The organism is Massilia sp. LXY-6, assembly GCF_051233485.1.
Classification (GTDB): Bacteria; Pseudomonadota; Gammaproteobacteria; order Burkholderiales; family Burkholderiaceae_D; genus Telluria.
Genome location: NZ_JBKFGF010000047.1, coordinates 57672 through 114650 on the forward strand (window position 1 = coordinate 57672; position 56979 = coordinate 114650).

A 56979-nucleotide genomic window follows, 5' to 3' on the forward strand; every position below is an offset into this window, starting at 1 on the left:
TTCGGGCAGCAGCCTGCACAGCAGGTGCTCGATTCGTGCTGGGACGGATTCCGCCAGGCCGTGGGCATGGTGCTGCCGCGTTTCCGTCCGCCGCAGCTGTGTGCCGAACGGGAATGGATCGCCTGCGCACGATGGCAGGCGCCGACCCGGTTCCAACTGGCAGGCAATCTGATGGTGCCGGCGCTCTCGCTGCGCGCCCGCGCGCCGGCCGCGGGCCGCCTGCCGATCGGGCACGTATTGCTGGACACTGGATTGCCGCAGCCACTTGCGGCGAACAGCCTGCGGGAATTTTTCCGTTTCCACAAACTGCACGCCAGGGTCACCGTCGCGCGCTAGGCATCGCCCGCTGCCTTGTGCAGCTCGTCCATCCTGAGGTCGACGAAGCTGATGACGTTGGCAAGCCAGGCCTGCACCTGCTTGATGCGACCGGCCTCGGGCGGCCGCCTGACAATCGCCTCCGGCTTGCGGTCGATCGTGATGACAGCCATTTTCTGTCCGATCCCGCCATTGATGTTGTCGCCGAGGTTCCAGTTATCGAACTCCACACCGCAGTCCTTCCGGCTGCGCCACTGCATCAGCTGTTCCTGCGGCCAGGGCAAGGGCTCTTCCGAGGAGCGAAGCCGCGGCTCCTGAAAGAACAGTTTCAGCTCGATCGCTTCTGTTCTGCGGATATCGAGCCTGAAACAGAAGGCGGGCTTGGTGGTTCCCATCACGCTCGCCATCTTTGCGGTGATGAAATCGATGCTTGTTTTGTTGGCCGACTTCCTCTGCTTCTTCTGGTTCGCAGATCGAATCTGCACGCAATCCGCGCGCAACACCTGCGACGTGATGGTGTCGCAGACCGCGGCACGCATGTCAGATTCGACTTCCATCAGCAATTTCGCAGCTTCCGCGCCGCCTTTCATGGCCTTCAGTTGCAGCTGGAGCCGGACTTTCGGTGCCTTTTCCTGGCCATGGAAAGTATCGATCATTGCGTGGATCGGGCCCTTCGGCGCCTCTTCCATCAGGATCTGCTCGGCGAGCAGGCGCGGCGCGTACTCGCGCGACTTCGTGACTTTCTCGAGGGTTCGCCGGTAGTCGGACAGGAAGTGCAGGACGTTGTCTGCCGGCGTTTCAATGCCTTCCGCCAAACGCAGCGCTTCCCGCAGGGTGGCTCGCAAGGGCACCAGCACATGCTCGCTCCAGCTGATCGCGGTCCAGCTTTTCGCCTCGTCGGCACGTACGGGCTGGGCACCGTCCAGGGTCAGGTACAGTAGCGTCGTCGTGTGGGATGCAAGGCCGGCAGCCTGGTTTTCGACCGCTTCGCGATAATCCCGCAGCTGATTCCCATGTTCCTTCGCACCGAGTTTGGCTTCGATGGCGAGGAAGAAATCCGACCCGATCTGAAGATAGACATCGATACGGCTCTTGCTCACCTGTTCGGCCGTCTCCGGTGCTGAAGCCTCGCCGATCATCAGCACGCCTTCCTTGACGACCAGTTCGGAAAAGACGAGTGCTGCACCCGCGTTTGCCGGCAGCGTCCCGCGAACGGCGCCGGGAAGTCCTTGCAGGAAGCGCTCCAGGAATGCGGTGCCAAGCTTGTGGCTGCCTTTTGGGTCCAGCAGCCATGCGAGTGTCTTGGTATGGCGTAACTCGTACGTTTCCAATCCAAGCACGTCGAAAGGATTGAAAACGGACAGGTTTTCGCACAGGCGGGCGAAACCGCGATGGGAACTGATACTGTCGTTTGCCGCTGTGTTGGTCATTGCTGTGTCATCGGTGGTGGGTGAAAAAACCGTTTATTCATCCAGGCGGTTCAGCCATGCCATGAATTCCTGGATCGTCATCGGCGCGCTCAGCTTGCGTGCCGATTCGAGGATCAAGCCGACCAGCTCGTCGTTTTCCAGGATCTGCTGTCCGATCATGTCGGCATCGATGTCTTCGTTCATGCCTGCTCACGAGGAGGAATTATTACATTAATATTGCTCAAATGAAACAAAATTCCACTGCGCATGCCGAAGCATCGGCGTGCCGGGTCTACGGGCTCAGCTCTCGCCACGACAGGAAAATGGTGCTCATGTGCCAGGGCCAGCCGGCGCGCTCGCATGGCCATCGCGCTCGATGCGCTGCAGGAACGCGAGCATGCCGGCACGCTTTTCCCGCAGGTCCGCCTCCACCGAATAGAGGTCGTACGGCTCGGCCTCCTGCGCGGCGCGGTAGGCGCGCGCGCCCCCCGCACGCAGGTCGGCGCCGGCCGCCAGCACTGTCTCGACCATGGTGTCGTCCAGTGTCTCCACCGCCGCCGCCAGCACCGCCTCGCCGTCGGCGTGGATGTCGGCGCCATGCTCGAGCAGCCACGCGAAGGCGCCGAAGGCCAAGTTGCGCGCCGCCACCGCCAGCGCATGGTCGCGGCCGGCCTCGACCTGCGCGCCGTGCGCCAGCAGGAACTCGAGCATGTCACTGTTGTCGACCGAAGCCGCGGCCGGCAGCGCCACCGCGGCCAGCCGGTCCGCCGCCAGGCCGCCGTCAAGCAGCTGCAGCAGGATCCGCTGGAAATCGTGGTTGGCCAACTGCGGAGCCCATTCGCCGGGCGTGTCGATGCCGTGCACATGGGTGCCGCGCGCGGCGATGGCCAGCGCCTCGTGCCCGTCCGCAGCCGCGTCGGCTCCCTGGCGCAGGGCCAGCGCCACCCCTTCGCTCCAGGCGTGGCGGCAGACCATCTGCAGGAAGGCGTCCCAGAATGCCGCGCGCCAGGTCTCGAGGCGGGTGCCATCGTGCGACAGCGTTCCCCTGACGCCCGCCAGGCGGCCGGCGACGAAGGCGGTAAGCCACGGATCGGTGCTCTCCACCCGCAGCGCGGAGCCGTTGTCCCGCACCGCGGCCGCCACCGAGTCCGGCCAGGGCGCCTCGTCCAGCATGATTTCCTCGTCGAGCGCGCCGAGCGCCAGGCGCAGGTCGAAGTCGAAGGCCGCGCCGAGCGCCAGCAAGGCGGCCAGCCTGAGCCGGGCCGGCAGGCGGCAGGCGCCGATGAAGGCAAGCATGGCGTCGGAATAGCGCGGCGGTTCGTACGACGGTCCCATGCCATGCCGCTCCAGCAGCGGCGACCATTGCGCGCGGAGGTCGTCGAGGGTAGCGCAGCGCTCGAGCGGAAGATACCAGTGCGGGGTGATCATTGTTCTCCTGATGTGGGTGGATGGGCGCGCGTTGAGACAGGCGCAGAATACGCCGCCAGGCGACAGGCAGTGTCGCATGAGTCCGCCAGTCCGCCCCGTGGCTGCCCGGCTTCGGCGACGGCGTCGTGATCACGAGCCGGTCGCCGTGTGCGAGGAAGCCGCGGGCATCGCCATGCGGATGGCGGCGGCCTACCGGGATTAGCGCGGACTAGCTTTCCGAAGCTTGCTCGAAGGCGGCTGTCAGGCAGGCTTCGGCCCTGGCCGACAGCACCAGTTCGGCCGCCATCTGCGCACGGGTGAGGGCGACGAACAGCTTGCGCCGCGCCGCGTCGTCGAGTTCCGCGAAGTCGACCTCCGCCACCACCACGGCCGGCGCGCTCTGGCCCTTGTAGCGGTACACCGATTCCACCAGCAGCTCGCCGCTGCTCCAGCGCGGCTCGCCGTTGCGGTCGTATTCACCGGTGAAGCGGCGGCTGCGCCAGGGGCCGATCTGGGCACGGTTCAGCAGCGTCGAACGCTCGCGTCCGCGGCCGCAGACGATCGCGATGTCATTCAGCGCAAAGCCGCGCGCGAGCAGCGCGGCCACGGCGGCTTCGGCCGCGGCGAGTAGTTCCTCGTCGGACCCGTAGGTACGGATGCCCGGCAGCTCGCCCGTGTAGGGGTTCAGGCTGCGGATCGGCGGACGCACGAGGGAGAGCGCGTTGATCACGTCGCAGATCACCCGCGGGCTGCGGAAGTTGTCGCTGCAGCGGATCGTGACCGCGTCGCCCAGATCGAACTCCGCCTGCTGGTAAAGGCGCTGCGCTTCGTCCTCCAACAGGTACAGCCTGCCGCCTGGCTTGAGGCGATGACACTGGGTCTCCACCCAGCCGGCGTCGAAGTCCTGGGCCTCGTCGATGATCAGTCGAGGCTGGGCGCGAAGCCGGCGCTGGCTTCGAAATAGGCGTCCGTCATGCGCTGGTAGGACGCCGGCGAGAACTCCGGTTCCCCGTGGTGGCGCCGGTAGTGCTCGACGCACAGTTCGTGGTAGTTCACCACCTGCACCTTCGGCGACGCCAGCCGCCGCACATGGTCGGCCAGGATACGGTTGAAGCAGACATAGCTGACGCTCAGTCCCTCAGCCGCCGCGGCGCCGAGCAGTTGCAGCGCGAGTTGGGTCTTGCCCGAGCCGGCCGTGGCCTGGATGCGGAAAACGCCTGAGGGCGCATCGATGCGGGGCACCCAGGTTGCCAGTCCATCGGCAAGGCGCCGCACGGTGCCCTGCAGCTGGTCGCGCATCGCCTCCAGGTTCGGCGTGACCTGGAACTGGTTGAGCAACAGGCGCCGCAGTGCTTCCCGGTCGACCCTGCTGTGCACGGTCCCGAGCCAACCCTGGACCGTCGACACCATCCCGGCATAGCCCGCGGCGTCGATGATCCGCGCGCGCGGGATCGAGACCACCTGGCTGTCGCCGAGCGCGTAGTCGGGCAGCACCAGGCAGCTCAGCAGTTCCGTGTCCAATCCGGCTTCCTTCAACCGATTCTGCATGGCGACACGCTGCAAGCGGCCCTGGCGCGCGACGTCGCATTCGCCATCGCCGTAGAGCTTGAAGATGCCACCGTCGCGCAGCACCACAGGGCCGGCCTTGACTTCCATCAGCAGCAGGCAGCCGGCAGGCGACAGCACGGCGACGTCGATCTCGCCGTAGCAGTCGCGGCCCCCGCGGAGGGTGTGCAGGGCGATGTTGTGAAAGACCTCGAAGCCCGGCGGCAGGTAGTCGCGCAGGCGTTCCAGCACCTCGAGTTCGCGGTAACGGCCGGCGTCCATGCGCAGCGGAGGGAGAATGCTGGGAGAAATGGTGGCCATGGCGATAAAGGGTGAAAGGATGGATGAATTTGGCTATTATCAACAAAGTTTCCCTTATGGAACAAGCCTGGCAGGGCGGCACCCGCGGCACAAGCCGGGTTCGCCCGCAGATACGCGGTGCCATGCCGCTTAATTACAACAGATCATTACAACAGATCGAATTTGCCGGTTGGCCCAATCGGGCTGCTGTCGACAGAGAAAGGCAATATGCAACGGTACGGCGAAGACATCCTGCACTCGGCCTCGGATGTCGTGAATTTCCTGGAATGCGAGCATATCTGTTACCTCGATCGCGTCGATCTGGTAACACCCTTGCCACGTGCTGCCGACGACGACCAGGCCCGGCTGGTGCAGGAAAAGGGCTACGCGCATGAGGCCGCGTATGCCAGACGGCTCGCCGGCGCGAGCGCTTCCTTCATCGATATCGCCGAGGGCCGCCGCGGTCTCGACGAGAAGATAGCGGCGACCCGCGAAGCCATGCAGGGCGGGGTCGAGGTCATTTTCCAGGCAGCGTTCCGGGATGGGCCCTTCGTCGGTCACGCCGACTTTCTGCGCAGGGTCGAACGGCCGTCGGCGCTCGGGCCGTTCAGCTATGAAGTCGTGGATACCAAGCTGGCCCGGAGCGTCAAGGCCAAGTTCCTGGTCCAGCTGGCATTTTATTCTTCGCTGGTCGCCAAGGTGCAGGGGCTGGCGCCGCAGCTGATGCACGTCGTGCTCGGCCACAATAAAGAGCGCAGCTTCCGTTACGCCGACTACAGCCGCTATTTCCTGACCGTCCGCGACGACTACCTGTCCAGGGCAATGGGCGAGGCCAGCCCGCCCTATCCCCATGTGTGCGATAAGTGCAGCCAGTGCAAATGGCGGGACCGCTGCGAAGAACGGCGCCTGGCGGACGACCATCTCTCGCAGGTCGCCAACATGTCCCGCTTGCAGATCAAGAAGCTGGAGGATGACGGCATCCCGACGCTGGCATCCCTGGCCCAGGCCGCGCCCGATCGACGGATCGCGAAGCTTGCACCCGAGACCTTCGCAAGGCTCAGGCACCAGGCGGCGCTGCAGTTCAAGGCGCGCCAGACGGGCGAGCGCCACCTCGACCTGCTGCCCGCCGACCCCGGCGGGACACGCGGCTTTGCCCGGCTTCCCGCGCCGGACTCCGGCGACATGTTCTTCGACATGGAAGGCGATCCGCTGGAGGAGGGCGGACTCGAGTACCTATTCGGGCTGTACTTCTTCGACGCCGGACAAGCCGTGTTCAAACCGTTCTGGGCACATACGCGCGCGGAAGAGAAGATCGGCTTCGAGCAGTTCATGGACTTCGTGAGCGCCCGCCTGCGCCAGTATCCCGGCGCGTATGTCTACCACTACGCGGCTTATGAAGTGACGGCGCTGAAGAAGCTGATGTCCCTGCACGGTACCCGCGAAGCGGACGTCGACAAGCTGCTGCGCCGCGCGAAGCTCGTCGATCTGTATAAAGTCGTGCGCGAAGGGATGCGGGTGTCCGAGCCGCGCTACTCGATCAAGAATATCGAGCGTTTCTACATGAAGGCGCGCGAAGGCGATGTGCAGAACGCCGGCGCAAGCATCGTGTTTTACGAGCAGTGGAAAGCAAACCAGGATCCGAAACTCCTCAAGGACATCGAGGACTACAACTTCGACGATGTACGGTCCACTTACGAACTGCGGCAATGGCTGCTGACGCTGCGCCCCGCCGCGCTACAATGGTTCGGCGCGGCGCACGGCGACGGGGCGGCGCCAGGGCAATCGGCAGATGGCGCGGCTGGCGGCGAATTGAGCGATGCCGAACAGGCCCTGGTACCCTACCGCGAGAAGCTGGCCGACGTGCTGCCGCCGGACCGGGCCGCGTGGACCGCCGAAGACCGCCTCAAGGAACTGACTTTCCAGCTGCTGGACTTTCACCGGCGGGCGGAAAAGCCGGCCTGGTGGGCGATGTTCAACCGCATGGACATGAGTCAGGACGAGCTGCTCGACGATGCCGAGAGCATTGCGGGACTGGTTGCCGACCCGGATCATCCGCCCGCCGCCGTGAACCGGTCGACCCGCTATACCTACCTGTATCCCGAGCAGGAAACCAAACTCAAGACCGGCGATGGCTGCGTGCAGGCGCACAACGGCGTGGCCGTGAGCGACCTGGTCGTCGACCACGATGCCCGCCGTGTCAGCTTCAAGCTCGGCCCGAAAAAGGAAGCGCCTCCGGCCGTGCTGGACATCGGCCTGGGCGGGCCGATCTCGAGCGAGAAGCTGAGGGACGCGGTGTTCCGGTTCGCCGACAGCATCGTGAGCGCAAGCGGCGCCTACCCGGCGCTGTGCGCTTTCCTGAACCGGGAGCCTCCCCGTATCGAGGGGCATGCGGCCGGCAGCGCGATCGTCGACGACGCGCGTGAGGCGCTGCCCCAGATCATCGATGCGATTGCCCGGCTCGACCGTGGCGCCGTCTTCGTACAAGGCCCGCCGGGCGCCGGAAAAACCTATACGGGATCCCACGTCATTGTCGAGCTGATGCGCCGCGGCTGCTCGGTCGGCATCTCCTCGAACAGCCACAAGGCGATCAACAACCTGCTTGCAGGCGTGGAAAAAGTGGCGGCGGCGCAGCATCTGGACTTCTACGGCGTCAAGAAGTCCCCCATGGACAATGACGACGCCCGGTTCGACGGCAGGCAGATCGTGGACGTGGCGCGCAACGACGAGGTGGTGATGGCGCTGGGTTCAGGGGCGCGCCTTATCGCGGGAACCGCGTGGCTGTTCGCCGACCCGCATCTCGACCAGGCGCTCGACTACCTGTTCGTGGATGAAGCGGGACAGGTGGCCCTGGCCAACCTGGTGGCGATGGGCGTGAGCGCGAGGAACATCGTGCTGCTCGGCGACCAGATGCAACTGGGGCAGCCCATCCAGGGCGTGCATCCCGGCCGGTCCGGCGAATCCTCGCTCGAATACCTGCTCGACGGCGTAGCGACCATCGCGCCCGAGCGGGGGATTTTCCTGAAGACGAGCTATCGCATGCATCCCGACGTGTGCCGCTTCATCTCCGAAGCCATCTACGACGGGCGGCTCGAAGCGGAGCGCGACAACCACCGGCAGGCGCTCGTGCTGCGCCCGGATGCGCACCCGGCGCTCAGGCCGACCGGCATCGCGTACCTCCCTGCCCAGCACGATGGCTGTTCCCAGAAAAGCCGCGAAGAAGCCGAACTGGCCCGTGTGCTCTACGTCGACCTGCTCAGGCAAAGCTACACGGACAGGCACGGCCGGACCCGCGCCATGGCCGCGGAAAACATCCTCGTCATCGCGCCGTACAACATGCAGGTGAACCTGCTCAAGCAGGTGTTGCCCGATGGCGCCCGGGTCGGCACCGTCGACAAATTCCAGGGACAGGAAGCCGAAGTGGTCATCGTGTCGATGGCGACATCGAGCGGCGAATATCTGCCGCGCTTTATCGAATTCTTGTACAGCAAGAACCGCACGAATGTCGCGATCTCCCGCGCCAAATGCCTGGCGCTGTTGATTGCCAACCCGGCCCTGATGTCGATCCGGTGCTCGACCCCTGAAGAGATGGCGCTCGTGAATACGCTGTGCTGGATCAAGGATTTTTCGGACGGCCAAAGAGGCTAGTGCTGGCGGCGGATGGCTACGAACCCCATCCGCCTTGCAGGATCCGGAGCGAGCCGTTTGCCATGGATGTTGCCGGCACTGTTCCCGGACCGGGCGGAGACACCGAAGCCGCGTGAACGCGCTCAAGCTGCCTGGAAAACCTCCTTGAGAAGGAAGGATTCGAAGGTCGTATCGAGGACTTCCACGATGCCGCCATTCGGCGTTGCCCAGAGCACCAGTTTGTGTGCCTTGTTATCGTACAGGTAGTAGCGACCGTCCCCCGCATCGAGGACCGGGACCGCGTTCGGCGGGTAGCCGGGGTCGCGGCTCAGATCGGCGTAAGCATTCCCCACGTTCAGATAATAATTGTCGGGTACGCCCAATCCATATACCTCGGCGCTGCCCGACACGATGACCCCGAACGAGGACAGGAAGGCCTTGTATTCCGGTGACAAACCGAACCCCAGCCGGGCTTCGAGTGCCCGGATGCTGTCGATGTCAGCAGGTCGTGTCTTCGCTCCGCGGCGCTCGGCCAATGCCTTGAGTTGCTCCATCATTTATTTCCCTCCCCACGCTGGTTCTCGATCTGTTCTGCACGCGCTTTCCAATATTCCTCGCGTTGCTTGCAGAAGTCGGTCCGGTCGATTTCCGACTCCTTCAGTTTGTTGTGCAGAATATTGTCATTGCCATTGCTGCGGTGCTCGGCGCCGGTCAGCTCGGCCAATGGCGAATCCGCCTTTTGTCCAATATGGTGGAGTTCGATCGGACGGTCGTTGGCGTCCAGCGGCGCTCTGCCGTCCTTCATGCGGTCCAGGTTCGTCTCGCCGAACAGGTCTGGCTTGTCGTAATCGATATCGGTACGGATCAAGGCATCCCTGCCGTCGACGACTTCCGGCTTGAGCTCGGCCTGCTCATAGATGCGCGCTTCGGCTTCGCTGTCGATTGCGTCCAGCACCGGGTCCGGATACTCCTTGCCCTTGAGCCGCTCGCGCGATTCGTCGCCCAGGCGCGGCAGATTCTCGCGGGTCTCCTGCGTCAGCGCGACAGGTTTGTCGAGCTCGGCGATGTCCATCGTCTTGCCGGGCATGTCACGGGCCAGCAAGTCCAGCTTGCAGGAGATGTCCAGGCGGTTGATGGGAAAAAATTCAAGGTTCATGCGGGCTCCGTCGTTTCCAGGGTGCCGTGCCAGGCCGAGTAGATCGCCAGGTTGTTCTCGTGCTGCAGGCTGTAGTCCTTCATCAGGCACTGCTCGGCAGCCAGGCGAAGCTGGTCGTCCAGGCCGTCCACGCAGTCGCTCAGCAGCGTACCCAGCAACTGACGCAGTTCCGGGTAGCTGGCCGCTTCCAGCACGTGCTGGCGTACGCGCGCGCGGCAACCGAGCACGTCAACGACGAGCCGCGACATCGCCTTGAACGCATGCGGCTGGCAGATGGCCGGCAGCTTCCCTTGCATCGCTACCGCGATCGCTTCGAGCAAGGCGACCTTGCTCGAGGCGAGCAGCGGCTGTGTGCGCAGCGCCGTATCGAGCAGAGCCAGGTCGGGCAGCGTTGCCTGGGCAACGCGCTCGGCCAGCAGCAGGTGCAGCACATGCCGGTTGAGCATCCTGCGGTCGGCCTTGCTCAGCGCCTGCGGCCGATAGGTGTAGGCCTGCCCGGGGTCGTCGAACTTCTTCACCTGGCACAGCACGGGCTCGAGCCAGTCGTTCTGATAGACGACGGCCACCCCCTGTGGCAGCCGCGCAATTTCGTCGAGCTGTTCGTCGCGAAGGGCGACCGACTTGCCGATGAGGCGCCGGTCCATCTCTTCCGGCAGGCGCATGATGATCTTGGTATTCGTGTTGCGGATTGCCGCGATATCGACCGCGTGCGGCGATTGGTCGGCGATGAAGAAGCTTTCACCGAAGGTGCGCATCTCGGCAATGGCGTTGGTGAGCATTTCCACGGACTTGCCGACCAGGCTGCCGCCCTCGGCGCCCCCTTCGCCGTGGCTGCGCTTGAGGAGATGGTGCGCTTCTTCGAGCACCGTGACGTGGCGCAGCGGTAGGTTCATGCCGCCCTGGGCCATCCGGTATTCGCTCAGGCGCATCACCAGCACACCCATGATCAGGGACTTCGTTTCGGCCGACCCGACCCGGCTGAGGTCGACGATCACCGGGCTGTCGAACAGCAGCTCGCAGGCGATTTCGTCAGCGGTGAAGATCTGGCCGTTCAGGCCGTTGGTCAGGCTCCGTATCCGCGTCGACAGCGCGCCGATGAAGTTGCCTTTGACCTCCTCCGAATATGCCGAGACGGTGATGACCCGCTCGAGGGTGACCAGCAGATCGGCGAAGGATGGAAACAGCCCGTCGCCATGCCGGTTAACGGAGCGCTCGAGGTCCCAGCCGGCCTGCTCGTAGGCCAGCAGGATCGCTTCCTTCAGCACCGCCGGCATGGCGTGATACATGGGCCAGCAGACATTGAAGATCTCGATCAGCCGGTCGACGTGCTCGAGTACATGGATCGCCGGCGGGAAGTGGAAGGGGTTGATCCGCAGCAGGGGGCCATAGCCGGGGTGCGTGCCGAACACCTGCACGTCCGGACGATGGCCGAATACATGCTTGTACTCGCCCTTGGCCGGCTCGATCACCAGGAAAGGAATGCCTGCCGCACTGATCTGGCTGAGCATCCCGTAGATGGTATTGCTCTTGCCTGAACCGGTCGATCCGCTGACGAAGACGTGGCTGGACAGCTGATCGAGGTTGAGGTCGATGGTCTGGCGCAGGTTTTCCCAGAGGTGGCGGATCTGGCCGAGGACGAGGCTGCGGCCGCGGCCTGGCGCTTGCGTGCCGCCGTCCAGGCGCTGCACCTTGCGCCCGAAGGCCTGGGTCTCCATCACGGCGACCGTGGAGGTCGAGCGCCGCGGCAGGCTCAGTTGGATCGCGAGCTCCTTGCCCGAGACCAGCGTGGCTGGCGTCAGGTAGGCGATCGGAAGGCGCTTGCCCAAACCGTGCTGCAGCGGTGGGTGGCTGAGCGTTCCCAGCCAGTCGAGGACAGCCGACTTCCTTGCCGAGTTCCAGGTCGTCAGGGCGAAGTCTTCGTGGCTCGAATTGTTCCCGCGGATCAGGCCCAGGAAGATGCTGGCCAGTGCTTCCGACGACGCGGTGCTGTCGCCGATGAAATAGGCGGCGGAATTCCAGCCGCCATAGGTCTTCGCCTCATCGATGCGTTTCAGGTGGTGGTCGATCTTGTCCAGCAGCTGCTCGATACTCTTGTCGGTCGCTTCGATCGAAATTTGTCGGTTCGCTCCCGTGGTCCTGTTCGAGGACCGGGTATCGCTGGCGCCGGTGGTCGAGGTGGTCGAGCGCGTCCTAGCCTGTGACGTGCCTTCCGAAACCGTGTCGCTGGCGTTGCTGGTTTCTGCGTGCGACTCGCTGCTGCTGGTCGTGCGCTGCTTGTCGAAGGCCGTGCCTGCGATGGTGGAGCCCAGCTGGCTGCCTACCATGGTCCCGGCCGGCCCGAAAAATGAGCCGACGACGCCGCCGAGCACGCCGCCGACGATGGGCGCCACCTTGGCGCTCGTGGTCTTGCCGCCGATGGATTCGGAGCTTCCCTTGGTTACCGTGGTCGAGGTGCCGCTGGTGTGCGCCTGACTGCGGGTCTCGGTCAGCGCCAGGCTTTCCCCCAGCGACTCGCTCAAGCTCCGGCTGAGGCTCAGGCCGACGCTGTCGCTTTCCTGCTCGCCGAAGGACAGGTTCAGCTTGAGCAGGGGGGACAGTTGCGTCGCCACCTGCTCGTAGCCGATGCGGATCTGTTCCAGGCTCTGTGAGGACACCGGCTCGGCAAGGATCAGCGCCTGGTAGACGCGCCGTTCGGCGGCGTCGATGAAACGCTCCAGGCCTTGCATGAAATGTTCGCGGTTGTCGGTAGAGAGTGCCGGCACGCCGGTGACGGCCGTGACGCTGCACGACGGGTTCGCTTTCTCGTCCAGCATCCCGTCGAGCAGGGCATCGGCATCCCTGGCGCCCAGGGGCAGCAGGGAGCTTCCCGAGAAATGTCCCTTGAAGGTTTCCAGCAGCAGCTCGCCGGAACTCTGGCCGAGCGCCTTGCCGGGTTCGCCCCGTGTGCCGATGTAGAGCTCGGTCTCTATGCCGTCCGAGCGCAGGAACAGGAAGACGGAATAGCCGGCCGCGCCCAGCGCGGTGTAGGCAGCGGTCGTGCTCTCGAGTACGGACTGCTTGTTGCCCTGGACGATGCGCTCGATCCGGAACACCCGCAAGTCGCTCGCCCGGCGAAAGGGCAGGGCGCTGCCGGCCAGTGCCTTGACCGGATAATCCTGCAACTCGGCCAGGTAGCTGCGATTGATCAGCGCGCGTCCCGCATCGAGGGTAAGGAGCGCATTCTCGCGAATATCGCTGGCCGAGGCCAGGTTGGACTTCATTTGCGTCATGTTTACTTCCTGAACGCCAGCATGAGGATGACGACCACGGCCAGGGCTCCGCCGATCAGCAGCGCGGCTATCATGACGGGAGACATACCTGGCCGGGCGGGTGGCGGCGGCGAGCGGTGGGGCGGCTGGGCCGGCCGGGCCGCCGCCACCGCGGGTTGTGCGGCCGGGCGTGGCGCGGATGCCGGTGCGCGCGCCGGTGCGGCCGGCCGTGTCGGCGCGGCCGGCGCTGCGGGCTTGGCGGCGCCCTGCTGGCGCAGATGCTCGCGCACGTCGACCAGATGCAGGAAGCGCTCTTCCGAGAAATTCGTGTCGAGGTACACCGCCTGCGTGCCGTAATAGTCTTCCGTCCACTGCTGGCGGTCGCGTTCGACCGCCCGGGCGAACGCCTTTTCGGCATAGGGCTCGCACAGGCCCGGCACGCGCGACTTTGCCCATGCCAGCGCGGCGCGCATGGTGCGGGCATCGCGTCGGCTATCCTCGAGTTCCACGGTCAGTGCCATGCGTATGGTCGGCACATCGCCCTCATCGACGAATTTCCTGAGATTGGTCGACGGGCTGTAGCCGTTGTCGAGTGCCGGCGCCGGGTCGACCGCAGCCTTCCGCGCTCCCGGCACGAAGCCCTTGCGGCCCTGCTGGCGGAAGAGTTCGCGCACCTGCATCAGGTGTTCTAAGCGTTCCTGCGAGAAGTTTCTCTCGGCAAGTTTCTTTTGCCGGCTGAAGTATTGTTCGTTCCAGCTGGATGGCGTAGTACCGATCGCGTCCTGCTCGTCCTCGGCCCCATAGGCGACGACGATGCCTGGATAGGCGGCCTTGAGCTCTTTCAGCATGTCCTTCAGCAAGCCCGTATCGCTTTGCGGGTCGTTGAGGGCTTCCAGGAAGGACTTGCGCATCTTGAGCAGATTGGTGGTATCAGTAGTCATGCGATTGTTCACACCGCCAGGGTGTCGTCGAGTTTGCTCTTGAAGGCAGTGATCCATGCATGGGATGCCTTCGCTTCTTTCAGCGCTTGTTCGCGCGCTTTCTTGTCGTTCAGCTTTTCTTCGATGGAGTTCAGCAGCGCATCGAATTTTTCGTCGAATTCCTGCTCCATGAACGCGAGGAATTGTTCGATCAGCGTGTCCTTGCCGGTTTCGATGCGCTTGCGCGCGCTCTTCACCAGCTTCGAGAATTCGGTACGGATCTGCGTCTGGCGTTGACCCCACACTTCGGTCAGGTCGACGTAGGCTTCGTCCCCGTAGACGTTGACGGTTTCCTTGTCGCCCCAGGTCCAGGGTTTGTACCACTTGCTGGTCTTGACGACGTGCTGGCCGACCACGACCTGGCGGGTCTTGATCTCCTTTTTTTCGACGGCCAGGTTCAGCGAAATGTCGGCGACGGATTTGCGAATGCCCTCCAGGATCGGCAATTCCAGATCCTGGCAGCCGTCGAACAGATCCACGACGTATTGCTGGTATTCCGCCTTCAGGTCATTCCTGATGGTCTCCTGGCTTTCCTCGAATACCGTCTCATAGCTGTTCACGAGCGATTTGAAGTGGAAGCGTACGTTCTGTTCGGCTTCATTCATCGCGCGCTCGGCCATGTCGGGTTTTACCGATCCACTGAGCACGCCGGCGGTTTTCTTGAGAAAGTCGTCGTTCACCTTCTGTAGCGCGGTCAGGGATTGCTCGATAGACTCCGGCAATATCTTGCCTTCGCGCGCGATCTTGTCCTTGTAGGCCTCGACATCGAAGCCCTTCTGGCGGCGTGCCTGCAAGACCTTGAGCTCTTCGTTGATGCGCTTGAGTTCCTCCGCGCCCTGCTCGAGCTGCGCGGTCAGGCTGGATTCGTTCAGTCCCACCTCGATCGCGCTGTTCAAGGCGTCGTAGACGCGCTTCAGGCGGTGCGGCAGGTTGTACTTGTCGATGTATTCATCGATCATGGCCTCGACCGCGGGCAGTCCGCTGCTGAGCATCAGCGGGGAGTACGCCTTTTCCTCCAGCGTACGGCTGACCCGTGAGGTGATCGGCATGTACTGCAGCAGGTTCATGCTCGGCTCTTCGCTGAACAGGTCGGCCATGGCGTTGTAGTCGCCGCGCTCCTTGCGCGAATGCGCGTCGTGGGGCTTGCGGATCAGGCGGGTGAGATTTGCCGACACCGGATAAAGCTGGGGGTTCTGGATCCCGTTGTCTTCCAGGTACTTGCGTACGCGCGCCAGCACCGAGGGCAGGTCTTCGCCTTTTTCGGGATCGAACACGTCCATCTTGTTGATGACGAAGATAAAGCGGTCCTTGCTCTGCTTGCCGCCCTTGTCCATGGCTCTCGCCACCAGCCGGAGCAGGTTCCTGTCATCGTTGGTGCTGAGTTGGGTCGCATTGAGCACGTACAGGATCAGCGGGTTGCGCTTGGAATCCTGCACGAAGCTCATCGTCACCCGTTCGTGTTCTTCGTCCTGGCTGTTGTTGGGTCCGGGCGTGTCGGTCAGCACCAGCCGGACGTTGTCGCGCTGCTGTATCGCCTGGATATTCCCTTCGATTTCGATCTGCAGGGTGTCGTCGAGCTTGTTCCATTCTTCGACGGTCTTGAGGTCGATCCCTTCGACGAAAGCCACTTCCTGCCCGTCCTTGTCGATGCGCGTGCCGCGGAACGATGCGCTCGACTTGTCGTCGGCGATACGCGTGATGGTGGCGGTCGTCGCTTCGTTGGCTGCGGGGAGCAGATCGCGGCCGAGCATGGCATTGATCAGTGTCGATTTGCCCGATGACATGGTGGCGACGACGTACACGTCAAAATCGGCATTGAACGCTTCATCGATGGATGCCTGCAATTCCGCGTCCTGGCTGATGTAAGCATGGAACTTCGGATTCTTGAGCGCTTCTTTCATCAGCTTGCGCATCCGATCGAGGCGGGTCTCGGTAGGTTTCGTCGCTACCCACTCGACCGTCACCTGCATGCCGCGTGCGATGGCGACTTCGGCCGCCTCCTGCACGTCGAGGTAATCCGACTCCACCCCTTTGAAGCTGACGTGAAAATTGCTGTCGCCGTTGAACAGTGCGTCCAGTTCGTCGAACAGCCTTTCGATCCAGGCCTGCAGGCGGGATTGCCTGTAGCTGGTCAGTCTGCACCCCTCGGCCGGAGGGTGGCCGTTGATGGTGAACTGGGTTTCGACGATGAACGGATTGTGTGTGATTTCAATATGGTGCATGGGTCAAGCCGCCGTACTACGTTGATTTAAGAGGAATTCGACAGTCCGGATGCCGCTATGGACAAGTAGCTGTTCCAGTTCGGCCACGTCACCCGCCTGCACATCATCGGACGGAAGGGGGCCGGGCCTTGTTGATTTCTTGAGCTCCCTGAGCACACGCGCCTTGAGCGCTTCCGGCATGGCTGCGGCTTGCAGGGTGTTTTCTTGTTCGAATCCCAGCTCGTCGAGGGCCTGGCGCAGCTTTATACGCTCGACGCGAGTGAGTGGCTCGGCATGCATCGCCTTTCGTGCATACAGGGCGATATTCGCCATTGTCGGAACGATGATGGCATCCAGGAAGCCGAGCCCCTCGAGGTATCGCCTGGCCTTGCTCACGCTGCCGGCCAGATCCTCGCCACGCTCCGGGTCCAGCAGATCGACCTTGTTCAGGATGAATACGAGCGGTCGCTGCGGCTGCTGGGCGAGCAGTTCACGCAGCTGCTCAAGCAGCCTGCGATCGTCCCAGGTGCCCAGCTGGGCGGCGTTCAGCACATAGCACAGCAGCTTGAACGGCACCCGGTGAATCGCGTCCAGCATCAGTTCGCCGTGGCGCTCGTCCTGGCTATTGTTGGGGCCGGGCGTGTCGTGCAAGACCAGTCCGGGACCCAGCGGAAGATGCGTGCGGAACTTTCCGGATAGGTGGATGCGCCTGATCTGGGTATCCGCATTCCAGGCCCGCACCGCCTCGGTCGAGGCGTCGGGCTCGGTGATGATCTTGTCGCCGGCATCCGAGTAGCAGGTGCCCCGGAACGATTTGGCGGTCCGGCGGTGTTCGATACTGGTCAGGCATGCCGTCGTTGCCTCGTTTGCTGCCGGCAACAGGGAGCGGCCGACCAAGGCATTGATGAATGAGGACTTGCCGGCGCTCATGGTGGCCAACACCAGCACGTCGAACGTTTGGCGGGCACCCGCACCGCTACTTTTTTTACTTCTTGGACTGTTGTGTTTTTTGCGTATTGCCCGGATCGCCATCGAAGAATTCCTTGCCATTTTTTCTTACCTATATCGCCCCCCACGCCGAGATCCCAGCGTCATGGGACATGAGCGATCGTTCAGCAAAGCAATATCTGTTAGCTGTCGGTAATTGTCAGTATATATTTCAAAGCGGAAACTATACAGGCCCGGAGCGAGGCGTTGTTGTTAAACTGCACCGGATCGGTGGCAGCTACGCCGAGGGGTCTGAATGAGCCGGCGCGGCCGGCTCGAGGTGTTTCACCTGAATTGATGGCATTCTCAAGGTTGGCGCGACAAGTGGTGTCGTGCGCGACCAGTAAAGTCCCTTGGAGATTGCTTTTACTTGCTTGCCGGTGGGCGTATGGGGGAACAGGTGGAAAGGCTGGATCGCTCGCGGATGCCTGCTGGGCGGCTGCGGCTACGCTGTGCGTACGGCGGTGACTTCCGCCCCGCAGCTTGCTTCTAGGACGCTCAAGTTCGCGTCAACGGCTACCTGGGGAATAACCGGAAATCAGTAAATAGCTGAATTTAAAGGCTGATCTCAAGGGCCGCTAATCATCCGACCGGAATGATCAGCGGCCTTCTTCTTGCTCATGTCCGCCGTTAATGGCGCTGGACATCCTCGCTGGTATAGGAGGCAGCTTGGCGCGAGGCCGACCCCGCCCGCGACTCGTGCTGGACCGATGTCGGCCTTGCAGGCGCCTGAAAAGGGGTCTGGCGCAGGATCGACTGTGCCTGGGTTCCTGAACGCGACATCGACGATCGCCTCGCGCCGACAGCGAAGTCGCTGGGCCGGTTCAAGCCCGTGGCAACGACGGTCACACGCATGGCGTCGCCCAGCGTATCGTCGAAGACCGCGCCGAACTTGATGATGGCGTCGTCACTGGTCTGCGCACAGATGGCGTTCATCACCTGCTTGGTTTCACGCAATTTCAAGGTTTCTTCGGATGCGGTGATGTTGACCAGCACCCCGCGCGCGGCGCGAAGGTTCGAGCCATCGAGCAGCGGACACGAGATTGCCTCTTCGGCCGCCTTGACGGCACGGTCGTCGCCGGCGTGTTGGGCAGAGCCCATCATCGCCATGCCGGTCTGGCGCATCACCGTGCGGACGTCCTCGAAATCGACGTTGATCATTCCCGGCACGGCGATGATTTCCGCAATGCCGGTAACGGCCTTGCTCAATACCTCGTCAGCGGCGGCAAACGCCTGCTTTTGCGTGACATCGTCCCCCAGAACTTCTTCGAGGCGGCTATTCAGGACGATGACGAGCGAGTCGACGCATCTGGCCAGCGCCGCGACGCCTTCTTCGGCCACGCGCATGCGCCGCGGGCCTTCGAATTCGAAGGGCTTCGACACCACGCCGACGGTCAGGATGCCCAGCTCGCGCGCCACTTCGGCCACCACGGGCGCGGCGCCGGTGCCGGTGCCGCCACCCATGCCGGCGGTGAGGAACACCATGTCGGCGCCCTTGAGCGCGTCGGCGATGATGGTGCGTTCGCGTATGGCGCTTTCGCGTCCGACCATCGGGTCGCTGCCGGCGCCAAGGCCGCTCTCGCCAAGCTGGATCCGCTTTTCGGTCTGGGTGTTCGACAGGGCTTGCGCGTCGGTATTCGCGCAAATGAATTCGAAGGCGGGCAGTCCGGAGGACGCCATATGGCTGACGGCGTTGCCGCCGGCACCGCCTACGCCGATGATTTTGATTACCGTCTCCGGTTGGGGAACTTGTGATTCGGACAAGGAGGACTCCGTTTGAAGAAAAGACGATCGGCTGGCCGTGATTTGCCGCGACGAGCGCTGGCTATTGCCGAGCCTGATAGCCTACTTGCTGAGGCGCGCGCGCGAAAGTTCGTAAACGTTTCATTCGAAACCATTTGTAAGAGCGCGTGCAATTACGGTGAAAGAATGGCCTCGCGAAAGAGTTTCCCGCCGAGCTGTGTCCAGGCCAGTCCTTGATCATCTGCACGAATGATCAAGGGCGCTTTGTTGTCGCGATGCAGCCCCCAGCCCGCTCCCGCCGTGTCGTCCGCCCCGAATGTCGGGGATGTTCTAGAATGCGCCGATCTGTCTATGCGCGGCGCGTTTCCCTGTCCAGCTTGTGCGCAGAAGACGGCACCGAAGGAGGGCAAGCTTGAACGGGTCGGCATCCTGTTACGGCATGCCGTTTTCCAGCACATCAGCATAGGTTGGAAAGAACGATGAAACATTCAGCGTTCCGGGCATTGCAGGTGGGCACAGCAGGTGCCGGTGGGCTTCTCCAGGAGATGCAGGGGACGTTCCTGGAGCGCGGTATCGACCGTGCGCTCCAGGCGGTGCTGCGCGAGCAGCGGCCCGATGGCCACTGGGTGTACGAACTCGAAGCGGATGCCACCATTCCGGCGGAGTATGTGCTGATGGTGCACTTTCTGGGCGAACCGCCCGACCCGGCGCTGGAAGCCAGGATCGGGTGCTACCTGCGCCGCCTCCAGTGCGGGCACGGCGGATGGCCCCTGTTCCACGGTGGCGCCTACGATCCGAGCGCCAGCGTGAAAGCCTATTTCGCGCTGAAGATGATCGGCGACTCGCCCGATGCGCCGCATATGGTCCGGGCGCGCGAAGCGATCCGGGCGCACGGTGGGGCCGAACGCAGCAACGTGTTCACCCGCATCCTGCTGGCCTTGTACGAGGTCGTACCGTGGCAGGCGGTGCCGGTCATGCCGGTCGAGGTGGCGCTGCTGCCGCGCTGGTTCCCGTTCCACCTGTCGAAGGTTTCATACTGGACGCGTACCGTGCTGACGCCTCTGCTGGTGCTGTATGCGCTCAAGCCGCGCGCGCGAAACCCGCGCGGAGTCGGCATCGACGAGCTGTTCCTGGCGCCGCCGCGCCAGCTTGGTCCGGCAGCGTGCGCGCCGCACCAGAACCGGCTGTGGTTCTCGCTCTTCAGCAAGGCCGAGGCCGGCATGCGCAGGCTGCAGCCGCGCATGCCGGCGCGCCTGCGGCACCGGGCGATCGAGCGCGCCAGCAGCTTCGTGCGCGAGCGCCTGAACGGAGAGCATGGTCTCGGGGCCATCTTCCCGGCCATGGTCAACGCGGTACTGATGTTCGATGCGCTGGGCGTGTCGCGCGACGACCCGGATGCCGCCACCGCGCGTCTGGCAATCGACAAGCTGCTGGTCGACCGCGGCGACGAAGCCTATTGCCAGCCCTGCCTGTCGCCGGTCTGGGACACGGCGCTGATGACGCATGCGCTGCTCGAAACAGGGGCGCCGGAAGCGATCGAGGCGGCCATCCGCGGCCTGGAGTGGCTGCGCCCGCTGCAGATCCTCGACCTGCAAGGCGACTGGAAGGAGCGCCGTCCCGGTCTGCGTCCCGGCGGCTGGGCCTTCCAGTACGCGAATGCGCATTACCCGGACGTGGACGACACCGCGGTGGTGGCGATGGCGATGCACCGCGCCGACCAGTTGCTGCCCCAGCCCCGCTACCTCGATGCGGTCGAGCGCGCCCGCGAATGGGTGCTCGGCATGCAGTGCCGCGGCGGCCGCCACGGCCACGGCTGGGGCGCCTTCGATCCCGAGAATACCCACCTCTACCTGAACAACATCCCCTTCGCCGACCACGGTGCGCTGCTCGACCCGCCCACCGCCGACGTATCGGCGCGCTGCCTGTCGATGCTGGCCCAGCTCGATCCGCAAGCTTGCGGCGACCCCGGGTCGCCGGCGGGACGTGCGCTGGCCTGGCTGCTCGACGAGCAGGAAGACGGCGGCGCCTGGTACGGGCGATGGGGCATCAACTACGTCTACGGCGCCTGGAGCGTCATGTGCGCGCTCGGCGCCGCCGGACTCGGGATGGAGAGCGAGGCGGTCGCGCGCGCGGTCGCGTGGCTGGCGTCGATCCAGAACGAGGATGGCGGCTGGGGCGAGGACGGCGACAGCTACCGCCTCGACTACGACGGCCACCGGCGGTTCCAGTCGACGCCTTCGCAGACCGCATGGGCGGTGCTCGGGATGATGGCGGTGGGCGCGGTCGACGCGCCGGCGGTTGCGCGCGGGATCGCCTGGCTGCTCGAGCACCAGCGCCAGGACGGGCTGTGGGACGAGGCGCATCACACGGCCACCGGCTTCGAGCGCGTGTTCTACCTGCGTTATCACGGCTATGCGCGCTATTTCCCCTTGTGGGCGCTGGCCCGCTACCGCAACTTGCGTGCGGCGGGGGGCGGCAAGCCGGGGTTCGGCATGTGAGACCGGCGACCGCCAAGGACGCCCCGCTGATCGTGGTGTGCGGGCTGGGTTTCGAGGCGGCGATCGCGGCCGGGCCGGGCATGCTGACCGTATGCGGGCCGGGACCGCGGCGGGTGGCCGAGCGCCTCGACGCGCTGCTCGCCGGCCATCCGGAGGGAGCGCAAGGCTGGGCCGGCATCCTCAGCTTCGGCTGTGCCGGCGGGATCGACCCGTCCCTGCAGCCGGGCGCCTGCGTGCTGGCAAGCGGGGTGTGGACCGCGGCCGGACCGATCGCCGTCGACCAGGCATGGTCACGCGCCTTGCTGGCTCGCCTGCCGCAGGCTCGCGAAGGATTGCTGGCCGGGCTGGATGCGCCGCTCGCCACACGCAGCGCGAAGGCCAGGCTGTGGCGGGAAGCCGGCGTGCGGGCCTGCGACATGGAATCGCATGCGGCGGCGCTGGCCGCGCGGCGCCACGGCTTGCCGTTTGCGGCCTGCCGGGTGGTGCTCGACCCGGCCGGGCGCAGCCTGCCCGATTGTGCGCTCCTGGCGATGCGTGAAGATGGCGGCACCGACACGCTCGCCTTGCTGCGCGGCCTGGCCGCCACGCCACGCGAGATCGTACCCCTGGCCGCGCTGGCGCTGGACGCCTGGCGTGCCCGCCACACCCTGCGCCGCTTGCGCCGTCAACTGGGTGCGGCGCTGGCGCCGCCACGCTGAATCATTTCCCCTTCTCGGTGGCACGGCCGCTGCCCTGGTCCACGTCGTAGTCCGGCAAGGCCTGCGGCTTGCCTTCCTCGAGCTTCGATTGGCGCTGGCCCAGCCATGCATCGCGTACGAACAGGTATTTGTCCAGCGCCGCTTCCTCGAGCAGGTTGGTGGCGTTCAGGTAACGTGCCCGCTCGCTGACGAAGTTGACGCCCCAGAGCGTGTTGCGCACGGCAGGGCGCGCGTAATTGACCGGCGCGGCGTATTGGTCGACGCCGAAGCCGGCGGCGTCGCGGAAGGTGCTCGGTCCGAACAGCGGCAGCACCAGATAGGGGCCGCTCGGCATGCCATAGCGGGCCAGGGTCAGGCCGAAGTCCTGGTCGTGTTTCTGGATGCCGGCCGCCGTTGCGACGTCGAGGAAGCCCAGCAGCCCGAAAGTGCTGTTGACGGCCACGCGCAGCAGGTCGGACATGCCGTCCATGAAGCGCAGCTGGGCGAAATCGTTGAACATCACGGGCACATCGCCCAGATTCGAGAAGAAGTTCCCGACCCCGGTGCGGACCGGGCGCGGCACGACCCGGTTGTAGCCGCGCGCCACCGGCTGCGCGACGGTGCGGTCGATGGCGTCGTTGATACGCCAGGTGACGCGATTCAGCGGCTCGAACGGGTCGGCCGGATTCGCGCCTGGCCCGGTGGCGCAGCCTTGCAGCGCCGCGAGGCTGGCGACCGCGAGCATTCGGACGATGCGTGACGAGGCGGGAGGTTTCGGCTGTGCTTGCATACAGGGCCCGGTCGGGTGGTCGGTTCAGGAGGAAGAAGGTTCGAGCGCCGAGTCGGCCTGGTGCGGCCGCGCGCGCGGCTGGCCCAGCAGGATCGGCTGGAAGAACACGGCGCCGATCAGCGTACAGACCAGGGACAGCACGAGCAGCTCGCCCATGCTGGCGGTGCCCGGATGCCTGGACAGCCACAGACTGCCGAAGGCGGTGCCCGTGGTGGCCGCGCTCACGACGATGGCTTCGGTCAGGCCGTGCTGGAGCAGGGCGGCTTCGCCGCTGCGCCAGGCCATCACATAATATATCTTGAATGCCACGCCGACCCCGAGCAACAGGGGCAGTGCGATGATGTTGGCGAAGTTCAGAGAAATGCCGAGCAACACGCAGGCCTCGAGCGTCACCAGGCCCGACACCAGCAGCGGCACCATGGTCCGCAGCACATCGCCGAAGCGACGGAAGGCGATCCACAGCAGCAGCGTGATCGTCACCACGGCCAGGATCGCGGCCTGCACGAAGGCCTCGACGATCAGTTCGGCCGCGCCCATCACCGAGATCGGGCCGCCGCTCGCGTCCGGCGCAACCCGCTGCACGGCCAGCGCGAAGCGGCGCAGGTGTGCGCTTTCGGCGGCGGCGCCGCCATGGTCCGCGTCCTTGGCACGCCGCGGGCTGATGTCGACCAGCGCGCGGCCGTCCGCGGCGATCCAGTTGCGCTTGACTGCGTCGGGCAGGCTGGCGAGCGTCACCGGGCGGGCTTGCAGCGCCAGCTGCAAATCGGCCAGCGCGATCCGGAGCGGCCCGGCGACGGCCGCCTCGGCACGATCGCGCGTGTCGGGATCGGCCCGCGCCAATGCGCCCAATGCATGGCTCAGGCGGGTGGCTGGCGCGGCGCCGGGGCCGGGATGGTCGAGCGCCGCGTTGCGCAGCGAGATCGCGGCCGCACGCAACGCGGCCATGCGCGCGGCGTCGGGGGCGGGCGGCACGGGCTGCTGTGCCAGCACCGGCATCAGGACCTCGGCAGTCGCGCCGATGCGTTGCAGCTTGTCGGCCTGCTGGTCCGGCACCAGGCTGGCCAGGGTCACGGCGCGCGCTACTTCCGGCAAGCTGTCGATGCGTTCCGCTTCGGCACGGGCCTGGGCCAGCGAAGGCGCCAGCACCTGGACATTGTCGAGGCCGATATCGGTACTGCGCGACAGGGTTCGCAGCATGGCCATCGATTCGCTGCCCGGATCCTTCAGATGCAATGGATTGAAGTCGAATTCGAGATGGCGCAGCAGCGGCAGTCCGGCCGCCACCAGCGCCAGGGTACAGCCCAGCAAGGCCTTGCGGTGGGCCTGCAACGCCCGGTCGACCGGCGCCAGCCGGGGAAAGCCGGGTGCCGTCCCGCCAGCCGGCGGATCGAGCAGGCGGATCAGCGCCGGCAGCACGGTCAGGCAGGACGGCAGGGCGACGAACAGGATGCCGCAGCCGGCGATCTGTCCCAGCTCGGCCACGCCACGGTAGGCCGTCGGCAGGAAGGCCAGGAAACCGAAGGCGGTGGCGATCGCGGCCACGGTGAGCGGCAACGCGATCGCGCGGCCGGCATCGTTCAGCGCCTGCGCGGCGGTGGCCCGGCGCAGGTGCATCTCGCGAAAACGCACGCCGAACTGGATGCCGAAGTCGATGCCGATCCCGACGAACAGAATGGCGAACGCCACCGAGATTAGGTTGAGCGCGCCGACCATCATGATGCCCAGCGCAGCGGTCAGGGCCAGCCCGCCGGCCATCGTCAGGCAGACCGCAAGAATCAGTTTGCCGGAGCGCAGTGCGTACCAGAGCAGCGCCAGCACCAGCACCACTGCGAGGCCGCTGCTGAACAGCGAGCCTTCCTGGAGTGACGAGAATTCGTCGTCGGAGAGCGGAATCGGCCCGGTCAACGCGACGCTGGCCTGGTAGCGCTGCGCCAGGCGCAGCTTATGCGCGCTGGCGCGGATCGCGTCGGCCGCCGCCGCGCCGGGCATCAGCTCCTTGAAGTCGAGCACCGGCCTGATTTCGACCAGACTGAACGCATTGGCGGGCGGACTGGCCTCCACCAGGTCCTGCCAGGACAGCGCGGCTTGCCGTCCGGCCAGAACGCCCTCGACCGCGTCGGCGCTCCTGGCCAGCAGCGGCGCCATGCCGGGCAGGGCCAGCTGGCCGGTCTGCAGCGGCGTGCCGAGCGACACCGACAGCAGGTTGGCCAGGCCGCGCAGCGAAGGATCATGGGCGAGGGTGTTCAGCAAGGGACGGGCGTCGCGCAGCGCGTCGGTCATCCGGACCAGCTCGGGCGCAGGCAGGTAGAGCAGGCCGTTGCGCCGGAAAAATTCGTCACCTTCGCCCAGGGCGACGGAACGGAACCGGTCCGGCTGGCGGCCCAGGCTTGCCGCCAGCTCGCGCGCTGCCTGGGCCGCCAGTTCGGGCGCCGGCGCGCGCAACACGGCCAGCGTGGTGTCGCCGCGTTCCGGGAAGGCGGCCGCGACCGCCGCGTCGCGCTTTGCCCAGGGCGCGCCCGGGTCCATCAGGCGGCCGACGTCGGTGGTGATGGCAAAGTGGCCGGAGACGTACACGCAGGCGCCGGCCACCAGCAGTGCGAACGCTGCCACGACCGCCCAGGCATGGCGCACCGAGAAGTCGACGATCCTGGCGATCGGTGTGGTCAGCATGGCGTCATCGAAAAGAGGGTCCCGCTCATTAAACCCGAGAACGCATCGCCGCACCGCACGATTCGGCAGGCGGCGGGCGGCTTTGCGCTACACTAAACCGGCCCGCGCCACGCCGGGCTGCCAATCGGAGGATCCGACATGAAACCGTCGAGCATATTGCAGCTGGCGGCGCTGCCCCTGGCCATCCTGTGCCTCATGCCGTGCGCGCGTGCCGAGCAGGCGCAGCCAACCCGGCAGCTTGCGCCGTCCGAAGGCCAATCGCCGGACCAGTTGGTGAAATCCACGATCGAGCGCGTGATGGCGGCGATCCGCAGCGACCCCGGGGCGCGCGCCGGCGATCCGGAGCGGACCTACCAGCTGGTCCGCCAGCACTTCCTGCCGTCCACCGACTTCAGGCTGACGACACAGTACGCCGTCGGCCCGGCCTGGGCCTCGGCCACGCCGGCGCAGCGCGAGGCGCTGTTCACGCAGTTCCAGACCCTGCTGGCCCGCACCTATGCGCTGCAGCTGACCCAGATCCGGCAGCAGGACACCACGTTCAAGTATCCGACGCCGGCGCCGCTGGCGGCCGGCGCCAACGATGCGGTGGTCAGGACCAGCGTCGTAACCGGCGGCGACGTCATGCCGATCGGCTACCGCCTGCGCAAGACCGATGCCGGCTGGAAGATCTACGACATCGACATGATGGGAGCGTGGATGATCCAGGTGTATCGGCGCCAGTTCGCGGCGCAGCTGTCCGCGGGTGGCATCGATGGCCTGATCAAGTACCTGGCGGCGCACAACGCTGCGCCCTGAGATGGCCCCGGCGCCATTGCCGTGCTTCGAAGTAGTGCCATGACAGCAGGGCGGGAATGCCGAGCACGATTTCGCGCATGCGCTTGACCAGGGCCAGCGACAAGGCCACCTCGCCGCCGACGCCGGCGAGGTGGCCGAACAGGATGGTGGCGGCTTCCTGCACGCCGAGCCCGGCCGGTACCATGAAGCCGGCATGGCGTACCGCCTGGGTCAGGGCCTCGATCGCGATCGCGGTCGGCACGTCGACCGGATGGCCGAGCAGGCGCAGCGCGTACCAGGTCTCGAAGCTGCCGGCCAGGTAAGACAGCAGCTGCCAGCCCAGCGCGCGCAGCAGGCGGGCGTGCTGCCCGAGCAGGCCGGCGACGGCGGCGTCGAGCGCGGCGCCATCCGCGGCCAGGGCCGCCACGGCAGGCCCGCCGAACAGGCGCAGCGCCCAGCGCTCCAGCCGCTGGAACGCGGTCCCGTCGCGCAGCAGCCACCAGGCCAGCAGCGGCAGCGGGAGGGACAGCAGCAGGCTCGCGGCGATCACCCAGACCTGGTCCATGCCGGCGGCGATGTGCGCCATCAGCAGCACGCCCAGGCCGCAGAACAGGTACAGCACCGCGATCGTGAGCAGCACTTCGACGATCACGCTGGCCGTGACGCCGGCCGTGTCGGGCACGCGCACGCGCGCCAGCCGCACCCCGACCACTTCGCCGCCGACGCCGGCCGCCGGCAGCAGGCGGTTGACCGCTTCGCGCACCGAGGCGACCCACAGCAGGAAGGGCAAGCCGGGCGTTCGCGCCGGCGCGGCGCCGGGCAGGGGCTCGAGCAGGACGCGCCAGGCCCAGGTGTCGAGCCCAAGCGTGACCAGGCGCACCGGCACCAGCAGCAGCAGCGGCCAGCCGGCATGCGCGAAGGCGCGCAGCACCTCGTGCCAGCCCTGCCAGGCGACCAGTGCGCACAACAGCGCCAGGCCGGCGATCGCAGCGAGGATGAACAGCCGCCTCATGTGCCCAGCAGGTCGGCGAAGCCACCGAAGCGGAAGCCGCGCGCGCGCAGGCGCTCGCGCGCCTGTCCGACGCGCGGCGAGACCAGCGCGGCATACTCGTCCACGTGGCGGTAGCCCGCCATCGAGGCCGCGATCGTCGCGCCCGACTCCAGCGCCGGGTGCAGATAGAGTTCGCCGATGCCCGCCTCCGGCAAGGCTTGCAGCGCCGTCAGCAAGGCCGCCTCGTCGAAGCGGCCCGACAGGCGCAGGCCGACGATGTAATCGTTGTGCCGGACGCCGGCCGCCCGCAGCCGCGCGCGCAGCAGGAGCAGCCAGGGCCGCAGCCAGGCCGGCAGTCCCGCCTCGAGCGGCAAGCGCACCGCGGAGAGGCCGAATTCAGCGCCGATCTCGAGGATCAGCGACAGGACGGTCGGGTGCAAGTGGAAGTGCTTGTGCGCGTTGACGTGGTCGAGCGGCAGCCCGGTGGCGGCGAAGGCTTCGAACTGGGCGCGGATCTCGCGCGCCAGCTGGCGCCGCACGCGTGGCAGGAAGAAGAAACGGAAGCCGTCGCGCACCATGCGTGAGCCGAAGCGCCCGGAGGCGTCGACCAGGTCGGGGATCAGGCGCGGCGGCAGCACCGGCGCGCCGTCGGCCAGCACCAGGTGCAGCCCGACCCGCAGGGATGGACAGGCGCGCGCACGGGCGCTCGCGTCGCGCGCGGCCGGGGCGCCGACCATCAGGCTGGCCGCCGCCAGCACGCCGTCGCGATGGGCGCGCTCGACCGCCCGGTTGACGCTGGCATGCAGGCCGAAGTCGTCGGCGGTGATGATCAGGCCGGGGCCGGGCAGCGCTGCGGGTTTGCCGGCCACGCCGGCACTCACGTCTGCGATGCGCCGTGGGCGCGCAGGAAGCGGAAGAACTCGACCCCTTCGCGCAGGCGCCGCTTCGTCATCTCCCAGCTCTTCATCATTTCGCGCACGATCTCCCAGATCTTCGAGGGCCGGAAATAAAAGCTGCGGTAGAACCGTTCCACCCCATGGTACATCTCCTCGCTCGACAGGTGCGGATAGCTGAGCGCGGCCAGCTGCACGCCGCTCTCGTTGACCAGGTTGATGGTCTTGTTGGGCGGGATCCATTCGTTGTCGATCGCCTGCTCGTACAGCCGGGTGCCGGGATAGGGCGCCGCCAGCGAGACCTGGATCGTGTGCGGATTGATCTCCTTGGCGAACTCGATCGACTTGGCGATCGTTTCCTGCGTTTCGCCGGGCAGGCCGAGGATGAAGGTGCCGTGCACGGTGATGCCGAGCGCGCGGCAGTCGGCGGCGAAGCGGCGCGCGATGTCGGTGCGCAGGCCTTTCTTGATGTTCAGGAGGATCTGGTCGTCGCCGGACTCGTAACCGACCAGCAGCAGGCGCAGGCCGTTGTCCTTCATGATCTTCAGTGTCGAATAGGGCACGTTGGCCTTGGCGTTGCACGACCAGGTGACGCCGAGCTGGCCGAGGCCGCGCGCGATTTCCTCGGCGCGCGGGCGGAAATCGGTGAAGGTATCGTCGTCGAACATGATCTCCTTCACTTCCGGCATGTTCTCCTTGATCCAGCGGACTTCTTCGAGCACGCTCTCGGCCGAGCGGATCCGGTAGCGGTGGCCGCCGACCGTCTGCGGCCACAGGCAGAAGCTGCAGCGCGAGCGGCAGCCGCGTCCGGTGTACAGCGATACATACGGATAATTCAGGTAGCCGATGAAGTAATTGCGGATGTTCAGGTCGCGCTTGTAGACCGGGGCGACGAAGGGCAGCTCGTCCATGTTTTCGATCATCGCGCGCGGCGGATTATGCTGGATCGCGCCGGCATCGTCGCGCCAGCTGATGCCGTCGACCTCGGCGAGTGGCCGGCCTTCGGCGATGTCGCGGCAGGTGTAGTCGAATTCCTCGCGCGCGACAAAGTCGATCGCGCGGCTCGCCTGCAGCGAGGGGCCGGGGTCGACCATGACCTTGGCGCCCACCATGCCGACCAGGACGTCCGGCTTGCGTTCCTTGAGCAGCTCGGCGAAACGCGCGTCGCTCGGGAAGGAGGGGGTGCTGGTATGGATGATGACCAGCTCGTACGCCTGCGCGACCTCGAGCGCCTGCTCGACGCTGAGGCCGTCGGCCGGGGCGTCGAGCAGGCGGCTGCCGGGCACCAGGGCCGCCGGCTGGGCCAGCCAGGTCGGGTACCAGAACGAGCGGATCTCGCGCTTGGCCTGGTAGCGCGAACCGGCGCCGCCATCGAAGCCGTCGAAGGACGGCGCTTGCAGGAACAGGGTCTTCTTCATCATGGGCTCCGCCTGGGTTCAGGTTTTTCGAGGGAAGTCGGGGTGCTGCCTGCGCCGCGATCGCGACGGTCGACGCGCAGCCGGTGCCCGCGCCAGCGTGTGGTGGCACCGGCGAAACCGCTCAGCCATTCGAGCAACAGCAGGCAATCGCGCAGCGGCGCCAGCAGTAAGGCCGCCGCACGCGGCGCCGCGCGCCATTGCAGGGTCATGCGCGCGCCCAGGCCGGCCAGGGCGAGCGCCCAGTTCCACGGGTCCGGGGCCAGCCACAGGCCGAGCGCAAGCATCGGCAGCGTGAAGGTCACGAAGCAGAATGCATAGCCGGGCGGATTCAGCGAACGGATCGTCTGCATCCAGCGCCGTTCGCGCCGCCAGAGTGCGCGGAAGCTGTCTTCGGTGACGTCGGTCGACACCCGCACGTCGGACAGGACCGTCGCCAGTCCGCGCCGCCGGGTCAGCTCGCCGAGCCAGAAATCGTCCGCCAGGCGGTCCTTCAGCGCCTCGAGGCCGCCGATGGCCCGCAGCACCTCGGCGCGCAGCGCGATGGTGGCGCCGAAGCCGAAGTCGCTGCTGCCGCCGCGGCTCGCCACCGCGACCGAGGGCGCGAACCAGGTGTCGATGAACAGTGCGCCGATCCGGGTCCAGAAGCCGCCCGCCGCGTGCCCGTGGTAGAGGCAGGTGACGATGCCCACACCCGGGTCGGCCAGCGGCGTGGTGACACGTTCGAGGTAGTCGGGCTCGACGGCGATGTCGCTGTCGGCCAGCACCAGCCAGGGGTGGCGCGCCGCCGCCGCCATGTTGATCAGGTTGCTGACCTTCAGGTTGGCGCCGTGGACGCGCGGATCGACCACCAGCTGCAGGTCGAGTGCGGGGTAGCGCTGCCTGAGGCGCCCGACCACCGCGATCGCCGCGTCGTCCGGCGCGCGCACGCCGAACACGATCTGGTAGCGCGGGTGGGTTTGCGCGCACAGGGTGGCGAGATTGTCTTCGAGCCGCGGCTCGAACCCGCACAGCGGCTTCAGCACCGTCACAGGCAAGGGCGCCGGCAAGGCCGCTGGCGCCGCGACCGGGTTCCTGTCCGGGGGCTGCCAGGTGCGCGCACGGCACAGCAGGGCCGCCAGCGCATACAGCGTGGCGAGTAGGGTGAGCAGGGTCCCGGCAAGGGTATGCATGGGTGGCATGGGCTGTCGGTCCCTGAGCGCTCAGCCGGGCTTGGCGGCATTCGCCGGCGCCGCTTGTGCGGCCCGGCGTCCGCGGATTTCCTCGAGCTTGATGGCGACGTGCCGGGAGTGCACGTACTGCGCCGGCCGCTGGCCTTCCAGCGCGATGTCGGGTGCCATCGGCCCGGACGTGGCCACGCCTTTGAATGCGACCCTGGCGGCCGCCAGCGGGCGCGCGAGGGTATCGACCACCGCGCTCGCCTCGTAGCCGCTGTGGACCATGCAGTTGGCGCATTTCTCGTAGCGGCCGGTGCCGTAGGCATCCCAGTCGGTTTCTTCCATCAGCGCCTTGAAGGTCGGGGCATAGCCCTCGCCCAGCAGGTAGCAGGGACGCTGCCAGCCGAACACGGTGCGCGCCGGGTTGCCCCAGGGCGTGCAATGGTAGGTCTGGTTGCCGGCCAGGAAGTCGAGGAACAGGCTGGACTGGCTGAAGGCCCAGCGCTTGCCGCCGTCGCCGCGCGCCAGGATGTCGCGGAACAGCTGCTTGGTCGCGGTCCGGGTCAGGAAGTGCTGCTGCTCGGGTGCGCGCTCGTAGGCATAGCCGGGCGAGACGGTAATGCCGTCCACGCCGAGCGCCTTGACCGTATCGAAAAAGCCCGCGACCCGGTCGGGCGCGGCGTCGTTGAACAGCGTGCAGTTGATGTTGACGCGAAAGCCCGCTTGCTTGGCGCGCCGGATCGCCGCTACCGCGCGCTGGTACACGCCCGGCTGGCTCACGGCGCGGTCGTGCGTCTCCTCGTCGCCGTCGAGGTGCACCGACCAGATGAAGAAGGGGCTCGGCTTGTACTGGTCCAGCTTCTTTTCCATCAACAGCGCGTTGGTGCACAGGTAGACGAACTTGCGGCGCGCGATGATGCCTTCGACGATGGCGGGCAGGTCCTTGTGCAGCAGCGGTTCGCCGCCGGCGATCGAGACCACCGGCGCACCGCACTCGTCCACCGCGCCGAGGCAGTCCTCGACCGACAGGCGCTGGTCCAGGATTTCGTTCGGGTAATCGATCTTGCCGCAGCCCGAGCACGCGAGGTTGCAGCGGAACAGGGGCTCAAGCATCAGCGCGAGCGGATAGCGCTTCTCGCCGGCCAGGTGCTTGCGCAGCACGTAGGCGCCGACCAGGGTTTTTTGCAGCAGGGGGATGGCCATGGGGGTCTCCGGTGTGCGTTCAGGCGGTGCAGTCCGCCAGTTCGGCGGGAAGGCGGAACTCCACGCGTTCCACCAGGCCGTCCATCGTCGTGACGTCGACGGGGGCCAGGCGGCGCAGCGCGTCGATGACATGCTCGACCATCGCCTCGGGCGCGGAGGCGCCGGCCGTGATGCCGACCGTGGCGGCGCCGGCCACCCAGGCGGGGTCGAGGCCGTCGCCGTCGGCCAGCAGGTGGCTCGGGACGCCGCATTCGGCGCCGAGCTCGCGCAGGCGGTTCGAGTTCGAACTGTTGGCGGCGCCGACGATCAGCAGCACATCGACCTGGCTGGCCAGCTCGCGCACGGCGCGCTGGCGGTTCTGGGTCGCGTAGCAGATGTCGCGCACGTCCGGCCCGACGATGTCGGTGAAGCGGCGCTGCAGCACGTCGATGACGCCACGCGTGTCATCGACGCTGAGCGTGGTCTGGGTGACGTAGGCAAGCGGCGTGTCGGCCGGCAGGTCGAGCGCTTCGGCCTCGGGCTCGTTCTGCACCAGCAGCACGCGCCCGTCGATCTGTCCCATGGTGCCTTCGACCTCGGGATGGCCGGCGTGGCCGATCAGGATCACCACCCGCCCGCTGGCCGCGTACTGGCGGCCCTGGATGTGGACCTTGGCCACCAGCGGACAGGTGGCGTCGAGTACGTGCAGTCCGCGCGCGCGCGCGTCGGCCTCGACGGTGCGCGCCACGCCGTGCGCGCTGAAGATGCTGACGGCGCCGGCCGGCACCTGCTCCAGCTCGTCGACGAATACGGCGCCCTTGTCGCGCAGGCCGTCGACCACGGCCTTGTTATGGACGATCTCGTGGCGCACATAGACTGGCGCGCCATGCCGCTCGATCGAGCGTTCGACGATCTCGATGGCGCGGACGACGCCGGCGCAAAAACCGCGCGGCTGGGCAAGGATGACTCGCATAGACGCTCTCCGTGAAGGGTAGGGGGCGATGTTCCGGCCGGGCCACGCAAGCCCGGCGTATCGCGGGTACGTTCCGCCGCCATGCGACTACAATCGCGACACGGAGGTGCACATGGCTGGGCAGGAAAGGATATTGATTACCGGGGCCGCCGGTTTCATCGGTTCGGCGGTGGCGCGCGCGGCGCTCGCGCAGGGGTACCGGGTGCGCCTGCTGGTGCGCGCCAGCAGTCCGCGCGCGAACCTGGACGGACTCGATGCCGAGATCGCCTTCGCCGACATGCGCGACCAGGCTGCCGTCGAACGGGCGCTGGCCGGGGTCTCCAGCCTGCTGCACGTGGCTGCCGACTACCGCCTGTGGGCGCGCGATCCGGACGAGATCGTGCGCAACAATCTCGAGGGCACGAAAGCGGTGATGCGGGCTGCGCTGGGCGCCGGGGTCGAGCGCGTGGTCTACACGAGCAGCGTGGCGACGCTGCGCGTCGGACCGGACACCGTGGCTGCCGGCGAGGACCAGCCAGCGGCGGCGATCGACGCGATCGGGGCCTACAAGCGCAGCAAGATCCTGGCCGAGCGCCTGGTCGAGCGCATGGTCGCCGAGGATGGCCTGCCGGCCGTCATCGTCAACCCGTCCACGCCGATCGGCGCGCGCGACCTGCGGCCGACGCCGACCGGACGCATCATCGTCGAAGCGGCCAGCGGCCGGATGCCGGCCTTCGTCGAGACCGGCCTGAACGTGGTCGACGTGGACGACGTGGCGCAGGGGCACCTGCTCGCGCTCGCGCGCGGACGCGTCGGCCAGCGCTACATCCTGGGCGGCGAGAACCTCATGCTGCGCGACTTGCTCGGCGAGATTGCCGGCCTGGTGGGACGGCGAGCGCCGCGGGTCCGGCTGCCGGTGGCGCCGCTGATCCCGCTGGCCCACGCCGCGGAAGGCCTGGCCCGCTTGACCGGCCGCGAACCTTTCCTCACGGTCGACGGACTGCGCATGTCGCGCAACCGGATGTTCTTTTCCTCGTCCAAGGCCGGGCGCGAACTGGGCTACCGTCCGCGCCCCCACGCCGACGCGCTGCGCGCCGCGCTCGACTGGTTCAGGGCCGCCGGCTACCTGAAGTAGGGAGCGGCGCACGGGCAAGGGGGACATGGACGCAGGCATGGCGGCTTGCTCAGTTCGGGCGTTCGCGGCGCGGGCCGGAGGCGTGCGCCGTCGCGCGCGGCAGCAGGCGCAAGGCCAGGCGCACCAGGCGCGGCATCGTGGTGGGACGCTGCAGGCGCTCATCGTAGCCGGCAAAGCGCCGTTCGTTTTCTTCGAGGCAAAGGGCCAGCAGCTCGCGCAAGCCGGGCTCCTCGGCAGCGACCGACTGCGCTCCGCTCAGCGTGAAGTTATTGTCCTGGGTCGAGGCGTCGCCGTCGATCGAGCGCGCCAGGCCGATGCGTTCCCAGACCAGGAAGGCCCAGACGCGGGCGACCTTGGCTTCGAAGCGCAGGCGCCGCCAGATGGGCAGCTGCGCGCGATGCCACGCCAGCCAGTTGGCAAACAGAAGGATGTGCCGGCATTCTTCCTGCATCACGGGCTCGAAGGTATCGACCAGTTCGCGCGGAAACAAACCCGACCGTCGCGCCACCTCGAACAGGCCGAACGCAAAGAAGCTGTCGATGCATTCGCTGTAGCCCGTGACCAGGTAAGCCCACTCCGTATCGCTGGGCCAGGCATACGGCGCTTCGGGGGCCAGCGGGATGCCATAGGCCGCGACCATGCGTGCCAGGACTTCCTTGTGGCGGTTCTCTTCCCAGGCGTTGAGGGCGAGCGCGCAGCGGATGTCCGGGTTCGACACGGTGCCTGCATACGCCGCCATGCGCAGGCGCGCCTTGCCCTCGGTCTGCACCGCGATGTCCCAGATGGGCAGCGCGACGATGCGCGCGAGCGCCTCCGGATCGAGCGCCGGCCAGTCGAGCACCGCCGGCCGGTAGGGATTGAAGGTTTCACGGAACATGCGGCAGGTCTCGATCCGATGCAGATCGGAGCCGGGCACGAGCGGGCCAGTGGCCGCGCTGACCCAGCGCCGCATGCCCGCATCGGCCGCGTCCAGCGCCGCGCCGTCAGGGGGCCGGACGTCCGGCCGCGGCGGGCGGAAGCCCGGCACGAGCCGCTCGATATCGAAACCATCGTTCAAATACTCGCCCATGCGACCCCCATCGCAACGCGATCCCAGGCGAGCGATCATACACGGGTGCGACTTGCGACGGCACACGCGTAAAGCGAATCGATGAGGTCAGCCGTGCGGACGTTCTGCCGAAGTCATCGGTTCGGAACGGGGGCCGCCGGCAGGATCATTCGGGCTGTCCGGCGCCGCCGTCCTGGAGGCGGCGCGGCCACAGGAAGCGCGGCAAGGACAGCCGGAGTTCCTCGTCGGTCTGGTCGGGCACGCTCCTGAGGTCGAGGCTCCATTGACGCGTCACCTTTCCCGCGCGGATCTCGAGGTAGACTTCATCGTCGAAGGTCCGGCGCGGCGGATAGCCCGTATGGCGCCACTCGCCCCGGACCGCCCACAGCATGCCGTCGAGCCAGAAGGCCGGCACCGGCCCACGGCATTGCGGGAACAGCAGCGCCATCGGATCGTCGCCCGGGGCGCTCAGATGGGTCAGGTACAGCCCCCCGTCCTCCACGGCCCAGGTGGCCATATAGCCGTTCGTGTTCCACGGGCGCTTGGGAAAGCGTGGCCAGGACGGGCGCGCCGCCACATAGGGTTCGAGGGGATAGCTGTACAAGTGGTAGACCTTGCCGTCGACATGCAGCTCTTCGGGAAAGGTGTACGTCATCATGCATGCCCCATGCGCGCTTGCCCCATGTGCTGGTCGATCGCCGACAGCACGTCCAGCGCGCCGCCCGCGATGGCCACTCCCGGCAGCATGCCGATGTGCGGCTCGCGCGGGTTGATCCGGATGAGCGCGGCACCGGGCCGCTGCGCGATCCGGTGCGAGAAATGCCGCACGGTGGGGATGGCGATCCCCGCGCCGAGTTCGATGACGACCGGGCGCCGTACGCGATCGAGCCACTCGTGCCGGCGCACCGCCTGCCGGTCTTGCCGTGTGCCGATCCAGCCTGAATCGTTAAACATGAGAATGTTCGGGCGCGCCGGTCCCCCGCAGCGCAGGCAGGATGGCAGGGGGCCGAGCAGTTCGCAGCGCGATGCGTCGACGGCCGGCACGAAAGACGAAGCGGGCCAGACGGCGTCGGAGCACGGCGTCAGGCATTGCAGGTAATGAATCGATCCATGGCACTCATCCACCTGCAGCGGATCGAAACCGGCTTTGTCGAAGTGGCCATCGACGTTGCTCGTGAAAACAAGCGCCCCGTTCTGCGCCCGCTCGCCCCATCGGCGCAGCAAGGCATAGCCGCGATGGGGCACGGTGTTGCGGTACAGCGCGAGCCGGTGGCCGTAGAAACCCCAGGCCCTGCGCGGTTCGGCATGGAAGGCGGCCGGCGACGCGATGTCCATGAAGGCGGTGAAACTGGCCGCGAGCGCCGGATACGCTCGCCACAAGCCGGCATTGCCACGAAAATCCGGCAAGCCGCAATCGACGCCCATCCCGGCACCCGCGGCGACGACGATGCCATCGGCCTGGGCGATCAGGTCCGCGGCCTGCGCCACGGCGGCCGGGTCCGGGATCGGCATTCCCGGATCGATGCACGACACCGCCTTCATGCCTGCGCCCTGGCATGAATGCGGGCGTAACGGGTCCCGTCGCCACTGAATCCGATCGTCCACTCGCCACGCTGCGCCAGGCTGTCCGCCAGGGCGCAAGTGCGTCCGTAGCCGATCAGGAACTCGCGCTGCAGGCGCGACACCGGATAAAAAAGGTGGGTCTGGCCGCGTTGGCGCAACTGGTCGACCCAGGCAAGCGCCTGTTCCAGCAGGGGCTCGGCGGCGCCGCCGGCGTGGCGGGCGGTCTCGCCGGTGGGAAGCAGGCGGACGCGCGCGGCGCCTGCGCGCGGCAGGACCAGCAGTGCGACGACGGCAGCGCCGGACAGGCCGAGGAACTTCCTGCGTTTAAGTTGATCCATTCAACGATCCCTTCATGAATTGCGGTAAAGAAGTCCCTGCATGATAGGGACGGGCGGCGACAAGGCGTGTCGCATCGCCTCGCTCAAGCGCAGCGCGACAGGAAGGCATCGAACAACTCGCGCAGCAGGGGAATGCGGGCGCCGAGGCGGTGGTCGCCCGGCACCAGGTGCAAGGTGCACTGGCGCGAACGCGCGAAGCGGATCGCGTGTTCGCACGGGATCAGCTCGTCGTCCCAGCCGTGCACGATCTCGGTGCGTGCGGCCGGCACCCGCGGTTCCTGGGTCGGATAGCCGGGGATGTAGACGGCGGGGGCGAGCAGGAACACGCCGCGCGCGCCGACGCGTGCCGAGGCCTCGGCCGCGATCCAGCCCCCCATGCTCGACCCGACCAGCAGCAGGGGGCCGCGCGTGCCGGCGCAGTTTCGCAGCAGCAGTTCCAGGCGTGCAGCCGGATCGGCCGTGTGCGAGTAGTCGAGGCTGGCCACGTCCCAGCGGCGCGCCCGTGCGACCTCGGCCAGCGCGGCGATCTTGTTGCCGCCGGGGCCGCTTTCCTTGCCGTGCATGAAGTGGACCAAGCCGCTTGTCATCATCCTTTTCTCCGTCATCGGCAGGCCACCAGCGAAGCGAGCAGCTTGCCATGGCCGACCAGGTGGTGGCGCGCATCGCGCGCGGTATCGGTGCGCGGATCGTCATAGCCGGCCAGATGGTGGCGCGCGTCGGTCAGGGTTTGCCTGTTCATGGTGGTGTCCTTGTCGTTCGGGGAGCCGTCCACTGTAGCCGCGGACGCGACAAGCGGCGTCGCGTCCCCGCCGGCCGATCGGCGAACCGGTGCGACATTGCTTGTCGCGCCGTCATGGCATCATTCGGCGATCCATTCATGAAGGAGGCGCCGATGGCGCATATCGTTTTGCTGGGGGACTCGATCTTCGATAACGCCCCTTATGTCCCGGCCGGGACGCAGGTCCAGGCCCAGTTGCAATCCGTGCTGGCAGCGCAGGACCGGGTGTCGCTCCTGGCACGCGACGGCGCCGTGCTGGCCGATATGGTGGCCCAGGTGGCGCGCCTGCAGGAACTGCCCGAGCCGGCCGACTGGCTCCTGGTGAGCTGCGGCGGCAACGACGTGCTGGGCCTGGTCGGGGCGATGCAGTCGAAGGCGGGCTCGGTGCTCGAGGCGGTCACGCTGCTGGCCGACTGGCAGGCCGGATTCCGGCGCGACTACCGGCGCATGCTGAACGTGGTGCTGTCCAGAAGAAAGCCGGTGGCCCTGGCGACGATCTACGATGGTGTTCCCGGGCTCGAGCCGGGACTGCGGACGGCGCTGGCCCCGTTCAACGACGTGATCCTGCGCGAGGCGGTAGTGCATCGCCTGCCGGTGCTGGACCTGCGGCTGGTCTGCGACGAGGCTGGCGACTACGCGGCCGTGTCGCCGATCGAGCCTTCGGCACGGGGCGGCGCCAAGATCGCCGCCGCGATCGCGCAACTGGTGCGCATGCACGACCCCGCCGCCCCACGGACGACCGTGTACGGCGGCACCGCATCCTGAGCGCCGACCCTGGTCGAGCGGCATATGCGGCACCACCTGTGGACGCGCTAAAATCCGAACTTAATCGGGAATCGATGCTCTGTCGTTTCGAGCCCCTGCATCGCCAGCAGCCGGAGCTGCCTTTCCGCCGACCCTCGCTGGCAAAACATTTCCTTGGTCGAGGATGCCATGCCTTTACGCAAGCTCTTTCACGACAGCGTCATCGAGATGCCGGCCCAGTCCGGATTGCTCCCGAGCGGTTTACATGTCAATGCGGTGACTCCAGAGCATGATGACGAATTAATGACCGTAAGTTTTTCACTCTCACCCGACGGCCATCTGAATGAAGAACTGGAGGAGAAAGTGGCCAAGGGAGAGGTGTTGCCGGTTCAGCTTATCCGTGACCGTTATGGGGTACCGGATGCGCAAATACAGCCCCTTATCGATTGGCTCACGGCCAATCATTTCGATATCCTGTACAAAGCGCCCGACAATACCAGCGTACAAGCGCGGGCTATCGCCGGCAACGTGGCCAAGGCGCTGGAGGTCGAGCTGGTCCGGGTGACCAGCGATGGCATTACCTATACCTCGGCGCGCAATGCACCCAGCCTGCCGGAAGCGGTTGCGGCAAACGTGCGTGCCATTGGCGGCCTGCAGCCGCACCGGCAGCCGCATAAACATTCGCGGCGACTTCCGGCCGGGATTCGTCCAAAGGCCCCGGCAAAGGGCGCAGCCACGCGGGCCGCAGCGAGCACGCCCGGCTACCTCCCCAAGGACATCCTGCTGGCCTACCATGCCGATGGCCTGGGGGTAAGCGGAGAGCAGCAGACGATCGGCATCGTGATCGATACGCCGCCGCTGGATTCGGATATGGCGGCGTTCTGGACACGCTGCGGAATAGCGGTCGACCCCGGGCGCATGGAGCTTGTGAATGTCAATCAATCCGAATTGCCCCCTCCCAGCGGCGAAGAAACGCTCGACGCGCAATGGGCCAGCGGCATTGCCCCCGGGGCGAAAGTACGCATCTATGCGACCGGGAGCCTGCGGTTCTCGGACATCGATGCGGCACTGGACCGGATACTTCTCGACATCGCGAATGACCCCGGACTACGGCAGGCATCGATGAGCATGGGCCTTGGCGAGAGCTATATGGCGCCAGGCGAAATCAAGACCGAACATGCCAAGTTCCTGCGGCTGGCCGCGGCCGGTGTCAATATGTTCGTGTCCAGCGGCGACGCGGGGGCCAGCCCGGACGACACCGGGCATGGCGCAGGAGGGCCGCTGCAAACGGAATACGAAGCATCCGACCCGTGCGTGGTGGGCGTTGGCGGAACGAGCCTCAAAATAGCCCACGGCGGCAGGGTAAGCGAGACGGCCTGGCCAGGCAGTGGTGGCGGCAAGAGCAAATACTTTGCGCGCCCGACGTGGCAGCTTGCGAACGGCGTCGAGCCCGGGAATAGCAGACTGGTCCCGGACGTCAGCCTGGCGGCAGACCCGAATCACGGCGGCATCGTCATCCTCCATGGCCAGGAAATAGTCTATGGTGGAACGAGCTGGAGCGCCCCGGCCTGGGCCGGATTTTGCGCCCTGATGAATGCCGCCCGTGCGGCGGCGGCCAAGCCAGCACTACCCTTCCTCAACCCCTTGCTCTACGAGAAGCAAGGCGCTCCGTGTTTTCGCGACATCACGAGAGGCAGTAATGGCGCGTATGACGCTGCCGGTGGTTTCGACATGGTGACCGGGCTGGGGGTGCCGAACATCCAGCAGCTGATTGCCCGCTTGCCATAGCCTTTGCAGCGCAGGGCCGGCAATGATTCGCTGCTGCCCCGGCCCTGCGCCGATGTTATACTTCGGCGCTCGGGACCTCGTCATCGGGCAGTCCGGCCACCGCGCCAGGACCAGCCACGTTGCCGATGGATGCGTGGACGCCAGCCGGCTGCCTGGCGTCATGCTCCGGCCCGCACTGGTCCGACAGACCGGATCCTCGCGTGCGCGTGACCTGATACATCGATGTATAGAGCCCTGTTCTCACAGGGCTCTATATTTTGAACTGTCGAGTAGCGGTCCAGCCACGCAAGCCCACCATTATTTGAGTACTCATTTGGAATTCTTCCATGGAAATTAAAGTCAACTTCCTCGACAAGCTGCGCCTTGAAGCCAAGTTCGACGACTTCACGGTCATCGCCGACCAGCCCATCCGCTACAAGGGCGATGGCTCGGCGCCTGGCCCGTTCGATTATTTTCTGGCCTCGTCGGCCTTGTGCGCGGCCTACTTCGTGAAGTTGTACTGCAACACCCGCAATATCCCGACCGAAAATATTCGCCTGTCGCAGAATAATATCGTCGACCCGGAAAACCGTTATCAGCAGATCTTCAAGATCCAGGTCGAGCTGCCGCCGGATATCTCCGAGAAGGATCGCCAGGGTATCCTGCGCTCGATCGACCGTTGTACGGTGAAAAAGGTCGTGCAGACCGGGCCCGAGTTCGTGATCGAAGAGGTGGAGAATCTCGACGCCGATGCGCAGGCCCTGCTGACGTTGCAGCCCGGTGTCGAATCGGCCACCTACATCCCGGGCAAGGATCTGCCGCTGGAGCAGACCATCGCGAATATGTCGGGCCTGCTGGCGGGCCTCGGCATCAAGATCGAAATCGCATCGTGGCGCAATATCGTGCCGAATGTGTGGTCGCTGCATATCCGCGATGCGCACTCGCCGATGTGTTTTACGAATGGCAAGGGGGCGACCAAGGAAAGCGCGTTGGCATCAAGCCTGGGCGAGTACATCGAGCGCCTGAGCAACAACCATTTCTATGCCGGCGCCTACTGGGGCGAAGACATCGCCAACGCGGCATTCGTGCATTACCCGAACGAGCGCTGGTTCAAGCCAGGCCCCGACGACGCGCTGCCGTCCGGGATTCTGGATGAGTACTGCCTGGAGATCTACGATCCCGAAGGCGAGCTGCGTGCTTCGCACCTGGTCGACACCAACTCCGGTAATGCGGAGCGCGGTATCGTGTCGCTGCCGTACCTACGGCATTCGGACGGCGAGGTGGTGTATTTCCCGTCCAACCTGATCGAAAACCTCTACGCCAGCAACGGCATGAGCGCCGGTAATACCCTGGCCGAAGCGCAGGTGCAATGCCTGTCCGAGATTTTCGAACGTGCGGTCAAGCGCGAAATCCTGGAAGGCGAGCTTGCATTGCCCGACGTGCCCGAGGAAGTGCTGGCGAAATACCCCGGCATCGTGGCCGGGATCCAGGGCCTGGAAGAGCAGGGCTTCCCGGTACTGGTCAAGGATGCCTCGCTGGGCGGGACTTATCCGGTGATGTGCGTGACCTTGATGAACCCGCGCACGGGCGGCGTGTTTGCCTCGTTCGGCGCGCACCCGAGCTTCGAGGTGGCGCTGGAACGGAGCCTGACCGAATTGCTGCAGGGGCGCAGCTTCGAAGGCTTGAATGATTTGCCGCCGCCGACCTTCACCAGCGAAGCCGTGACCGAGCCCTATAACTTCGTCGAGCATTTCATCGATTCCAGCGGTGTGGTGTCGTGGCGCTTTTTCAGCGCCAAAGCGGATTATGATTTTGTCGAGTGGGACTTTAGGGCGCAGGGCGACAACGCGAATGCCGAGGAAGCCGCGACCCTGCTGAACATCCTCGACGAGATGGGCAAGGAAGTCTACATGGCGGTGTATGACGAGCTTGGCGCCGTCGCCTGCCGCATCCTGGTGCCCGGCTACTCGGAAATCTATCCGGTGGAAGACCTGGTCTGGGATAACACCAACAAATCGCTGCTGTTCCGCGAAGATATCCTGAACCTGCACCGCCTCGACGACGCCAGCCTGGCGGCATTGCTGGAGCGCCTGGAGAACAACGAGCTGGATGAGTACTCCGACATCGCCACCCTGATCGGCATCGAATTCGACGAGAACACGGACTGGGGACAGCTGACGGTGCTCGAGTTGCGGCTGCTGATCAACTTGGCCTTGCAACAATTCGAGGAAGCGCAGGAGCTGGTGGGCGCCTTCCTGCAGTACAACGACAACACCGTCGAGCGCCGATTGTTTTACCAGGCCCTGAACGCGGTGCTGGAAGTGCTGCTCGATGATGAGCTGGAACTCGACGATTACGTGCTCAACTTCCGCCGTATGTATGGCAATCCGCGGATGGACGCGGTGCTGGACTCGGTGGACGGCAGCGTGCGCTTCTTCGGCCTGACGCCGACCAGCATGAAACTCGAGGGCCTCGACAGGCACCACCGCCTGCTCGACAGCTACAAGAAACTGCACAAGGCGCGGGCCGCTTTTTATCGATGAGGTTCGGGGAACACGAATTCCGCCCTCGCCACGTTTTCCAGCATCGCGTACAAGGCTTGCGCCGGCCCTGACAAGGCCGCGCCCTTGCGCGTAATCAGGCCAAGCGTCCGCCGCACCTCGGGCTCGACCAGGGGAACCGTCACCAGCGACGGATAGCGCAGCTTCGAATATGCCAGCGCCGGCACCGCCGTCAGGCCAAGCCCGGCGTCCGCCAGCGCCAGCGCCGCCGTCACGTGATTCACCTCGCAAAACACGGCGGGCCGCTCCTCCAGCTCTGCCAGGGCGTTGTCGAGCAGGATGCGGTTACTGCTGCGCAGCGACACCGATATCAACCGGGTGCCGCACAAATCCCTCCACGTCACCGATTCCCGGCGCGCCAGCGGATGGCTGCGCTGGACCGCGAGCACGTAACGCTCCGTATACACCGGCTTGAAGTCGAGCTCCGCATCCTGGACGCCGATGAAGTTGACGCCGAAATCCGCTTCCGAGCGGACCACCGACTGTAGGACCTGGGCGCCGCTTTCGTCCAGGACGCGCAAACGTACGGCCGGGAATTGTTCGGAGAAGGACTGCAGTGCGCGCGGCAGCACATAGTTCGACACGGAGGGCACGCAGGCCACCGTCACCACCGCATTGCGCTGGGCCGCCGCCGCCGAGATGGTGCCGAGTGCCACCTGCATCTCGGCGATCGAGGCCTGGGCATGCTCCAGGAACTGCCGTCCGGCCTCGGTCACCGCCACCCGCCGGCTGTTGCGCTCCAACAGGCGAACCTTCAGCACGCCTTCGATCTTGTCGATACGCCGGCTCAGCGCCGGCTGCGAGATGAACAGCTGCGCCGCGGCCGCCCGAAAGCTCAGGCACTCGGCCACGGCGACGAAAGCCTGCAGGTCGCCAAACTCCAGGTCAATCCGGTTCATGCATCGATCAATCACTATTATGCAATTTACTTATTATGCCCCACAAAGGATCATGGACTGACAACACCCATAGACCAATGCAGTAGAGGAGCACACCATGATCCAGGCCAGCCAATCCCCTTCCCGATTCTCGACCGTATTGCGCGTTATCAGCGGCAACTTCCTCGAGATGTTCGACTTCTTCCTGTACGGCTTTTACGCCACCTACATCGCGAAAACATTTTTTCCGTCAGGTAACGAATACGTTTCGCTGATGATGACCTTCGTGACCTTCGGTGCCGGCTTCCTGATGCGGCCGCTCGGTGCAATCATTCTGGGCAGCTACATCGACCGCATCGGCCGTCGCAAGGGCTTGATCGTGACGCTGGCGATCATGGCTTTTGGTACTGTCCTGATCGCCTTTGTTCCAGGTTACGCCACCATCGGCATCGTGGCGCCACTGCTGGTGCTGATCGGCCGCCTGCTGCAGGGCTTTTCCGCGGGCGTCGAACTCGGCGGTGTGTCGGTCTACCTGGCGGAGATGGCGCCGCCGGGACGCAAGGGCTTTTATGTGAGCTGGCAGTCGGCCAGCCAGCAGGCCGCGATCATGGCTGCGGCGCTGATCGGCTTCCTGCTGAACCGCTTGCTGGAGCCGGTCGTCATCGCCGATTGGGGCTGGCGCATTCCCTTCTTCATCGGTTGCAGCATCATTCCGGTGGTGTTCACCATCCGCAGTTCGCTACAGGAAACCGCAGAATTCAAGGCGCGCAAGCACCATCCGGCGTTTCGCGAAGTGCTGCGCTCGATCGCCGATAACTGGAACCTCGTCCTGCTGGGCATGATGCTGGTGGTGATGACCACCGTGTCGTTCTACCTGATCACGGTGTATGCCCCGACCTTCGGCAAGAACGTGCTCAAGCTCAGCGCCGCCGAGAGCCTGCTGGTCACGTTCTGCGTCGGCCTGTCGAACTTCATCTGGCTGCCCGTGATGGGCGCGCTGTCGGACCGGATCGGGCGTTGGCCGCTGCTGGTCGTGTTCACCGTGCTGCCGATCCTGAGCGCGCATCCGGTGCTGTCCTGGCTGGTGCATGCCCCCAGCTTCGGGCACATGCTGGCCGCCGAGCTATGGCTGTCCTTCATGTATGCCAGCTATAACGGCGCCACGGTGGTCGCGCTCACCGAAATCATGCCGCCGGAAGTGCGCACCGTCGGCTTTTCGCTGGCCTACAGCCTGGCGACGGCGATCTTCGGCGGTTTCACGCCGGTGGTTTCCACCTGGCTGATCCAGTTCACCGGTGACAAAGCGGCGCCCGGCTACTGGATGGCCGCGGCGGCGGCCTGCGGTCTGGTGGCGGCCCTGCTGATCTATCGTCCGTGGTTGGGCGTACGGGTCGGGTCGAAAGCGGCGTAAGTCCGCGCCACGGAAATGTCCGCGAGGGGCGCCAGCGACCGCAGGCGCAGCGAAATCAGCAGGGCGCCGCCCAGGAAGCTGCCCAGCAGCGCAACGACGCCGCCCCAGCCGGCATGTTCCCACAACACGCCGCACAGCCAGCCGACGACGCTGGCCCCGAGGTAGTAGAAGAACAGGTAGAGCGCGGACGCGAGCGCCTGCTGCGTGAGGGCGCGCCGGCCCACCCAGCTGCTGGCGATCGAATGCGAGGCGAAGAAGCCGAAGGTGAAGATGGCCATGCCGGCCACGATGATGATGAGGTTTTGCGCCAGCGTCAGCAGCAGGCCCGCCAGCATGATTCCCATGACGGTCCAGAGGACGTGGCGCCGGCCCAGCCGGTCGGCGCGGCGGCCCGCCCACACCGAACTGAAGATCCCCAGCAAATACAGCAGCGAGATCGCGCCGACCAGGCTCTGGCGCAGGCCGAACGGTGCGCCCAGCAGGCGGAAACCGATCAAGTTGTAGGCGCTGACGAAGCATCCCATCAGCAGGAAGGACAGCGCGAACAGCCACGGCAGGCCGGCGTCGCCGAGATGCCGGCGCAGGCCGTGCAGCATCATCGCCGCGCCGCCCGACGAGGTCCGGAAATTGCGCGAGGGCGGCAGGCTGCGCCAGAATTCCCACGCCGCCAGCAGGCCCGCGACACCCATGGCGCCCAGCGCCACGCGCCAGGACAGGAAGTCGGACAGGAACGAGGCCAGCATCCGGCCGAGCATGCCGCCAAAGGCATTTCCGCTGATGAGCAGGCCCATCGAGACGCCCAGCGAGGCCGGCTCGATTTCTTCGTTCAGGTAGGCCATCGCGACCGCGGGCATCCCGCCCAGCGCCAGGCCGAGCAGCGCGCGCGCCGCCAGCAGCTGCGCGTAGTTGTGTGCGAATGCCGACAGTACGGTCATGGTGGCGGATACGACCAGCGCCACGACCATGACGTTCTTGCGCCCCAGACGGTCGGAAATGACGGACGAGCACAAGAGCGACAAGGCCAGTGCGGCCGTCGCGATCGACAGCGACAGGCTGCTCTGTGCCGGGCTCAGCGCGAACTCGTGGGCCAGCAGCGGCATCAGCGGTTGCACGCAGTACAGCAGGGCGAAGCAGGAAAAGCCGCCGAAGAACAGGGCGCGGTTGGTACGGCGGTAAGCGGGTGCGGCGGTGGGGCGGCTGGACATGGCGGGTTGGAACGAGCGTCGATATGCCATCTTAGGATTGCTTGGTATGTCTGTCCAATATATATTTGTGGCCTTACTTATCGCTTAAACAGATAACATGGAACTCAGGCATCTGCGTTACTTCGTGGCCGTCGCCGAAGAGTTGAGCTTTACGCGGGCCGCCGAACGGCTGCATATCGGCCAACCTCCGCTGAGCCAGCAGATCCAGGCGCTGGAGAGCGAGGTCGGCGCCAGGCTGTTCGAGCGCAACAAGCGGCGGGTCCTGCTGACGGAAGCCGGCAAGCTGTTCCTGGCGGATGCGCGGCGCGTGCTGGCGCTGTCCGAACAGGCCAAGGAAACGGCGCGCCGTGCCCACCTGGGCGAAGCCGGCGAGTTGCGGGTCGGGTTCACGTTCTCGACGCCGTTCACGCCCCTGTTTGCGAAGGTGGTGCGGCGCTACCGCCAGCAATACCCCGGGGTGCTGCTGACCTTCCACGAGATGGCGACGTTGCCGCAGCTGGCGAAAATCGAAGCACGCGAACTGGACGTGGGCTTCGTACGGTCGGCGGGGATGCGCCTGCCGCACGCGGTGGCGCTGACGATGTTGCGCCGCGATCCGCTGCGGCTCGTGCTGCCGGCGGATGCGCCGCTGGCGCGGGAAAAACGCATCGCCGTGAAAGACCTGGCCGGCCAGGCCTTCGTCGTGTTCCCGAAGGATGCCGGCACCGGCATCTACCAGCAGATCTTCGACCTGTGCCACGCCGCCGGCTTCACGCCGCAGATTGCGATCGAGGCGGGCGAGCCGTCGACGATCATCGGCCTGGTCGCCGCGGGCTGCGGCATCTCGGTCTTGCCGAGCTCCTTCGAAGGCATCCACATGGAAGGCATCGTCTATCGTCCGCTGGCCGACCCCGATGCCAGCACCTCGATGCTGATCGCGCAGCATGCCGAGGGCGGCGGCCCGCTGGCGCAGGCGTTCGTGGCGCTGGCGAAGGCGGCCGCCGAGGAATGAAGCGCCGGCCGCATCGCGGGGCCGTCAGCGGACGGCGAACCAGTCGAGCAGGCGCCGGTTGACCTCTTGCGCCGCCTCGTACTGCACCCAATGTCCGGCAGCGGGAATGATGTGATGGGCGCGTTCGGCACGGTCGCCTTGCCATACGGTGCCGACTTCCCCGGGGTGGCCGATCGGATCGTGTTCGCCCCATAGCATCAGGACCGGGATGGCCAGTTCTTCCAGGGCCACCGTCAGGGCCGGGCTGAGCGAGGTCTTCTTGCTATCAAAACGTGTACGCAGGCAGGAGCGGTAGTGGATCTGCAGCGCCAGCGGGTCGATCGGGCCGTGCAGCATCAGGACGCCCAGGTTGTGCCGCATGTTCGCGAGCATGGTCTGTTCGTCGTCGGCGTCGCGCCAGCCGCGCATCGTGCCGGCCTGGCGGCGCCCCATGCCATGGCCCACCGCGCCCAGCAAGGCCAGGCTGCGCGCGCCGCCGTGCCGCAAGGCCACGCAAGCGGCGACCACGCCACCGAAGGAAAACCCGGCCAGGTCGAACGCCGCGCCGCTGCCGAGCAGCTTGCCGAGCGAGGCCACGACCGTATCGACCAGGCCGGCGAAGTCGCGATCCGTGCGCAGGGCATCCGAGTCGCCATAGCCGGGCAGGTCGGGCACCAGCACGCGGCGGGAGCCGGACAGGGCTTCGATATTCCTGATCCAGTGCAGCCACGAGCCGTGCCCGCCGTGCAGCAGGACCAGCGGGGCACCGCTGCCGGTGCCAAATTCGCGCCAGCACGTGACCCGTCCTTCATGGTCGATCAGGTGGCGTACCGCGATACGGTCGAGATGGTCGATCACCTCCAATTCACGGCTGATGGTCATCGGGTCTTTCAGTCAAAAAAGGCAGGGCACGCGCCAGCAAGGCATCGGGCGCTTCCTCCGGAATGTAATGGCCGCAGGGCAGCGCTTCACCGCTGACGTCGTCGGCAACAGCCCGCCACTCGTCGAGCGGGACGAAACAGCGCTCGACCACGCCCTGGCGGCCCCACAGCACGCGCAGCGGGACCGCCAGGCGCCGTCCGGCCTGGCGGTCGGCGCGGTCGTGTTCGAGGTCGATGCCGGCCGAGGCGCGGTAATCCTCGCAGATGCCATGGGCGGTGCCGGGAATCGCCAGGCAGCGCTGGTATTCGGCCAGCGCGCGCGGATCGAAGGGCGCAAGTCCTGCACTGCGGCTTCCCATGACGTCGGTGACGTACGCCTGCGGGTCCGCTTCGATCAGGCGCTCCGGGAGCGGCGCCCGCTGGATCAGGAAGAACCAGTGCCAGTAGGCGCGTGCGAAGGCTTCCGTCGTCTGCTCGTACATCGCCAGGGTCGGCGCGATGTCGAGCAGGACCATCCGCTGCACGGCATCCGGATGGTCGGCGGCGAGGCGATGCGCGACGCGCGCCCCGCGATCGTGTGCCAGTATGCTGAAGCGGCCAAAGCCGAGCTCGCGCATCACGGCAAGCACGTCGCCGGCCATGGTCCGCTTGCTGTAGTTGGCGTGGTCTTCGGTGCCGGGCGGCTTCGACGAGTCGCCGTAGCCGCGCAGGTCACAGGCCACCACGGTGAAGTGCCTGGCCAGCTCCGGGGCCACCTTGTGCCAGATCGCATGGGTTTGCGGATGGCCGTGCAGCAGAAGCAGCGGTGGACCCTTGCCGCCGATGATCGTGTGGATGCCGACGCCTGGGGCGGCGTCGATGGTCTGCGCGCGAAAGCCGGGAAAGAGGGGTTCTGTCGTCATGCCGACAAGCATACCGCGGAATCGCGCCGGAGATTGCCTCTCAGCCCCGGTAAAGCGGGTCATCCGCCACGTAGACCACGACGCGATGGTTCAGGAAGCCCCTCGGTGCGATCCTTTCCAGGTCGAACGGCACGATGTGCGCGGCGCCGGTCTGGAAACGCCAGGTGAAGGAACGCCCGCCGGCGACAAAGCGCACCGTCGAGCCGCCGCTAACGTTGACGTAAGGGGTCGTATCGGTGATTGTGATCACCTCGTCGGCCGGGCTCTGCGCCGGCGCCACGGTTCCGAGAAAGCTGAGCGCTTGTTCGAGCGTGCAGGCCGTCGCAGCGCTGGATGCGATGCCCATCGCGGCCGCAAGGAACAGGGGAGGAAGTTGCCTGGTTCTCATGATTGATCCCTTTATGTCCGGCATCGGCAACGCTTGCCTGCCGAGGGATTAGACAGTTTGGCGGGCGCTTCGTCTCAATTACGCGTGGCCGACCCCGGCGGCGCTGTACAGATGCTCGAACTCGTCCATCGGGAGCGGAGGGCCGAGCAGGAAACCCTGCATCGACGAACAGCCCCCACGGATCAGGAAATTGCGCTGCGCCTCCTGCTCGACGCCCTCGGCCACGATCTCGAGCTTGAGCTTGCGCGCCAGTGCAATGATGGCCTCGATGATCGGCACCGAGTCGGGGTCGATACCGACGTCGCGCACGAAGGAGCGGTCGATCTTCAGCGCGGCGAGCGGGAAGGACTTGAGGTAGGCCAGCGACGAATAGCCGGTGCCGAAATCGTCGAGCGAGAAGGAGACACCCTGGGTGCGAAGATCGTGCATGCGCTGGGTGATCTCATGCATGCTTTCGGCGAACACGCTTTCGGTCAACTCCAGGCACAGCCGCTCCGCGCGCGCCCCGGTGGCGTCCAGGATCGCGGCGACCGCGGCCGGAAAGTCGGGATCGCGCAACTGGTGCACGCTGACGTTGACGGCCAGCGTCAGGCGCCCGAGCGTGGGGTCGCGCTGCCAGCGCGCGAGTGCCCGGCAGCTCTCGATGAGTATGTGCTCGCCGAGCGGCCGGATCAGGCCCGACTCTTCGGCGAATCCGATGAAATGGTCGGGGCCGATCATGCCGTGGCCGTCGCGTTGCCAGCGTACCAGCGCTTCCGCCCCGACCAGCCGTCCGTGGGAATCGAACTGGGGCTGGCAGAACAGGCGGAACTGGCCTAGTGAGAGACCGTCGCGCATGGCGGCTTCGAACGCGGCGCGGCGGTCCGCCGCATCCTGCATGCTCGGGTCGAAGAAACGGGCGGTGTTACGCCCGTCCGCCTTGGCGCGGTACATGGCCAGGTCGGCCTGCTTGAGCAGGGTTTCGATGTCGGTGCCCTTGCCATCGAAGAGCGTGATGCCGATACTGGCGGTGCTCTTGAACAGGAGCGAATCGAGCTGGAAAGGCTGGTTCAGGGCCGACAGGATCTTCGCGACCACCCGGTCGGTCTCGGCAGCCGCACCGCGCGGCGAGGCGCCCAGATCCTCCAGCACCACGATGAACTCGTCGCCGCCGAGCCGGGCCAGCTGGTCGCTTTGGCGAACCGTGAAACGCAATCTCCGGGATGCCTGGCGCAGCAGCATGTCTCCCAGATCGTGGCCCATCGTGTCGTTGAGCAGCTTGAAGTTGTCCAGGTCGAGGTAGAGCAATGCGCTGTAGTGGCCCGAGCGCCGGGCGCGTGCCAGCACATGGTCCAGTTCCTCGATCAGGAAGCGACGGTTCGGCAGGCCCGTCAAATGGTCGAAGTAGGCGAGCTCGTAGATCCGTCTTTCGGTCTGCTTGCGTTCGGTGAGGTCGGTGTTCACGCCGGAGATCCGCAAGGCCTTTCCGGCCTCGTCGCGCAGGACGAAACCGCGCGACAATACCGGTACGTAGTGCCCCTCGTGATGGCGCAGCCGGAACTCCAGGCTGTAGGATTCGCGCGGGCTGGGCAGCAGGTCCTTGAGGTAATCGCCGATCATGGCATCGTCGTCCGGGTGCAGGAGGCGGCGCCAGGCTCCGGTATCGTCGACCCCTTCACCGCTGCAGTAGCCGAGCATGTTCCACCAACGCTCCGAGTAATACACTTCGCCGCTGACCAGGTCCCAGTCCCAGGGCGCATCGGTGGAGCCCTTGAGCACGAGCCGCAGCCTTTCTTCGGACTTTTCCAGCGATTCCTGCGTGTCCTTCAGCGCCGTGCAATCGGTGAAGCAGACCACGACCTGCTGGACGGCGCCGGTGTCGTCGCATTCGGGATAGGCATTGCACAGCAGCCAGCGCATCGGGCCGGGGCCGGCGATACCGGCAACGAGGCCGGACAGCTTTTTGCCTGTCCTCAGGACCACATTCCCTGGAAACTCTTCGGGCGCCATTGCCGAGCCGTCGGTGCGCACGACGCCCCAGTCGCTCTTGCTGGGGTCGACGCCGAGCAGCTGGGCTTCGCTGCGGCCCAGCAGTTCCTGGGCCAGGCGATTGGCGGAGACGATGCGGCCATCGGCGGCATGCACCACGACGCCCGCCGGCAAATGGTCGTGCAAAGCGTCGAGGCGGCGTAGTACGTCCGCAGGGGAGGTCGGCGGCATGGCGCTCCGGGTTCGGTGGTGATCCTGGGTAGTCGTTCGTGAAATACTAACAGTTTGGCCGAACGATGGCGCGCACTTGCCGGATGAGCGCGCATGAACCGGACCGCCCGCCCTTCGACGGCCGATCCGGCAGGCCCGCCTCAGAACGGCAGGACGGTCTTGACCCAGAACGCCGACCCGTCGGGACGGTTGCGCACGCTGTACTGGCGCTCCAGCTTGGCGGTCAGGAACCAGCCGTCCTTGCTCTGGTACTTGATCGACGGGCCGATATTGTAGGCCTGGCCCTTGTTGCCGGCCAGCGTGGCTCCGGCAACACGGTCATCTGTCACCTGGCGGTAGAAATAGCCGCCGACCCCGGCAACCCAGCCCTTGCCGAAGGCCCAGCCGAGCGCATAGTCGGCATGCAGCTCGCGGCCGGAGCGGTAGCCGGTGTCGCGGTTGCGGAAGTTATAGTCGAGCATGAGCTTCAGGTCGGCATTGATGCCTGCCGGCTGGGTATAGGTCAGCGCCATCACCGGCTCGATGTTCCAGTAGTTGCGCCCGAGGTTGGCGATGCGCTTGCTGTCGTAGCTGCCGGTGGGCGCGTTGACCTCCAGTGCGAACACATGGTGGAAGCTGGGCGAGGCATGATAGCCCAGCGCCACCGCCAGGTTCAGGTCGCCGATCCCGCGCTCGCGCTGGCGGACCGGGCCGATCCGCACGTCGGCCTCGACCAGCGGCACTATCGCGTGGAAGGCCAGCTGGCCGCCCAGCACCTGGTGCGGCGTCACCCAGATCAGGCGCGGCACGATCGCGTCGACCTCGGCGCGGAACCCGCCCAGGGCCGCTGCGATGTCCTTGCCGTTCTTGTCCCGCAGTTCGGTGGCGCGGTAATGCGTGCCGTAGGCGAGGGTATACCAGCCCGGCGGCGGCATCGCGCCCGCCAGGAAGTTTTCGGCGCCGTTCGGATAGATGCCGCCCCCGCCTTCGGTGGCGAAGGCGGGCGCCGACAGCAGCAGCGCGGCCGCCAGTGCGGCGGCAGACGATGTGGTGGGAGTCGTCTTCATGCGTCACACCTGCAGCGAGCGTTCGCGCGCCAGGGTCAGGGCGGTGTCCTCAATCATGTCTTCCTGGCCGCCCACCATGCCCTTGCGGCCGAGTTCCACCAGGATGTCGCGTGCCGGCACCTTGTATTTGGCTTCGGCCCGCTTGGCGAACAGCAGGAAGGACGAGTACACGCCGGCATAGCCCAGGGTCAGCGAGTCGCGGTCGATGCGCACCAGCTGGTCCATCATCGGCACCACCAGATCCTCGGCGACATCGGTGATGGCGAACAGGTCGACGCCGGTCTCGATGCCCATCCGCTTGCAGACCGCAACGAACACTTCCATCGGCGTGTTGCCCGCGCCCGCGCCCAGGCCCGCGGCCGCGGCATCGATGCGGGTCGCGCCGTATTCGACCGCAACGACCGAGTTGGTGACACCCATGGCCAGGTTGTGGTGGCCATGGAAGCCGATCTCGGTGTCGGGCTTCAGGCTTTCGCGCAGGCGTCCGATGCGCTGCTTGACATCCTCCGGCAGCATGTAGCCGGCCGAATCCGTGCAATACACGCAGTTGGCGCCGTAGCTTTCCATCAGCCTGGCCTGTTCGACGATCTTTTCGGGCGACGCCATATGGCTCATCATCAGGAAGCCGACCGTGTCCATGCCCAGCTTGCGTGCCAGCGTGATGTGCTGCTCGGAGACGTCCGCCTCGGTGCAGTGGGTGGCCACGCGGATCGTGTGGACGCCCAGTTCGCGCGCGTTCAGCAAGTGGTCGGCCGTGCCGATGCCCGGGATCAGGAGGGCGGACACCTTGGCCTGCTGCAGCAGCGGAATGACCGCCATCAGGTATTCGGCGTCGGTATGGCGCGGAAAGCCGTAGTTCACCGATGCGCCGCCGAGGCCGTCGCCGTGCGTGACTTCGATGAGCGGCACGCCGGCGCGGTCCAGGCCGCGCGCCACGTCCTTCATCTGCTGCAGCGTCATCTGGTGGCGCTTCGGATGCATGCCGTCGCGCAGCGTCATGTCGTGCAGGGTGATGCGTTGTTTTACTAGTGTCATGGTCGGTCCTCCTTCAGGCTGCCGTGGCGGCATGGGCTTCGTCCAGCATCTGCCGGGCGAACAGCTCGGCGGTGCGGGCCGCCGCCGCGGTCATGATGTCCAGGTTCCCCGCATATTTCGGCAGGTAGTCGCCCAGGCCCTCGACCTCGACGAAGATCGAGACCCGCTTGCCGTCGAAGACCGGGCCGTTCACCAGCTTGTAGCCGGGGACGTACTTCTGCACTTCGTGGATCATCGCCCGCACCGACGCGGTGATGGCGTCGCGGTCCGGCTCGGCCTCGAGCAGGCAGTGCACCGTGTCGCGCATGATCAGGGGCGGGTCGGCCGGGTTGATGATGATGATGGCCTTGCCTGATTTCGCCTTGCCGACCTGTTCCACCGCGCCGGCCGTGGTGCGGGTGAACTCGTCGATGTTCTTGCGCGTGCCCGGCCCCACCGAACGGGAGGAGACGGTGGCGATGATCTCGCCGTAGGCCACCGGCTGCACGCGCGATACCGCCGCCACCATCGGGATCGTCGCCTGTCCGCCGCAGGTCACCATGTTCACGTTGGTCGCGCCACTCGACAGCTGGGATTCCAGGTTCACCGGCGGCACGCAGTAGGGGCCGATGGCGGCCGGGGTCAGGTCGATGACCTTCACGCCGGCGCCGATCAGCTTCCTGGAATTTTCCGGGTGCGCATAGGCCGAGGTGGCGTCGAAGGCGATGCGCACCTCGTCGCGCCCGACGAAGGGCAGCAGGCCGTCGACGCCGCGGTCGGTGGTCTTGATGCCCATCGCCGCGGCCCGCGCCAGGCCCTCGGAGGCGGGATCGACGCCGACCATCCATGCCGGTTCGAGGAACTGGCTGCGCTTGAGTTTGTAAAGGAGGTCGGTGCCGATATTCCCGGGCCCGATCACTGCACAACGAATCTTGTTCATCTGGTTCTCCATGCGTTCAATGAAAACGGATCCCGCAGCCGCCGATGCCGCCGATGGTGACGCGGAAGTGGTCGCCCGCCGAGGCCGGGAACATCGCCGCCAGCGCGCCGGACAGCACCACTTCGCCGGCGCGCAGCGGTACACCCAGGCGGCCCATGGTGTTGGCCAGCCACGCCACCGCGTGCAGGGGATTGCCCAGGGCGGCGGCGCCGGCCCCGGTGGCGACGATCTCGCCGTTCTTCTCGAGCACCATGCCGCAGGTCGCCAGGTCGATGCGGCGAGGGTCGACGGCCCCATTGCCGAGCACGAACACGCCGCATGAGGCGTTGTCGGCCACCGTGTCCTGGATCCGGATCTTCCAGTCGCGGATGCGCGAGTCGACGATCTCGAAGCACGGCATGACGAAGTCGGTGGCGCGCAGCACGTCGGCGGCGCTGACGCCGGGCCCGTTCAGGTCATGTTTCAGGACGAAGGCGATCTCGCCCTCGGCGCGCGGCTGGACCAGGCTGTCGCGCGGAATCGAGTCGCCGTCGTTGTACAGCATGTCGTCCAGCAGGTAGCCGAAGTCCGGCTGGTAGACCTCCAGCATGTTCATCACCGCCTTGCTGGTCACGCCGACCTTCTTGCCGATCACGCGGGCCCCAAGCGCCAGCCGGCGCGTCAGCAGCTGCTGTTGCACCGCGTAGGCGTCTTCGATGCTCATCTGCGGTTCGCGCTCGGTCAGCGGCGCCACCGTGCTCTTGCCGGACAGCGCCTCGTAGAGCTCGTCGCCGAGCTGGGCGATCCTGTTCTTGTCCATGGCTCAGGCCTCCGCCAGGAAGTCGCCCACCAGGCGCGAGAAGCGCGCGGCATGTTCGATCTGGGTCCAGTGGCCGCATTTGCCGAACACGTGCAGCTGGGCGTTCGGGATCGCCTGCAGCAGGTCGTAGGAGTTCTGCAGCGGGATCACCTTGTCATCGCGGCCGTGGACCACGAGCGTCTGGTGTTCGAGCTTGCGGATCTCGTCGATCGGGCTGGCCATCATCTCGACCCCGTTCTGGCGCGGCGCCGGGAACATGGCCGAGAACGATTCCTGGAAGCCGGGCTGGATGCTGGCCTTGTAGCGCAGTTGCGCCAGCTCGTCGTTCACCAGCTTGCGGTCGTAGGCGAAGATGTCGAGCAGGGCGCGCATGTTCTCCACGCTGGGCTGGTAGCCCCACACCGCGTCCAGGCCTTCGGTGATCGGGAAGGACACGCCGACGCTGCCCATCAGCACCAGGCGCCTGACCCGCTGCGGATGGCGGATCGCCAGCGCCAGCGCGATGGCGCCGCCGAAGGAGTTTCCGACCACGCTGGCCTGCTCGATGTCCAGTGCGTCCAGCAGGCCGATCGCCTGGTCGACCCAGGTATCGAGGTCGTAGCGGACGCCCTCGGGACGCTGGGAATACCCGAAGCCGGTCATGTCCGGGGCAATGACCCGGAAGCGCGTGGCCAGTTCGGGCATCGTCAGCCGCCAGTTCGCCCAGGCGCTCACGCCGGGGCCCGAGCCGTGGATCATCAGCACCGGGGCGCCGGTGCCGGTGTCGTGGTAATTCGTGCGGATGCCGTTGGCGATCACGCTGTGTGCGATTTCCGGATTGTTCCCGTCGCGTTGGTTTGCTTCAGCCATTTGTTGCTCCAGAGTGTGAGGTTTGTCGATGCGAAAGGGAGGCTCAGGTGTGTACCGCCAGGAAGCTCTCTTCCATGTTCCCCGTGTGGTAGAAGATGCCGCGGGCCGGATCGGTCCAGGTAATCGGCGGCATGTCGGGTTGGGCAAGGTAGCCGAGGCCGGCGAAGGTTTCGTTGCGGTTGCCCGACGGGTCGAAGAAGTAGATCGTCTCGCCGCGCGTGATGCCGTGGCGGGTGGGGGCCACGTCGATCCGCGTGCGGTTCTTCGCCAGGATGTCGCCGCACTTGAGGATGTCGTGCCAGCTGTCGAGGAAGAAGGAGATGTGGTGCAGTCCGGACCTGGGGCCGCCGGCAAAGGCGATGTCGTGCGGCGTGGAGGTGCGGAACATGAAGGCGGCGGCCTGGATCTCCCCGTCGGGACCGGCCACGACCTGCTCGCCCAGGTGGAAGTCCATGGTCTCCTTGAAGAACTTCACGTTTTCCGCCACCTTGTTGACGCCGGTTTCAGGGTTCAGCTCGCACATCAGCAGGCAGTGGTCGAGCCAGTGCGCGCCGACGCCCTTCAGACCGTCCGGCCAGGGCGCGGGATCGACCGTGCCGACATCCTTGCCGACGAAGTCCTTCTGCGCGAACAGGTGCATCAGGTGTCC

At 66.2% G+C, this 56979-nt stretch carries 49 protein-coding genes (2 of these 49 running past the window's edge); 11 read left to right on the plus strand and 38 right to left on the minus strand.

The window, feature by feature from the left end; genetic code table 11:
* Positions 1 to 336: the end of a hypothetical protein gene (locus tag ACI48D_RS20205; RefSeq protein ID WP_435573041.1), read on the plus strand. The gene continues 576 nt to the left of window position 1, outside the view; only the last 336 of its 912 coding nucleotides appear in the window; the start codon falls outside the window, past its left edge; the stop codon is at positions 334 to 336.
* On the opposite strand, the gene ACI48D_RS20210 is transcribed toward ACI48D_RS20205, so the two are convergent.
* The 5 genes from ACI48D_RS20210 to ACI48D_RS20230 all read right to left on the minus strand — a co-directional run bounded on the left by ACI48D_RS20210 (position 333) and on the right by ACI48D_RS20230 (position 4997).
* On the minus strand, positions 333 to 1745 hold the full coding sequence (locus tag ACI48D_RS20210; RefSeq protein WP_435573042.1) for a PD-(D/E)XK nuclease family protein: 1413 nt from the start codon (positions 1743 to 1745) through the stop codon (positions 333 to 335). The two genes, ACI48D_RS20205 and ACI48D_RS20210, sit on opposite strands and share 4 nt — an antisense overlap.
* 33 nt (positions 1746 to 1778) lie before the next feature.
* The gene (locus tag ACI48D_RS20215) at positions 1779 to 1928 is read right to left on the minus strand and encodes a hypothetical protein (protein ID WP_435573043.1); all 150 of its coding nucleotides are present in this window, start codon (positions 1926 to 1928) and stop codon (positions 1779 to 1781) included.
* A gap of 126 nt (positions 1929 to 2054) precedes the next feature.
* Positions 2055 to 3152, minus strand: a complete 1098-nt coding sequence (locus ACI48D_RS20220; RefSeq protein WP_435573044.1) for a hypothetical protein — start codon at positions 3150 to 3152, stop codon at positions 2055 to 2057.
* A 208-nt stretch (positions 3153 to 3360) separates the two neighbouring features.
* A complete protein-coding gene (locus ACI48D_RS20225; RefSeq protein ID WP_435573045.1) occupies positions 3361 to 3969 on the minus strand; it encodes an ATP-binding domain-containing protein in 609 nt (202 codons plus the stop codon).
* An 83-nt stretch (positions 3970 to 4052) separates the two neighbouring features.
* On the minus strand, positions 4053 to 4997 hold the full coding sequence (locus ACI48D_RS20230; RefSeq protein WP_435573046.1) for an NERD domain-containing protein: 945 nt from the start codon (positions 4995 to 4997) through the stop codon (positions 4053 to 4055).
* A gap of 207 nt (positions 4998 to 5204) precedes the next feature.
* Here ACI48D_RS20230 and ACI48D_RS20235 point away from each other — a divergent pair, with 207 nt between their 5' ends.
* Positions 5205 to 8621, plus strand: coding sequence for a TM0106 family RecB-like putative nuclease (locus tag ACI48D_RS20235; RefSeq protein WP_435573047.1), 3417 nt, complete (start codon positions 5205 to 5207; stop codon positions 8619 to 8621).
* Positions 8622 to 8743: 122 nt separating this feature from the next.
* On the opposite strand, the gene ACI48D_RS20240 is transcribed toward ACI48D_RS20235, so the two are convergent.
* The 7 genes from ACI48D_RS20240 to ftsZ all read right to left on the minus strand — a co-directional run bounded on the left by ACI48D_RS20240 (position 8744) and on the right by ftsZ (position 18936).
* Entirely contained in the window at positions 8744 to 9157 is a 414-nt protein-coding gene (locus ACI48D_RS20240) for an SMI1/KNR4 family protein (protein WP_435573048.1), read from the minus strand.
* On the minus strand, positions 9154 to 9756 hold the full coding sequence (locus ACI48D_RS20245) for an HNH/ENDO VII family nuclease (protein WP_435573049.1): 603 nt from the start codon (positions 9754 to 9756) through the stop codon (positions 9154 to 9156). Before ACI48D_RS20245 ends, ACI48D_RS20240 begins: the two co-directional genes overlap by 4 nt.
* The gene (locus tag ACI48D_RS20250; RefSeq protein WP_435573050.1) at positions 9753 to 13025 is read right to left on the minus strand and encodes an ATP-binding protein; all 3273 of its coding nucleotides are present in this window, start codon (positions 13023 to 13025) and stop codon (positions 9753 to 9755) included. The genes ACI48D_RS20245 and ACI48D_RS20250 overlap by 4 nt, the downstream gene beginning before the upstream one ends.
* Positions 13026 to 13027: 2 nt before the next feature.
* Positions 13028 to 13945: a hypothetical protein gene (locus ACI48D_RS20255; RefSeq protein WP_435573051.1), complete on the minus strand. Its 918-nt coding sequence runs from the start codon at positions 13943 to 13945 to the stop codon at positions 13028 to 13030.
* Between the two features lie 8 nt (positions 13946 to 13953).
* Positions 13954 to 16206 (minus strand): dynamin family protein, encoded by a 2253-nt coding sequence (locus tag ACI48D_RS20260; protein ID WP_435573052.1) that lies wholly within the window; start codon positions 16204 to 16206, stop codon positions 13954 to 13956.
* Positions 16207 to 16209: 3 nt separating this feature from the next.
* The gene (locus tag ACI48D_RS20265) at positions 16210 to 17217 is read right to left on the minus strand and encodes a dynamin family protein (protein ID WP_435573053.1); all 1008 of its coding nucleotides are present in this window, start codon (positions 17215 to 17217) and stop codon (positions 16210 to 16212) included.
* Positions 17218 to 17802: 585 nt separating this feature from the next.
* The gene (ftsZ, locus tag ACI48D_RS20270; RefSeq protein ID WP_435573054.1) at positions 17803 to 18936 is read right to left on the minus strand and encodes a cell division protein FtsZ; all 1134 of its coding nucleotides are present in this window, start codon (positions 18934 to 18936) and stop codon (positions 17803 to 17805) included.
* Positions 18937 to 19460: 524 nt separating this feature from the next.
* Between ftsZ and shc the strand changes: the two genes are divergently transcribed.
* Positions 19461 to 21413: a squalene--hopene cyclase gene (gene shc / locus ACI48D_RS20275; RefSeq protein ID WP_435573100.1), complete on the plus strand. Its 1953-nt coding sequence runs from the start codon at positions 19461 to 19463 to the stop codon at positions 21411 to 21413.
* On the plus strand, positions 21410 to 22111 hold the full coding sequence (locus tag ACI48D_RS20280) for a phosphorylase (RefSeq protein ID WP_435573055.1): 702 nt from the start codon (positions 21410 to 21412) through the stop codon (positions 22109 to 22111). The genes shc and ACI48D_RS20280 overlap by 4 nt, the downstream gene beginning before the upstream one ends.
* 1 nt (position 22112) lies before the next feature.
* Here the strand turns inward: ACI48D_RS20280 and ACI48D_RS20285 are convergent, their stop codons facing one another.
* Both ACI48D_RS20285 and ACI48D_RS20290 read right to left on the minus strand, forming a co-directional pair.
* Entirely contained in the window at positions 22113 to 22835 is a 723-nt protein-coding gene (locus tag ACI48D_RS20285) for an MlaA family lipoprotein (protein WP_435573056.1), read from the minus strand.
* 69 nt (positions 22836 to 22904) lie between these two features.
* Positions 22905 to 25550, minus strand: coding sequence for an MMPL family transporter (locus tag ACI48D_RS20290; RefSeq protein ID WP_435573057.1), 2646 nt, complete (start codon positions 25548 to 25550; stop codon positions 22905 to 22907).
* Between the two features lie 138 nt (positions 25551 to 25688).
* Between ACI48D_RS20290 and ACI48D_RS20295 the strand changes: the two genes are divergently transcribed.
* Positions 25689 to 26345, plus strand: a complete 657-nt coding sequence (locus tag ACI48D_RS20295) for an MlaC/ttg2D family ABC transporter substrate-binding protein (RefSeq protein WP_435573058.1) — start codon at positions 25689 to 25691, stop codon at positions 26343 to 26345.
* On the opposite strand, the gene ACI48D_RS20300 is transcribed toward ACI48D_RS20295, so the two are convergent.
* From ACI48D_RS20300 to ispH, 6 genes are read right to left on the minus strand one after another with little or no spacing between them, the layout of a single operon-like run.
* Positions 26311 to 27336, minus strand: coding sequence for a lysylphosphatidylglycerol synthase domain-containing protein (locus tag ACI48D_RS20300; protein WP_435573059.1), 1026 nt, complete (start codon positions 27334 to 27336; stop codon positions 26311 to 26313). The genes ACI48D_RS20295 and ACI48D_RS20300 overlap by 35 nt on opposite strands.
* On the minus strand, positions 27333 to 28184 hold the full coding sequence (gene hpnK, locus ACI48D_RS20305; RefSeq protein WP_435573060.1) for a hopanoid biosynthesis-associated protein HpnK: 852 nt from the start codon (positions 28182 to 28184) through the stop codon (positions 27333 to 27335). Before hpnK ends, ACI48D_RS20300 begins: the two co-directional genes overlap by 4 nt.
* Before the next feature lie 8 nt (positions 28185 to 28192).
* A complete protein-coding gene (hpnJ, locus tag ACI48D_RS20310; protein ID WP_435573101.1) occupies positions 28193 to 29626 on the minus strand; it encodes a hopanoid biosynthesis associated radical SAM protein HpnJ in 1434 nt (477 codons plus the stop codon).
* Complete coding sequence (gene hpnI / locus ACI48D_RS20315) at positions 29626 to 30804, minus strand: bacteriohopanetetrol glucosamine biosynthesis glycosyltransferase HpnI (protein ID WP_435573061.1); 1179 nt, start codon at positions 30802 to 30804, stop codon at positions 29626 to 29628. The genes hpnJ and hpnI overlap by 1 nt, the downstream gene beginning before the upstream one ends.
* Before the next feature lie 21 nt (positions 30805 to 30825).
* Positions 30826 to 31983: an adenosyl-hopene transferase HpnH gene (gene hpnH / locus ACI48D_RS20320; protein ID WP_435573062.1), complete on the minus strand. Its 1158-nt coding sequence runs from the start codon at positions 31981 to 31983 to the stop codon at positions 30826 to 30828.
* Positions 31984 to 32002: 19 nt separating this feature from the next.
* Complete coding sequence (gene ispH / locus ACI48D_RS20325; protein WP_435573063.1) at positions 32003 to 32935, minus strand: 4-hydroxy-3-methylbut-2-enyl diphosphate reductase; 933 nt, start codon at positions 32933 to 32935, stop codon at positions 32003 to 32005.
* Positions 32936 to 33047: 112 nt separating this feature from the next.
* Here ispH and hpnA point away from each other — a divergent pair, with 112 nt between their 5' ends.
* Positions 33048 to 34049 carry a hopanoid-associated sugar epimerase gene (hpnA, locus tag ACI48D_RS20330; protein WP_435573064.1) on the plus strand — a complete coding sequence of 334 codons (1002 nt, stop codon included), beginning with the start codon at positions 33048 to 33050 and terminating at the stop codon, positions 34047 to 34049.
* Between the two features lie 49 nt (positions 34050 to 34098).
* On the opposite strand, the gene ACI48D_RS20335 is transcribed toward hpnA, so the two are convergent.
* The 6 genes from ACI48D_RS20335 to ACI48D_RS20360 form a co-directional block, all read right to left on the minus strand.
* Positions 34099 to 35118: a ferritin-like domain-containing protein gene (locus ACI48D_RS20335; protein ID WP_435573065.1), complete on the minus strand. Its 1020-nt coding sequence runs from the start codon at positions 35116 to 35118 to the stop codon at positions 34099 to 34101.
* A 145-nt stretch (positions 35119 to 35263) separates the two neighbouring features.
* Positions 35264 to 35755: a hypothetical protein gene (locus ACI48D_RS20340; RefSeq protein WP_435573066.1), complete on the minus strand. Its 492-nt coding sequence runs from the start codon at positions 35753 to 35755 to the stop codon at positions 35264 to 35266.
* The gene (locus ACI48D_RS20345) at positions 35752 to 36639 is read right to left on the minus strand and encodes an SIR2 family NAD-dependent protein deacylase (protein WP_435573067.1); all 888 of its coding nucleotides are present in this window, start codon (positions 36637 to 36639) and stop codon (positions 35752 to 35754) included. The genes ACI48D_RS20340 and ACI48D_RS20345 overlap by 4 nt, the downstream gene beginning before the upstream one ends.
* Positions 36636 to 36998, minus strand: a complete 363-nt coding sequence (locus ACI48D_RS20350; protein WP_435573068.1) for a hypothetical protein — start codon at positions 36996 to 36998, stop codon at positions 36636 to 36638. The genes ACI48D_RS20345 and ACI48D_RS20350 overlap by 4 nt, the downstream gene beginning before the upstream one ends.
* 83 nt (positions 36999 to 37081) lie before the next feature.
* Positions 37082 to 37588: a YqiA/YcfP family alpha/beta fold hydrolase gene (locus tag ACI48D_RS20355; RefSeq protein WP_435573069.1), complete on the minus strand. Its 507-nt coding sequence runs from the start codon at positions 37586 to 37588 to the stop codon at positions 37082 to 37084.
* A gap of 11 nt (positions 37589 to 37599) precedes the next feature.
* Positions 37600 to 37737 (minus strand): hypothetical protein, encoded by a 138-nt coding sequence (locus ACI48D_RS20360; protein WP_435573070.1) that lies wholly within the window; start codon positions 37735 to 37737, stop codon positions 37600 to 37602.
* A 153-nt stretch (positions 37738 to 37890) separates the two neighbouring features.
* Between ACI48D_RS20360 and ACI48D_RS20365 the strand changes: the two genes are divergently transcribed.
* The 3 genes from ACI48D_RS20365 (at position 37891) to ACI48D_RS20375 (ending at position 42830) form a co-directional block, all read left to right on the plus strand.
* Positions 37891 to 38541: an SGNH/GDSL hydrolase family protein gene (locus ACI48D_RS20365; RefSeq protein ID WP_435573071.1), complete on the plus strand. Its 651-nt coding sequence runs from the start codon at positions 37891 to 37893 to the stop codon at positions 38539 to 38541.
* A gap of 168 nt (positions 38542 to 38709) precedes the next feature.
* Entirely contained in the window at positions 38710 to 40308 is a 1599-nt protein-coding gene (locus tag ACI48D_RS20370) for a S53 family peptidase (protein WP_435573072.1), read from the plus strand.
* Positions 40309 to 40634: 326 nt separating this feature from the next.
* The gene (locus ACI48D_RS20375; RefSeq protein ID WP_435573073.1) at positions 40635 to 42830 is read left to right on the plus strand and encodes an OsmC domain/YcaO domain-containing protein; all 2196 of its coding nucleotides are present in this window, start codon (positions 40635 to 40637) and stop codon (positions 42828 to 42830) included.
* On the opposite strand, the gene ACI48D_RS20380 is transcribed toward ACI48D_RS20375, so the two are convergent.
* Positions 42821 to 43747, minus strand: a complete 927-nt coding sequence (locus tag ACI48D_RS20380) for a LysR family transcriptional regulator (protein ID WP_435573074.1) — start codon at positions 43745 to 43747, stop codon at positions 42821 to 42823. The two genes, ACI48D_RS20375 and ACI48D_RS20380, sit on opposite strands and share 10 nt — an antisense overlap.
* A gap of 97 nt (positions 43748 to 43844) precedes the next feature.
* Between ACI48D_RS20380 and ACI48D_RS20385 the strand changes: the two genes are divergently transcribed.
* Positions 43845 to 45137, plus strand: coding sequence for an MFS transporter (locus tag ACI48D_RS20385; protein WP_435573075.1), 1293 nt, complete (start codon positions 43845 to 43847; stop codon positions 45135 to 45137).
* On the opposite strand, the gene ACI48D_RS20390 is transcribed toward ACI48D_RS20385, so the two are convergent.
* Positions 45092 to 46342, minus strand: coding sequence for an MFS transporter (locus tag ACI48D_RS20390; RefSeq protein ID WP_435573076.1), 1251 nt, complete (start codon positions 46340 to 46342; stop codon positions 45092 to 45094). The two genes, ACI48D_RS20385 and ACI48D_RS20390, sit on opposite strands and share 46 nt — an antisense overlap.
* Positions 46343 to 46439: 97 nt before the next feature.
* Here ACI48D_RS20390 and ACI48D_RS20395 point away from each other — a divergent pair, with 97 nt between their 5' ends.
* Positions 46440 to 47333, plus strand: a complete 894-nt coding sequence (locus tag ACI48D_RS20395; protein WP_435573077.1) for a LysR substrate-binding domain-containing protein — start codon at positions 46440 to 46442, stop codon at positions 47331 to 47333.
* Positions 47334 to 47357: 24 nt separating this feature from the next.
* On the opposite strand, the gene ACI48D_RS20400 is transcribed toward ACI48D_RS20395, so the two are convergent.
* From ACI48D_RS20400 to ACI48D_RS20445, 10 genes are all read right to left on the minus strand, one after another.
* A complete protein-coding gene (locus tag ACI48D_RS20400; protein ID WP_435573078.1) occupies positions 47358 to 48194 on the minus strand; it encodes an alpha/beta fold hydrolase in 837 nt (278 codons plus the stop codon).
* Positions 48178 to 49095, minus strand: coding sequence for an alpha/beta fold hydrolase (locus tag ACI48D_RS20405; RefSeq protein WP_435573079.1), 918 nt, complete (start codon positions 49093 to 49095; stop codon positions 48178 to 48180). Before ACI48D_RS20405 ends, ACI48D_RS20400 begins: the two co-directional genes overlap by 17 nt.
* 40 nt (positions 49096 to 49135) lie before the next feature.
* Complete coding sequence (locus ACI48D_RS20410; RefSeq protein ID WP_435573080.1) at positions 49136 to 49483, minus strand: CzcE family metal-binding protein; 348 nt, start codon at positions 49481 to 49483, stop codon at positions 49136 to 49138.
* Between the two features lie 78 nt (positions 49484 to 49561).
* Positions 49562 to 51682: an EAL domain-containing protein gene (locus ACI48D_RS20415; protein ID WP_435573081.1), complete on the minus strand. Its 2121-nt coding sequence runs from the start codon at positions 51680 to 51682 to the stop codon at positions 49562 to 49564.
* Between the two features lie 140 nt (positions 51683 to 51822).
* On the minus strand, positions 51823 to 52728 hold the full coding sequence (locus ACI48D_RS20420; protein ID WP_435573082.1) for a SphA family protein: 906 nt from the start codon (positions 52726 to 52728) through the stop codon (positions 51823 to 51825).
* A gap of 3 nt (positions 52729 to 52731) precedes the next feature.
* Positions 52732 to 53763 carry a 4-hydroxy-2-oxovalerate aldolase gene (gene dmpG, locus ACI48D_RS20425; protein WP_435573083.1) on the minus strand — a complete coding sequence of 344 codons (1032 nt, stop codon included), beginning with the start codon at positions 53761 to 53763 and terminating at the stop codon, positions 52732 to 52734.
* A gap of 13 nt (positions 53764 to 53776) precedes the next feature.
* A complete protein-coding gene (locus tag ACI48D_RS20430) occupies positions 53777 to 54682 on the minus strand; it encodes an acetaldehyde dehydrogenase (acetylating) (protein WP_435573084.1) in 906 nt (301 codons plus the stop codon).
* 16 nt (positions 54683 to 54698) lie between these two features.
* Complete coding sequence (gene dmpE / locus ACI48D_RS20435) at positions 54699 to 55481, minus strand: 2-oxopent-4-enoate hydratase (protein WP_435573085.1); 783 nt, start codon at positions 55479 to 55481, stop codon at positions 54699 to 54701.
* A gap of 3 nt (positions 55482 to 55484) precedes the next feature.
* Positions 55485 to 56330: an alpha/beta fold hydrolase gene (locus tag ACI48D_RS20440; RefSeq protein ID WP_435573086.1), complete on the minus strand. Its 846-nt coding sequence runs from the start codon at positions 56328 to 56330 to the stop codon at positions 55485 to 55487.
* Between the two features lie 43 nt (positions 56331 to 56373).
* Positions 56374 to 56979: the 3' portion of a catechol 2,3-dioxygenase gene (locus tag ACI48D_RS20445; protein WP_435573087.1), read on the minus strand. It continues 333 nt past the right edge of the window; only the last 606 of its 939 coding nucleotides appear in the window; the start codon falls outside the window, past its right edge; its stop codon occupies positions 56374 to 56376.

Bases quoted from the DNA above. Each gene is read 5' to 3' on its own strand.
- ACI48D_RS20210 (WP_435573042.1), bottom strand. From the start codon at position 1,745: ATGACCAACACAGCGGCAAACGACAGTATCAGTTCCCATCGCGGTTTC.
- ACI48D_RS20215 (WP_435573043.1), bottom strand. From the start codon at position 1,928: ATGAACGAAGACATCGATGCCGACATGATCGGACAGCAGATCCTGGAA.
- ACI48D_RS20220 (WP_435573044.1), bottom strand. From the start codon at position 3,152: ATGATCACCCCGCACTGGTATCTTCCGCTCGAGCGCTGCGCTACCCTC.
- ACI48D_RS20230 (WP_435573046.1), bottom strand. From the start codon at position 4,997: ATGGCCACCATTTCTCCCAGCATTCTCCCTCCGCTGCGCATGGACGCC.
- ACI48D_RS20235 (WP_435573047.1), top strand. From the start codon at position 5,205: ATGCAACGGTACGGCGAAGACATCCTGCACTCGGCCTCGGATGTCGTG.
- ACI48D_RS20240 (WP_435573048.1), bottom strand. From the start codon at position 9,157: ATGATGGAGCAACTCAAGGCATTGGCCGAGCGCCGCGGAGCGAAGACA.
- ACI48D_RS20245 (WP_435573049.1), bottom strand. From the start codon at position 9,756: ATGAACCTTGAATTTTTTCCCATCAACCGCCTGGACATCTCCTGCAAG.
- ACI48D_RS20250 (WP_435573050.1), bottom strand. From the start codon at position 13,025: ATGACGCAAATGAAGTCCAACCTGGCCTCGGCCAGCGATATTCGCGAG.
- ACI48D_RS20255 (WP_435573051.1), bottom strand. From the start codon at position 13,945: ATGACTACTGATACCACCAATCTGCTCAAGATGCGCAAGTCCTTCCTG.
- ACI48D_RS20260 (WP_435573052.1), bottom strand. From the start codon at position 16,206: ATGCACCATATTGAAATCACACACAATCCGTTCATCGTCGAAACCCAG.
- ACI48D_RS20265 (WP_435573053.1), bottom strand. From the start codon at position 17,217: ATGGCGATCCGGGCAATACGCAAAAAACACAACAGTCCAAGAAGTAAA.
- shc (WP_435573100.1), top strand. From the start codon at position 19,461: ATGCAGGGGACGTTCCTGGAGCGCGGTATCGACCGTGCGCTCCAGGCG.
- ACI48D_RS20285 (WP_435573056.1), bottom strand. From the start codon at position 22,835: ATGCTCGCGGTCGCCAGCCTCGCGGCGCTGCAAGGCTGCGCCACCGGG.
- ACI48D_RS20290 (WP_435573057.1), bottom strand. From the start codon at position 25,550: ATGCTGACCACACCGATCGCCAGGATCGTCGACTTCTCGGTGCGCCAT.
- ACI48D_RS20295 (WP_435573058.1), top strand. From the start codon at position 25,689: ATGAAACCGTCGAGCATATTGCAGCTGGCGGCGCTGCCCCTGGCCATC.
- ACI48D_RS20300 (WP_435573059.1), bottom strand. From the start codon at position 27,336: ATGAGGCGGCTGTTCATCCTCGCTGCGATCGCCGGCCTGGCGCTGTTG.
- hpnJ (WP_435573101.1), bottom strand. From the start codon at position 29,626: ATGAAGAAGACCCTGTTCCTGCAAGCGCCGTCCTTCGACGGCTTCGAT.
- hpnI (WP_435573061.1), bottom strand. From the start codon at position 30,804: ATGCCACCCATGCATACCCTTGCCGGGACCCTGCTCACCCTACTCGCC.
- hpnH (WP_435573062.1), bottom strand. From the start codon at position 31,983: ATGGCCATCCCCCTGCTGCAAAAAACCCTGGTCGGCGCCTACGTGCTG.
- ispH (WP_435573063.1), bottom strand. From the start codon at position 32,935: ATGCGAGTCATCCTTGCCCAGCCGCGCGGTTTTTGCGCCGGCGTCGTC.
- hpnA (WP_435573064.1), top strand. From the start codon at position 33,048: ATGGCTGGGCAGGAAAGGATATTGATTACCGGGGCCGCCGGTTTCATC.
- ACI48D_RS20335 (WP_435573065.1), bottom strand. From the start codon at position 35,118: ATGGGCGAGTATTTGAACGATGGTTTCGATATCGAGCGGCTCGTGCCG.
- ACI48D_RS20340 (WP_435573066.1), bottom strand. From the start codon at position 35,755: ATGATGACGTACACCTTTCCCGAAGAGCTGCATGTCGACGGCAAGGTC.
- ACI48D_RS20345 (WP_435573067.1), bottom strand. From the start codon at position 36,639: ATGAAGGCGGTGTCGTGCATCGATCCGGGAATGCCGATCCCGGACCCG.
- ACI48D_RS20350 (WP_435573068.1), bottom strand. From the start codon at position 36,998: ATGGATCAACTTAAACGCAGGAAGTTCCTCGGCCTGTCCGGCGCTGCC.
- ACI48D_RS20355 (WP_435573069.1), bottom strand. From the start codon at position 37,588: ATGATGACAAGCGGCTTGGTCCACTTCATGCACGGCAAGGAAAGCGGC.
- ACI48D_RS20360 (WP_435573070.1), bottom strand. From the start codon at position 37,737: ATGAACAGGCAAACCCTGACCGACGCGCGCCACCATCTGGCCGGCTAT.
- ACI48D_RS20365 (WP_435573071.1), top strand. From the start codon at position 37,891: ATGGCGCATATCGTTTTGCTGGGGGACTCGATCTTCGATAACGCCCCT.
- ACI48D_RS20370 (WP_435573072.1), top strand. From the start codon at position 38,710: ATGCCTTTACGCAAGCTCTTTCACGACAGCGTCATCGAGATGCCGGCC.
- ACI48D_RS20375 (WP_435573073.1), top strand. From the start codon at position 40,635: ATGGAAATTAAAGTCAACTTCCTCGACAAGCTGCGCCTTGAAGCCAAG.
- ACI48D_RS20380 (WP_435573074.1), bottom strand. From the start codon at position 43,747: ATGAACCGGATTGACCTGGAGTTTGGCGACCTGCAGGCTTTCGTCGCC.
- ACI48D_RS20385 (WP_435573075.1), top strand. From the start codon at position 43,845: ATGATCCAGGCCAGCCAATCCCCTTCCCGATTCTCGACCGTATTGCGC.
- ACI48D_RS20390 (WP_435573076.1), bottom strand. From the start codon at position 46,342: ATGTCCAGCCGCCCCACCGCCGCACCCGCTTACCGCCGTACCAACCGC.
- ACI48D_RS20395 (WP_435573077.1), top strand. From the start codon at position 46,440: ATGGAACTCAGGCATCTGCGTTACTTCGTGGCCGTCGCCGAAGAGTTG.
- ACI48D_RS20400 (WP_435573078.1), bottom strand. From the start codon at position 48,194: ATGACCATCAGCCGTGAATTGGAGGTGATCGACCATCTCGACCGTATC.
- ACI48D_RS20405 (WP_435573079.1), bottom strand. From the start codon at position 49,095: ATGACGACAGAACCCCTCTTTCCCGGCTTTCGCGCGCAGACCATCGAC.
- ACI48D_RS20410 (WP_435573080.1), bottom strand. From the start codon at position 49,483: ATGAGAACCAGGCAACTTCCTCCCCTGTTCCTTGCGGCCGCGATGGGC.
- ACI48D_RS20415 (WP_435573081.1), bottom strand. From the start codon at position 51,682: ATGCCGCCGACCTCCCCTGCGGACGTACTACGCCGCCTCGACGCTTTG.
- ACI48D_RS20420 (WP_435573082.1), bottom strand. From the start codon at position 52,728: ATGAAGACGACTCCCACCACATCGTCTGCCGCCGCACTGGCGGCCGCG.
- dmpG (WP_435573083.1), bottom strand. From the start codon at position 53,763: ATGACACTAGTAAAACAACGCATCACCCTGCACGACATGACGCTGCGC.
- ACI48D_RS20430 (WP_435573084.1), bottom strand. From the start codon at position 54,682: ATGAACAAGATTCGTTGTGCAGTGATCGGGCCCGGGAATATCGGCACC.
- dmpE (WP_435573085.1), bottom strand. From the start codon at position 55,481: ATGGACAAGAACAGGATCGCCCAGCTCGGCGACGAGCTCTACGAGGCG.
- ACI48D_RS20440 (WP_435573086.1), bottom strand. From the start codon at position 56,330: ATGGCTGAAGCAAACCAACGCGACGGGAACAATCCGGAAATCGCACAC.